The sequence below is a fragment of the Paenibacillus sp. P4_E11 genome (assembly GCF_056401635.1).
In genome coordinates this window covers 1-57,671 of record NZ_JBFUIX010000012.1, presented here as the reverse complement: position 1 = coordinate 57,671, position 57,671 = coordinate 1, and the positions used below count along the sequence as shown (strand labels likewise).

Here is a 57,671-nt window from a genome sequence, read left to right as displayed (position 1 = left end):
GAGCCTTGGCCTTCACGCTTCAGGCTTCGACTGATTCTGGTGATACCCTGTGCTGCGGCAATGCAGGCCGAATTGATCTGCTGCTTGAAGCCGGTGTCGTCCTGGATCGCCCCCTATACCCCACAAAGTGAAGATGAGCTTTGGAGCATAATCCGAGTACTTTGCGGGGACCCCGTGAGCTCAAACATCTTGTTTGAACCTCCCTTGATTGTATAAGGGATTTCGCGGTATGGAGGTTCAAGCCAAAACTCGCCGGGGTCCTCTTTTTCACTTTCCACTCCTTCTGTACACAGTTAATCGACAGCCTCACCTGGCATGATAGGCTAATGAAGACAGGTCCGTATCGCCGTTAGCGCTTCGGACCTGTTAGATTAAAAAGCAAAAAAGTTCTGGCATACGCGCACCATTGCGCCAATCCCAGAACTTCTTAGTTTGTACACGCTCTCTAGTTTTGTCCATGTATCCGTCCCGGACATCCTATGTAACCTAGCTTAACCAGTACTTCACCATAAGCACGTCCATGAACAGGAACACGATTAGACTTACCGCTGCGAAGCCAATAGCGAATTTATTTTTGATCGGTGCCGCCAATGAACGCAACAACGCGATGGCAAGTACAATCGTAAACAGAATGACGAACACATCAAACGTTTGAAAACGGCTTGCCGTCTTTGCGGCTTCTTCAGCCAGGAACATAGCCTGTGACCTCCTTCGTGTAAACAGACAGTATACGCATCTTCATCTATGTTATCCTGCATCTTCAACGGTTGCAAGTCCTTTCTCCAAAGTTAACAAGTTTGTCACCTTTATGAAGCCGTTGGGCAAGCTTATAACATTTTCTTATGGAATCCATAAGGATACTCATCCCACACTTAGGGCACTTCTCCAACTTCCCCGTAAGCATAAGATGCCCATCCCTTCCATTATCTATAACAAGGATTGCGAGGATATTAGTTGTCTCACTATCTGGTACTCCATGATGTTAAAAGGTGTTCCCTTACTTTCGAAAGTGGCGACTTCTACAAACCCTGATTGGCTATACAGTCTAATCGCCCGTTCGTTAAAACAAGCTACCGTTAACCGTATTGTGCTCGACTTCAACTGCTCTCTCACAAACTGCAACCCTACATGAAGGAAGGACGAGCCTAGTCCTTGACCGGTCAGTGCCGGCCTCATACCTAAGCCTAAATCGATCACATTCAGCCCTTCATATAGACCTTCGGCTCTTCCGGCTGGCACTTGAGCATTAGGACCGAGACAGAAAAAGCCGATCAACTCCCCATTATCGGCACGTACAGCATAATAGGAGCCATCCAACAATTCTGTTAATGCCTCCGGGCTTTCTACCGAGTTGTAGAAGGCATATATCCCTTCGTATCTCCACTTGCCTATTTCCATAGCCTCTTCTGGCTGAAGCGGATGCAACTGCATATCCTTCAATCTCCTTGATTGGCGATCCTGCATCAAGAAAAAGGAGCCTCTGAATTAGGCCCCATCCTTATGCTAGTCGTAGTGTCTTAGGTCTAAACCACAGCATTCTCTTGTTCTTTCTTACGCTTCTTCTCAGAACTATCCTTCCCCGCGTTGGCTTGAGCTTCAGCCTGAGCATTTTCTGTTCGCTTGCGATCCCGCTCCAGAATCGGCTTCAAATACTTGCCTGTATACGATTCCGGCACCTTCACAACTTCCTCAGGTGATCCCGCAGCAACAATCGTGCCTCCGCGGTTACCACCCTCTGGACCAAGGTCGACAATATAGTCAGCCGTCTTAATGACATCCAGATTGTGTTCAATGACGAGCACCGATTCCCCACTATCTACAAGTCGGTGAAGCACGACCAACAGACGGTCGATATCATCGATATGCAGCCCCGTTGTCGGCTCATCCAGAATGTACATCGTCTTGCCTGTACTGCGACGGTACAACTCAGCTGCCAGCTTAACCCGCTGCGCTTCTCCACCTGATAGTGTGGTTGCCGGTTGGCCCAACTTCATATAGCCCAGACCCACATCAAGCAGCGTCTGCAGTTTGCGATGGATGCGCGGAATGTTCTTGAAGAACTCACAGCCATCCTCGATGGTCAGCTCAAGCACTTCTGCGATCGTCCTGCCTTTGTACTTCACTTCCAGCGTTTCGCGATTGTACCGCTTGCCCTTGCAAATCTCACAAGGTACATAGACGTCGGGCAGAAAATGCATCTCGATCTTAATAATCCCATCACCCCGACACGCCTCACAACGACCGCCCTTCACGTTGAAGCTGAACCGGCCCTTCTTGTAGCCTCGCACCTTCGCTTCTGTTGTGTTGGAGAATACGTCGCGGATATCGTCGAACAACCCCGTGTAAGTAGCAGGATTGGATCGAGGGGTACGCCCGATGGGGGATTGGTCGATATCAATAACCTTCTCGAGATGCTCCAGACCTTTCAGTTCCTTGTATTCCCCCGGTCTAGCCTTCGCCTTGTTCAAGTCGCGCGCCAGCGTCTTATATAAGATCTCATTAATCAGTGTACTCTTGCCTGAACCGGATACACCGGTCACGCAAGTGAATACACCTAACGGGAACTTCGCATTCACGCCGCGCAGGTTGTTCTCCTTGGCCCCCCGAACTTCCAGCCACTTCCCATTCGGCTTTCGGCGCGGCAGCGGAATCGGGATGAACTTCTTACCCGACAAGTACAGGCCAGTCAATGAGTTCGGGTCCTTCATGATCTCCTGCGGTGTTCCTTCCGCTACAACCTGACCGCCATGAATGCCCGCCCCTGGTCCGATGTCAATAATGTAGTCGGCCGCCAGCATCGTGTCTTCATCGTGCTCGACGACGATGAGCGTGTTGCCCAAGTCGCGCATATGCTCCAACGTCTGAATGAGACGGTCATTGTCGCGCTGATGCAAGCCGATACTCGGCTCGTCGAGAATGTAGAGGACGCCCATCAGACTGGAGCCAATCTGCGTAGCCAATCGGATACGCTGCGCCTCACCGCCAGATAAGGTTCCCGCCGAGCGACTGAGCGACAAGTAATCCAGACCGACGTTCACAAGGAACCCCAACCGGGCACTAATCTCCTTCAGCACGAGGTTAGCGATTGTCTGTTCCTTTGGCGTCAAATCCAGGCCGCCGAAGAAGTCCGAGGCTTCCCCAATCGATAGTTGCGTTACATAGGCGATATTCTTGGCACCGATGGACACCGCCAAGCTCTCCGGCTTCAAGCGCTGTCCCTTGCAACCCTGGCAAGGCTTCGCACTCATATATTGCTCAATATACTCACGAATGCCATCCGACCCGGTGTCTCGATAGCGGCGCTCCAGATTACGTACAATGCCCTCGAAAGGTACCATCGCTTCCTTCGTATGCCCGAAGTCGTTCTCGTAGCGGAACCGGACCTTCTCTCCTCCAGTTCCGTAGAGCAGCTTCTTCATCTGCTCCGGCGTGAAGGAAGAGACCGGCTGATCACGCGGAATACGATAATGCTCACAGACCGAAGCGAGGAACTGCGGGTAGTAGTTCGACGTACTACCGGCCCATGCTTCGAACGCACCGTCATCAATGGTCATCTCGGCATTCGGTACGAGCAGATCCGGGTCAACAATCATCTTGACGCCAAGTCCGTCGCAATCCGGACAAGCTCCGAAAGGACTGTTGAAGGAGAACATCCGGGGTGCTAATTCCTCAATGCTGAAGCCGCATTCCGGACAGGCCAGCTTCTGGCTGAACAGCAGCTCTTCCTTCTCCATTACATCGACAATGACCCGGCCTTCGGACAACTTCAACGCTGTCTCCAGTGAATCGGCCAAGCGACTATGCACATCGTCCTTCACAATAATTCGATCGACCACAACTTCGAGCGAATGCTTCTTGTTCTTGTCGAGCTCGATCTTCTCCGATAAGTCCTTAATCTCGCCGTTCACTCGCACACGAACGAAGCCTTGCTTCTGAATGTCGGCTAACAGCTTCGAATGCTCGCCCTTGCGGCCAGATACGATTGGTGCCAAGATCTGCAGCTTGGTGCGCTCCGGGTATTCCATAATGCGGTCCACCATCTGCTCGACAGTCTGCGCGCTAATCTCGATACCGTGCACCGGACAATGCGGGCGCCCGATCCGGGCGAACAGTAGCCGGAGGTAGTCATAGATCTCCGTTACCGTACCTACGGTCGAACGCGGGTTCCGGCTTGTCGTCTTCTGGTCAATGGAGATCGCGGGCGACAGCCCCTCGATTGAATCCACATCAGGCTTATCCATATTGCCTAGAAATTGTCTGGCATACGCAGACAGTGACTCCACGTAACGGCGTTGACCTTCCGCATATATCGTATCGAAAGCGAGCGACGATTTCCCCGAGCCGCTAAGTCCGGTCAAGACGACAAACTTATCACGCGGAATTGTTACGTCTATATTTTTCAGGTTATGAGCACGAGCTCCCTTAATTACGATCTTATCATGTGCCACAGCTACCATCCTCTCACCAAACCAAGGTCATTCTATCTATCCTATCACGTGCAAGGGAAAGGGGAAACAAGCAGGATTTGGAGCCTGCCTATATTCATTGCTGCTGTGCCTTCAGCTCCAATACAGCATCGCGAAGCTCAGCCGCACGCTCGAACTGCAGGTTCTTCGCCGCTTCCTTCATCTCCACTTCCAGACGTTCGATCATCGCAGCGCGGTCTTTCTTGGACATCTTCTCGTCCTTGAACGAGCCCAAATAATCTGCCTTCTGCTCGGCAACCTTCGTCGCTTCAATGACGTCTCGCACTTTCTTCTGAATGGTCTGCGGGGTAATCCCATGCTCGACATTGTACGACTCTTGGATGGCGCGACGACGATCCGTCTCTCGAATCGCCTTGTCCATCGAATCCGTAATCTTATCGCCGTACAAGATAACGTGACCTTCCGAGTTCCGGGCTGCACGGCCGATTGTCTGAATGAGTGAACGCTCGGAACGCAGGAAGCCTTCCTTGTCTGCATCCAGAATCGCGACGAGCGATACTTCTGGAAGGTCCAAGCCTTCCCTCAACAAGTTAATCCCGATCAATACATGGTACACACCCAGCCGTAGATCGCGCAGCAGCTGCATCCGCTCCAGAGTCTTGATATCCGAATGCAAGTAGCGCACCTTGATACCAATCTCCTTCAAGTAGTCGGTCAAGTCCTCCGACATCTTCTTCGTCAGTGTGGTGACAAGTACCCGCTCATCCTTACTAATCCGGTCGTTGATTTCCCCGATCAAATCGTCAATCTGCCCTTTAGTCGGACGTACTTCGATGTGCGGATCTACTAGACCGGTCGGACGAATGATCTGTTGTACCATTGTCGGACAATGTTCCGTCTCATAGGGGCCTGGTGTAGCGGAAATATATATAGCTTGACTGATCTTCCCCTCGAACTCCTCGAATCGCAGCGGGCGGTTATCCAAGGCAGACGGCAAGCGGAAGCCATGCTCTACGAGCACTTCCTTCCGAGCGCGGTCTCCGTTGTACATCCCGCGAATCTGTGGCAGTGTTACGTGCGATTCATCGACCATAATGAGCATATCATCCGGAAAATAGTCCATTAACGTATATGGGGTTGCGCCCCGTTCCCGGAACGTCAACGGTCCTGAATAGTTCTCAATGCCGGAACAGAAACCCATCTCCTGCATCATCTCAATATCGTATCGGGTGCGCTGTTCCAGCCGCTGCGCCTCAAGAAGCTTACCGTTCTCCTTCAGCTCAGCCAGACGCTCCTCCAGCTCACGCTCGATGTCAACAAGGGCAAGCTTCATCCGATCCTCATGCGTCACGAAGTGAGAGGCCGGGAAGATGGCTACATGGTCGCGTTCCCCGAGTATTTCGCCGGTTAAGACGTTAATCTCCGTAATCCGCTCAATCTCATCGCCGAACAGCTCGACCCGAATCGCCTGTTCCCCGCGCGAAGCCGGGAAGATCTCAATAACGTCTCCGCGTACGCGAAACGTCCCCCGGACAAAGTTCAAATCGTTGCGTTGATACTGGATATCGACCAGCAGATGCAAGATTTGATTGCGAGGGCGTTCCATTCCAACTCGAAGAGACAGCACGAGATCCCGATATTCCTTCGGCGATCCTAACCCGTAGATGCACGATACGCTGGCTACGATAATGACGTCTCTGCGTTCGAACAAGGAGCTGGTAGCCGAATGTCGAAGCTTATCGATCTCTTCATTGATGCTGGAATCTTTCTCGATGTAAGTGTCGGAGGAGGCAATGTAAGCTTCAGGCTGGTAATAGTCGTAGTAACTGACGAAGTAGGAGACTGCGTTGTTGGGGAAAAACTCTTGGAATTCGCTGCACAGCTGGGCGGCAAGCGTCTTGTTGTGAGCAATAATCAAGGTTGGCCGATTCAGCTTCGCAATCACTTGGGCAGCTGTAAACGTCTTACCCGTCCCGGTTGCACCCAGCAGCGTCTGCTCCCTCTTGCCTTCCAGCACACCGGCTACAAGCTCCTTGATCGCTTCCGGCTGATCGCCCTGCGGCTCGAATTCCGATACTAGTTCAAACGACTTGGGATTGACGACAATATCAATGTTATCCTTCATCACCCTGCGCCAACTCTCCTGCTCTATAGTTAGATTGTAAATGTATCGTTACGAATGTTTGTTCCCGTCCATTATACAACTATTACCCGTTTCTTGCAAATCCAACCCTACCTGGACAGATACAGAGTTGGAGATTCCGCCGCAAAAAAAAGAGACGTTTCCGTCTCCCTGCAAACAACTGATCTATTCTATACCGTCTCTCCCGGCTGCGGCCTTGACGGTCTCCCTTTCCATGAACGCTTCCACAACCCGATCAAGCTTCTCTCTTTCATTGGAGCGTAGTAACGTACTTGGTCGTCCGGACAGAGCACTACGCCCAACTGGTAATGATCATCTGCGAAAATAGCACGTCCGACGAACTTGCTCTGGCCTTCCAGATTGAGCACTTCCAGCTTGCTGTACGCGGGATTGGCACTCAATGCCTGATGCAGCTCTATTCGAGTAGCGATGGCGATGCCGTTCACTTTGACGATGACTTCTCCTGCTTCCAGACCCATCTCGGCTGCAGGCCCGTTGGGCAATACCGCTAGAATCGTCAATCCTCGGTCCCCGTGTACAAATCGTGGCGGCTCTTGCAGTTCTGCACGTTCACCCAGCCATATAATCGCTTCATGCAGCACAATGACCAGGAAGGAAACGAGGGCAATCAGAGGAGGCAGCCATTCCGCTAATGCCGCCAAACCCAGCACAACCAACGCATAGAGAAGCAGACGCTTCGCACTCAAAGCCACTTTCTCGCGCGGCAATCGGGAGAGTGTGGATTCGGCATATCCGAGCAACACCGGGAACGCCGCTATACTCCACCCTGAAGCCCATACATCGCCTCCGAGCAGCGGTGTCCATGGCAGTTCAGACGACGAGCCCCCTGCCATTGGAACGAGCAGGAACAACGGAACCGGCCAGAACTGCTGCAGTCGATAGCTGCCGATCATCCGTCCGCGTTTGTTTTCCACGAAGAGCGGCATGGCCATCTTACTTCCTTGCCATCTAACAAATCCGGCTTCCATCAGATGAAGAATCCCAACCATAGCCAGGAGCGCCGTCATCGGCAAATCTTTGAGCGACCCGACGACCCCTTCGAACGACGTCCCTTCTCCCCATGCTGGGAACATGGCTGCAACTTCATGCAGAATGCCAAGCACACCGACCGCGTAGGCCATGCATAGGAATCGAATCCGGAATAAAGCCAGCACAATCGTTATTCCCCACACCCACCACAAGGCCTCCTGTGTAAGCGTAGCGCCCACAAAGGCCATCACGACAGAACCGATGAACCCGGCCACAATGCCGGCCAGAACGGTTCGCCAAGTCGTATCCAGCAAGGAATGCAGCCGGGTAGAGAACAGCTTTCGCTCCAGCTGAATTTGCTTGTGATATTGAAAAGCTACAAAGAGAATACCTATGTAGTAAAACGGTTGAATCAATCCGTGCAAGAAAGCTTGCAGCATTCGATCTAGAACGTCAAGAGTCACATCCATGAGACTGTCTCCTTTTACACAAAACATATCCAATACAAAAAAGGAAAGAAGGTCGAGTGCTCCCCTTCTCTCCTATTTTCGACGCGAAGGACCGAATATCCTGCCCTGACGCGTAAATTCCCAGTCATTACCGTTCCTTATTTTCCAGCGGCCCCTTGTACGTACTGTACGGCCGATTTCAGCTGCAAATCATTTTTCGGACTACGAATTTCCTTCGCTACCATCTCTTCCAGCTTCTGCGCCGTCTTCTCGTCGACTTCGCCCGTTACTGGCAAGTTGTTCAGCCTTTGGAACGCCTTGACCGCGATAACGGTCTTATCGTTGAAGTATCCGTCCATTCGCCCTGGTGTCTGCCCGATCCCGTCCAGCATGATCTGCAGGTTTTTCACATCTTCGCCTGTCATATCCTGCTTCAGGACCGTCTTCTTCGTAAGTGGTGCTACCTTGAAGAAAGCAGGCTGCTCAACCAACATATCAGGAGCAATCCCTTTCTTGTGTATCCATGTACCGTTCGGGGTGAGCCACTTCATAATCGTCATCTTGATGTTACTGCCGTCACCGAGTTCCTTGTCGAACGTGATCTGAACCGTGCCCTTGCCGTACGTCTTCTCTCCAACGAGCTTAGCACCGCCCATTTCCTGAAGAGCACCTGCCATAATCTCGGACGCACTCGCGCTGCCGTTGTTGATCAGAACCGCGACCGGATATTTCTTGCCGGCTCCCTTGGAAACAGTCGCTTGCTTCTGTCCTTCTCGGTCTTCCACCTGCACAATCGATTTGCCTGATGGAACGAACGGCTCCGACATCTCGATTACAGCAGGGAACAGTCCACCCGGATTGTTCCGAACGTCGATGACCAAGCCTTTCATTCCCTGATCTTCCAGCTGCTTGAGCGCTTCTTTGAACTTCTGTGCGGTATGCTGGACGAATTCACGGATCTCGATCTTGCCCACCTGACCTTCGAGCATCTCGGAATACACCGTCTCGACTGGAATATCGTCACGTACGACGATGACCTCAATCGCTTCCATACCTGTACGCATAATTTGCAGTTTCGCTTGCGAACCCTTCGGTCCACGAATCTTGCTCACGGCTTCGGTCAAGTTCAACCCATCCAGCTTCTCGCCATTCACTGCCGTAATGACATCATTGGCCAGAATACCCGCTTTCTCTGCAGGTGAACCCTTAATCGGCGAAACGACCTTCACTCGCCCCTCTTCAAGCGATACTTCCGCTCCTATCCCTTGAAAGGTGGAATTCAGAATGTCCTGGAATTGTCCGGCTTCCTTCTTATCCATATAGGTGGTGTACGGATCGTCCAGTGCAGCAAGCATCCCATTGACAGCTCCGTCAATGACCTTGGTCTTGTCCACTTCGGACACATAATTATCCTGAATTAGCTTGTACGTGGTCGACAGCTTCTTCAATTCCTCCGCTGAGAATCCAGCTGTTGCTGAGGAGGGGGGCTTCGCCTTGCCCGAAGTGCTTGATGGCTGCACGATGGTCAATGTCAAAATGCTGCTGGCAAACATCCCCAACAGCAAGAAGGCGATAAAAATAACTAGATTGCGGCCTCTCAAAAACATTCGGTTCGCACCGCCCTTCATACCCGACTTCTATTAGATGCACGTTCCTATTGTATGACAGGCATGTACGATTTATGAGTCGAGCTGGAAATGAATCCTACTTGGCCGTCACATAAGGAAGTGGACTGACCGGCGTATCGTTCTTACGAATCTCAAAATGCAAGTGATTGCCTGTAGAGCGCCCAGTAGAGCCTACTTCAGCAATCTTCTGACCGCGCTTCACATCGTCGCCTTCCTTCACGACAATGCCATTGTTCCGAATATGACCGTACCATGACTGGATCGACCCGTGATCGATAACGACGGTGTTGCCATAGCCGTTCACATAACGGGCGATGATGACCGTTCCCGACTCGGCCGCCATGATCGCTGTTCCTGCAGGTGCGGGAATATCAATTCCTGTATGGTTGGCATCGGATTTATTAATCGGATCGACGCGGTAGCCGAACCCGGAGGAAAGCATCGTTCTGCCTGGCAATGGCCAGGAAAGTTGCCCGCCCGTATAAGGTGAAGGAGCCGCTACCTTAGCCGCCTGATTCTCCCGCTGCTTCTGGAGGAGCACCTTGTTCTCATTAGCTAGCTTGACCGACTCTTGCTGCTGCTGATCACTGATCATTTCAAGCGCCTTTTCCTTGTTGGCTAGGCTGGCGATCAGTACTTCCTTTTCTTTCTCCTTCGTGACGAGCGCATTCTTGATCAATTCGGCCTGGGTGGCTAACGTCTGCACTTGTGTCAATTGCGTCTCCACTTCGCCCTTCTTTACCTCAACTGCCTGCCGGTCCTTCTTGTTCGCTGCCAATATTTCCTTATCTTGTCCTACAATTGATTTCAGAGCCTGATAGCGATCCAGGAAATCAGTGAAGCTGGTCGCCTCCAGCAGCACTTCCAAGTACGAAACGAATCCGTTCGTATACATCAGCCGTACTCGGGATTTCATCATATTGTCCCTGGCCGTGACCCGATCTTCTGCTTCAACGAGCTGCTTGTTCGTCTGTTTCAGCTCTTCCGTTACTTGATTCGTTTGCTTGTTCAAGGCAGTCAGTTGGTCGTTCTGATCCTCGATTTGAGTAGCCAGCTCCTGAGCGTTCTTGAGCTCTTGTGCCTTCTGCTGAACAACATCTTTCTTCTGCTTATCAGCGTCCAGTTGCTTCTTGACTGCGTCAGCCGCCTTCTTCTTGTTCAGATCCAGCTGATTCTCAATTTCTTTATCCGTTAGCGCATACCCCGTATTCGGAAGTGTAACCAGTACTGTTATGCAAACAGCCAGGATGAGGGACAGTGTCGTTTTTTTCAAAATCAATCGATCCTCCTTCTTCCATTTCACTCCATTACCCGCCATCATCCGACGACAGGCCTTTCTTATACCCGCAAAAACTTGCGTACCGACAGCAGCGTTCCCCATATGCCGATCATGACCCCGATGCCGAGCAGCAGGCCGGTAACCGGCCAGAATAAATCCTGAAGGGGGATCAGCTTGATCAGCATCAGGCCGAGCTCCAGCTTCGTATAGTTGTACAATTCCATGTATCCGTATAACAGGACAACAACGGGAATAGCAGAGCCAGTGATGCCGAGCAGCCCACCCTCGATGAAGAAAGGCCAGCGAATGAATCCATTGGTAGCGCCGACAAGCTTCATAATGCCAATCTCTTTGCGTCTGGCGACGATGGTGATCTTGATCGTGTTGGAGATCAGGAACATCGCGGTAAACGCTAGCATAGCTACAAAGACGAGGCCTACATTGCGGACAATGCCCGTTATTTTGAACAGCGTCTCAACGGTTCCCTTGCCATAGCTGATCTTGTAGATCGGCTGTGGATTTTTCCCGTTGTTAATCAGCTTGATCTGATCCGCCACTTGATTGACGGCATGCGGGTCGTCCACTTCTACGGTAAACGAGTCGTTCAACGGATTGTTGTCTCCATCGAAGCCTTCCAGCAGCTCGCGACCGTCTTCGCCTAACTTCTCCCTCAGCAGTTTGAGCCCGTCCTCTTTGGAAATAAAAGCGACGTTGCTGACATTAGGCAGGGCCTCAATTTCCTTGCGCACATTATTCATCTGGGCATCCGGTGTGTTGACCTCTAGATATACCCTTATCTCTACCTGGCTCTCAATCTGTGTAGCTAAATAGTTCACGTTCAAAGCTAGAATGAGGAACACGCCCAGAATAAAGAGCGAGATGGCGATAGCGCCAACGGATGCGAAGGTCATCCAACCGTTCCGAATGACGTTGCGAGTCCCCTCTCGGGTGTGACGGATGAAGGTTCTAATCTTCATAGCCGTACTCCCCCCTCAGCTCATCCCGTGCGATAAGTCCGTGCTCGATAGCCAACACCCGTTTGCGCATCGTGTTAACGATTTCCCGGTTATGGGTAGCCATGACGATGGTTGCACCGCGAAAGTTGATTTCCTCCATCAGCTTCATAATTTCCCATGACGTCTCAGGATCCAAATTCCCGGTAGGTTCGTCCGCAATAATCACCGAGGGGTTGTTGACGATCGCCCGGGCAATCGCTACGCGCTGCTGTTCGCCGCCGGATAGCTGATTCGGGTAGGAACCCGTCTTCCCGCGAAGCCTTACCAATTCCAACACATCAAGTGTGCGTTTCTTGATCAGCTTCTTCGGTGCTTCGACAACTTCCATCGCGAAAGCGACATTTTCATACACGGTCATCTTAGGCAGCAGCTTGAAATCTTGAAAAATCACGCCGATGTTGCGTCGGACATAAGGGATTTTCCGCTGCTTCAACCGTTCCAGATTAAACCCGTTGACGAAAATATGTCCTTTGGTTGGGCGCTCTTCGCGATATATTAATTTCATGAATGTGGACTTTCCGGCACCGGAAGGACCCACTACATAAACGAATTCATTCGAATCGATCTTGACACTGACCCCTCTCAGGGCGTGCGTGCCGTCGGGGTACGTCTTCCAAACATCCTGCAATTCGATCAATACCATCACATCCTGAAAATAGTTAGCTTATAAGGGTTCGACATAAATGCCGCAAATCCTCTATGAATTGGTGAAATTCAACACATTGTTGCTGGAGATCTCTTTTTTTTCGCTGATTTGAAGAAATGTCGAAATAGGACGGGTGGAAATAGTTGGACGACCTGGCGCATATAGATGAGATGTACAGGCTAGCGGGATAATCGTGGCGGGAGAGCGAATTGGAACAACTAACCAACCAAGCAGTAAAGGCAAGGAGCGCGGGAATATGCGGATACGATCGATACGAAAGTGGAACACCGTCTTGCTGATCACCCTCATCGTGTGGGGGATCGGTTTTGCCGGACTGGCGGCTTACGCCGGGCAGCATACATTCCCCACAGGCTTTGTGTGGGGAGAATGGCGGGTGGCCGGGGTGCGCGAGGCCGACTTCCGCGACGAGCTGCAGCGGCGGCTGGAGGCGCTGCTGCAGAGCCGCGTCCGCTTTGTGCTGCCGGAAGGCGCGGCGGCGGGCACGGCGGCTACGGCGGCCAGCTACGGCGCGGCGGCGGGCACGGCGGCTACGGCGGCCACGGCGGGCAGCTACGGCGCGGCGGCGGGCAGCTACGGCGCGGCAGCGGGCACGGCGGCAACGGCGGGCACGTTCAGCCTAGCGGAGCTAGGCCTGAACGTGGACGTGTCCCGCCTAGAGGCGGCCGCCGCGCAGCTGTTCCGCGGCTCCAAGCTCCAGCGCGCCCGCGCCCGCTGGAGCATGCGCGATGCGCGCGTGCCGCTTGAGCTGCACGCGGACCGCACAGCCGCGCTGCGCGCCGTCGGCTCGCTGTGGCCGCAACTGCTGCAAGCGCGCCCACAGGAGGCGCGCCGCGTCATTACCGCCGACGATCGAGTCGGCTATGTACCGGGCAAGTCGGCGGCCCAAGTCAACGCCGACGCGCTCGTGCTGGAGCTCGGCACAACCGCCGAGCGGATATTCCGGGGGCTGATCGCAGCCCCTGCCGAATCCATCGGAGGTCAGCGTTCGGCAGTCCTCCGACTAATGGCCTTGCCTACAACTACACCCACTGAGCCAACCGTCATCACCCTCCCGCTCGAAACGATTGCACCTACGGTTACCGTAGATACACTGCGAGCCGAAGGGATCGACCGCAAGATCATAGAATTCAGTACGTTTTTCCCCATAAGCGGAGAGGGGCGCAAACATAACATCCGATCCACAGCGCAAACGATACACGATACGATTCTGAAGCCTGAGGAGGAATTCGATTACAGTCAAATAATCCGCGCGACTCAGCAACAGTTCGGCTTCAAAGAAGCCCCCGTCATTCTGAACGGTAAGCTCGTGCCAGGCATCGGAGGAGGCATTTGCCAAGTGTCCACGACTTTGTACAACGCAGTACTTCGCGCCGGACTGCAAATTACGGAACGCCGGAATCACTCTCTGCCGATCAGCTATGCTCCGCTGGGACAGGACGCCACATATGCGGACGGGTGGATCAACTTCAAGTTTCGTAACAATACAGGCAGCTACCTGCAAATTCGCACCGACGTCACCGATACCGGCATTACCGTCAAGCTGTTCGGTCGCATGTCTGAAGCTTTGTCCTACGAAATTGTCTCCAACACGATTGAAACGATTACTCCACCTGTAAAAGTAGTCGTCAACCCGACATTGGCAGCTGGACAAGAAACGCTATTACAAGAAGGTAAGCCGGGTTATGTGGTAGAAACTTATCGAATACGCCGTCAGAATGGAACGGTAGAAACCAAGGAGCTTATCTCCAAAGACACCTATCAGCCTCAACCAACCTTAGTCGCCCGAAACCGGTCCAATGAGACCCAACCGTCCAAACCCAATCCCAACCCCAAGGAGAAACGCAATATGCTGGAAGACGGCATCAGCGGCCCGACATTCCACTCGATCACGGGGGCTTTTCGGCAATAGAAAAAAAGCCCCCGAGACTTGTTACGTCCCAGGGACTTCCTATAGACCCAGCTCGAATCTGTTACTTGCTCTTCTCCAAATAAGTGTCTACCCAAGCCTGCGCCTTCTGCCATTCCTGCTCGGCACGCTCAATCGCTTCCGCGACTTGATTGGAGGCCGTTCCTCCATATACGTTGCGCGCGTTGACGACCTGCTCCGGCTGCAGTACTTTGTATATCTGCTCATCGAACAGCTTGGAGAACTGGGTGAACTCGTCGAGTGTCAGGTCTAGCAAATATTTCTTGTTCTGAATGCAGTACAGGACGGTCTTCCCGATAACTTCATGCGCCTGGCGGAACGGCAACCCTTTGTTCACCAAGAAATCGGCAATATCGGTCGCGTTGGAAAAATCCTGATTCACCGCTTGACGCATCCGGTCCTTGTTCACCTTCATCGTGGCTACCATCGGCGCAAACAGCTGAAGAGCTCCCTGCAGCGTGCGTACGGTATCAAACATACCTTCTTTGTCTTCTTGCATATCCTTGTTGTAGGCGAGCGGCAGCGATTTGAGCACTGTTAGCATGCCCATGAGATTGCCGTACACGCGTCCGGTTTTCCCCCGCACCAGCTCGGCCACATCCGGGTTTTTCTTCTGAGGCATAATGCTGCTTCCTGTGCAAAACGCGTCATCCAGCTCGACGAATTGGAACTCGGTGCTGGACCACAACACAAGCTCTTCGCAAAAGCGCGACAAATGCAGCATAATCATCGAAGCGTTCGATAGGAACTCTACGATGAAGTCACGATCGCTTACCGCGTCGAGACTGTTCTCGTACACACGCTCGAACCCGAGCTGCGCCGCGACAAAATGCCGGTCGATCGGGAACGTCGTCCCCGCCAAAGCACCAGCACCCAGCGGCAGCATGTTAATCCGCTTGTAGCTGTCCTGCAAGCGCTCCGCGTCACGCTGGAACATCGATACGTACGCCATCAGATGATGGGCAAACAAGATCGGCTGCGCCCGCTGAAGATGTGTATACCCCGGGACAATTGTGTCCAGGTTCGCCTTCGCCTGAGTAAGCAGCGATTCCTGCAGCTTCGCCAACAGCCCGACGAACTCTACTACGCGCTTGCGCAAGTACAGGTGCATGTCAGTGGCGACCTGGTCATTCCGGCTGCGGCCCGTGTGGAGCTTACCACCCACCGGCCCTACATCGTCGATGAGCGCCTTCTCGATGTTCATATGAATATCTTCATCGCCGATGGAAAATTCCATTTCTCCGCGGCGAATCCGATTCATAACCCGGTGAAGCCCGTCCTGAATCGTCTCGACGTCGGCCATCGGCAAGATCCCTTGCTTACCCAGCATCGCTACATGAGCGAGACTGCCCTGAATGTCTTCTTCCGCCAGTTCCTTGTCGAACATGATGGAAGCCGTATACTCTTCTACTAACTGATCGGTTTTTTTGGTGAACCGCCCACCCCACAGCTTGGACACGATTTTCCCGCTCCTTTTTCTTTCTATCTGAGAAAAACTTCTAACAATTAGGGAACTGAGTTCCTCTATTCTGAGTCTGCAGCCGTATCTTGTGAAAATAGAGGAACTGAATTCCCTTATTTCATATTAAATGGTCTTTTGGGGCGAAAAAGAGACGAATAGCGGAACTGAGTTCCTCTAATTCTGCTGAATCTGAACAATTGTCTAGAATAGAGGAACTCTGTTCCTTTATTTGGCAATAGCCAGACCGACCCTTCTTTTCCTTACACCTTATCTTCAAAAATAGGCCGCTTGCGCGGCCCATCTGGTTGTAGCCCTGTTGTGTCATGTAGTCCGAGCACGACTTGACGTCTGATTACCAAATCCCGGGTCATGCTGATCATACTTGGTCACTGCGATCATTCCAACATTAGTCACACTGATCATCATCAGTCACATCCAACATCAGTCACGTCGATCATCTCAATCGTCCCGGCCACAACAACTCATGCTCGTGCATCAAGCACTGACTTATTACTTGTCAGCGTTCTGATGCACGCCTGACGCGACCTTCAACCGCAGTGCATTCAAGCGGATGAAACCTGTCGCATCGTTCTGGTTATAAGCTTGCGTTGGATCAGCTTCCATCGTAGCGATGTTCGGGTTGTACAGGCTGACCGGACTCTTCACGCCGGCGCCGATCACGTTGCCCTTGTACAGCTTCAGACGGACCGTTCCGGTCACATTCTTCTGGCTCTCGGTTACAAGTGCCTGAATAGCTAACCGCTCCGGCGCGAACCAGAAGCCGTTGTATACGAGTGATGCATAGCGCGGAATCAAGCCATCACGCAGGTGCATCACTTCACGATCCATTGTGAGTGATTCCATTTTACGGTGAGCGGCGAACAGAATCGTGCCGCCTGGCGTCTCATATACGCCGCGGCTCTTCATGCCTACAAAACGGTTCTCGACCATGTCTACGCGGCCGATTCCGTGCTTGCCGCCGATCGTGTTCAACGTCTCCATGATTTTCAGAGGAATCATTTTCTCGCCATTCACAGCAACGCAGAGTCCCTTCTCGAATTCCAGCTCGATGTATTCCGCTTCATTCGGAGCATCTTGCGGATCTACGCTCAGTACATACATATCGCGGTTGGAGTCCGCTGCTGCGTCGAACCAAGGGTCCTCCAGCATGCCGCTCTCGAAGCTGATATGCAGCAGGTTGCGGTCGGTCGAGTACGGCTTGGCCGCACTTGCCGTCACGTTGATGCCGTGCTTCTCGGCATACGCGATCATCTCCGCGCGTCCCGGGAACGTCTCGCGGAACAACTCGTCGCGCCATGGCGCGATCACGGAGATCTCAGGCGCGAGTGCCGCCGCAGTCAGTTCGAAGCGGACCTGGTCGTTGCCCTTCCCTGTTGCGCCATGCGCAATGTAGGTAGCGCCCTCGGCGCGGGCAATCTCGACCATACGCTTCGCGATCAGCGGACGGGCAATGCTCGTGCCGAGCAAATATTGCCCTTCATACAGGGCACCTGCCGCGAACATCGGGTTGATGAAGTCGCGTGCGAATTCTTCCGTCAAGTCATCGATGTATACTTTGGAAGCTCCGGTGCGCAGCGCCTTCTCTTCCAGTCCATCCAGCTCGTCTCCTTGCCCAATATCGGCGGTGAATGCAATGATCTCCGCGTCATAAGTCTCCTTCAACCACGTGAGGATGACGGATGTATCCAGCCCGCCGGAATAGGCGAGTACGATTTTATCTTTAGCCATGATTCGGTTCCCCTTTACTTAATATATCGAATAGTTCGAAAGTTAGATTGAAAACTTACATAAGAGCAGCCATAATGGCTTTTTGCGCATGCAACCGATTCTCAGCCTGGTCGAAGATGATCGAGTGCTGGCCGTCAATGACGCCCTCGCTCACTTCTTCACCACGATGTGCAGGCAAGCAGTGCAGGAACAAATAATCTTTCTTCGCGTACTTCACGAGCTCTTCATTGACCTGGAAGTTGCGGAATGCCTTAACGCGCTTCTCCTGCTCTTCCTCGAAGCCCATGCTGGCCCATACGTCCGTATAGACAACGTCCGCATCGGCGATCGCTTCCTTCGGATCCTGGCATACGTGCACCGATCCTCCGGTCAACGCTGCGTTCTCCTTGGAAGCGCGATGTACGCCAGCGTCCGGCATATAGCCTTCCGGCGACGCTACTGCAATGTGCATGCCCAGCTTGGCCGCGCCCATCATTAAGGAGTGTACCATATTATTTCCGTCGCCGATATAGGCGATTTTGAGCCCTTTCAGGTGCCCTTTGTGCTCCAATACCGTCTGATAATCGGCCATCACCTGGCAAGGATGCTCCAGGTCAGTCAGGCCGTTAATGACCGGAATTGTCGCGCCGCGCGCCAGCTCGATAATGTTCCGGTGAGCGAATGTACGGATCATAATACCGTCCAAGTAACGGGACATCACTTGCGCTGTATCCCATACCGGCTCACCGCGCCCTAGCTGCAGGTCGTTTTTGCTTAGGAACAATGCGTGCCCACCAAGCTGGTACATCCCGACTTCGAACGAAACCCGGGTACGGGTGGAAGACTTCTCGAATATCATGCCAAGTGTCTTGCCTTTAAGCGGCTGGAATGGTTCGCCTGCCTTTTGCTTCTTCTTCAAATCAATCGCCAGATCGATCAAGTATCGCAACTCTTCCGGCGTATAGTCATCCAGCGCTAGAAAGTCTCTGCCTTTCAGGCTGGAAATCATCTCTTCCATAGTAGCTTCTGCCATGTTACTCACATCCTTCATCCATTATTCGGCGTGTCATGACCCTTCCGTTACAGCAGCTTTCTCCGTCAACACACTGCTGATGATCGCCATGCCGCGATCCGCCTCTTCCACACTTACGAAGAAGTTCGGCAGTAATCGGATTACATTCGGTCCAGCACTAATGACGATCAATCCTTGTTTATGCATGGCCGTCACTAGATCAGCCACAGGAACGGTGCACTCGATCCCGATAAGCAGCCCGAGTCCTCGAATCGTTATGACCAACGGGTTGTCAGCGAGCTTCTCCTTCAGTTGCGATTGAATATAGGAGCCCTTCTGAGCAGCACGATCCGCCAACTTCTCTTCAAGCATCGTCTCGATGGTCGCAATTCCAGCCGCAGTCGCGATTGGCGTCCCGCCGAAGGTCGTACCGTGGCTGCCTGCGGAGAATGCATCACGCAGCTTCGCTTTGCCCAGCATAGCACCGATCGGGAACCCGCTGCCAAGCCCCTTGGCCAGCGTCATAATATCAGGCTCGATCCCATAGTGCTCGTATGCGAACATCTTGCCTGTACGGCCCATTCCAGTCTGGATCTCGTCTGCAATCAGCAGCAGATCGTGTTCCTCACATAGTCGCACCACTTCATCGATGAACGCCTGAGATGCCGGGATGACTCCACCCTCGCCCTGCACGAACTCCAACATAATAGCACAAGTATTCTCGTTCACGAACGATTTCAAGGCGTCTACGTCATTATAGGGAGCATGAACGAATCCTTCCGGTAGTGGGTGAAACCCTTCCTTTACTTTATCCTGACCGGTCGCGGTTAATGTAGCCAACGTTCGACCATGGAACGAAGTATGGAACGAGATCACTTCATAGCGTTGATTCCCGAGAATCTTGGCATTGTACCGACGAGCAATCTTAATCGCGGCTTCATTCGCCTCCGCTCCACTGTTGCAGAAGAACACGGCATCGGCGAAGCTATTAGCGGTCAAGAGCTGCGCCAGCTTCTCCTGATTCGGAATGTGGAACAGGTTGCTCACGTGCCAGAGCTGGTCCAATTGCTCCACCAGCTTATCCTTAACCCGCTTAGGTGCGTGGCCCAAGTTGGTTACGGCAATCCCGCTTGCGAAGTCGATATATTCGTTCCCTTGATCGTCCCATAGCTTGCTGCCCTCGCCCTTTACCATGGTGATAGGAAATCTAGCATACGTCGGAAACAACGCGCTTTGCTGCTCGCTCATACCTCTCACTCCATTCCCCGTGTAATTCGCGTCCCGATAGGATCGCCGTTCAATACTTTACTGAGTATGCCTGGTTCGCTGCCGTTCACAATGACGACTTCCTGCACATCACCCTGGATGCACTGCGTAGCCGCTCTGACCTTCGGAATCATGCCGCCGTAGATGACACCGCTCGCGATCATTGCCTCGGTCTCCGCCACGGTAACCACTGGCAGCACCCGCTTCACTCCGTCAATCTCCTTCATGATGCCTGGTACATCGGTCACGACGATCATGCGCTCCACACCGATATGTGAGGCAACGGCTCCTGCTGCCGTATCCGCGTTGATGTTGTATCGTTGGCCGTTGCTATCCAGCCCGATTGGCGCGATCACTGGCATGTAGCCCAAGTCGACTACGCCCTGCACTAGGGCTCCATTCACATGCGTGACGTCGCCTACGAAACCGATCTCACTGGCATTGGCGACTGGCTCGGCATGAATGAGATGGCCGTCTTCACCCGACAGCCCGAGCGCTTGGCCGCCCGACAGTTGAATGCGGCGAACAATCTCCTTGTTGATCTGACCGGCTAGCACCATCTCGACTACATCCAGCACATCTTCATTCGTCTTGCGGAGTCCTCCCACGAACTCCGTCTCGATGCCGAGCTTGCCCAGCATGTCGGATATTGCCGGTCCACCGCCGTGTACGATGACGGGAATCATCCCATCTGCTTGCAGCGTACGAAGGTCGTTGAAGAACGAATCCGGCAGTGCTGCGAGCGTACTCCCCCCGCATTTCATCACAAAACATTTCTTGCTCATCCTACGTTCATTCCCCTTTACCACAACTTCTTAAGTCCGATAAGCGGCGTTGATTCTCACATAGTCATATGTCAAGTCGCATCCCCAAGCCGTAGCCGATGCATCGCCCATGTTCAGGTCCACATGAATGAGCACGAACTCGCCTTTGAGATATTCCGTTGCTTTGGCGTCATCGAACGGAATCGGGCGGGACTGCTCCAGCACCGGAATGTCGCCTAACCGGATATCTACGGTTTCCGTATTCACAGGCTGCCCGGCACGTCCTACTGCGGCGATAATACGTCCCCAGTTGGCGTCTGCTCCGAAGCAAGCTGACTTCACCAGACTCGAACCGATGACCGTCTTGGCAATCGCTCTTGCCGCTTCCTCGGAGGCCGCGTTCGCCACGGTCACCTCGATCAGCTTCGTGGCGCCTTCGCCGTCACGGGCAATCGCCTTCGCCAAGTATTCGCCGACATATTGGAACGCCGCGGCGAATGCCGCCCAATCCGCATGGCCTTGATCCAATGGCTCATTGCCAGCAAGCCCGCTCGCCATCGTCACCACCATATCGTTCGTGCTCGTATCGCCATCGACTGTGATCATGTTGAACGTCATGTCCGTGGACCAATTCAGCAGCTTTTGCAAATTCGCCGACGAAATGACGGCATCCGTTGTCATAAAGCCGAGCATCGTCGCCATGTTCGGATGGATCATGCCCGAGCCCTTGGCCGCACCTGCAATGTGAACCGTCTTCCCATTCACCTGCAGCTGTACGCAAATCACCTTTTTGACCAAATCGGTGGTGAGGATCGCCTGCGAGAACAATTCGCCCCCGTTCTCGTCAGCCGATACGACATTCGGTAGCTCCACTATGCCCGGGTTCACCCGGTCCATCTTCAGCAGCTCTCCGATTACACCGGTCGAGGTGACGCCAACATAATGCTCCGTCACGCCGAATGCTCTAGCCGCTTCCGCACGCATCGTCCGCGCGTCGTCTTCGCCTTGCTGGCCCGTGCAGGCGTTGGCATTGCCGCTGTTGACGAGCATGACTTGCAGCCTACCCTCTACGGCTACGCTCTCCTTCGTCACTTTGAGCGGAGCCGCCTGGAAGGCGTTCAGCGTATACACGGCCGCTGCTTCCGCTGGCACGTCACATACGATAACCCCCAGGTCATTGCGTTTCGTCTTCTTCAATCCACAGTGCAGTCCGCCTGCCCGGAATCCCTTAGGCGTCGTAACTGAACCATTCTCCACTACTACAAATTGCCCTTGCTGCGACATCTCTCCCCATCACCTGTCCCTTATAATCTCAAGCTTGCTCTTATGGATAGACCGGCGAAAACAGCAATCCGGTCGCTTCGTCCCAACCCATCATCAAATTCAAGTTTTGCACCGCTTGGCCAGCAGCGCCTTTCACAAGGTTGTCAATAACCGATATGACGGTAACACGGTTCGTCCGCTCATCCACCGATACGCCAATATCACAATAATTGGAACCTAGCACCTCTTTCGTAGCCGGCCATTTGCCTTTTCCCCGAATACGAACAAACTTGCGCCCCTCATACGTATGACGGAATAGCTCCAACACTTCCTCTTCCGTACGTTTCTCGTTCAAGGTAGCGTAGCAAGTAGCCAAAATCCCTCTCGTCATCGGTACAAGATGCGTCGTGAACGAGATGATTACCTCTTCTCCAGCCACACGGCTCAACACTTGCTCGATCTCAGGCGTGTGCTGATGGCGGTTCACTTTATAAGCTAATAAGTTCTCGTTAATTTCTGAATAGTGGTAGACTAGGCCAAGACCGCGTCCTGCCCCGGACACACCTGTTTTGGCGTCCACGATAATAGATTTGTTATCAATCCAGCCCGCTTGCACCAGTGGCACTAATGCCAACGTTGTCGCGGTCGGGAAGCAGCCCGGATTCGCAATCAGGTCCGCTCCCAAGCTATCTTCGCTGAATACATCGGCAAGACCGTATACCGCTTTGGCCAAGTACGCCGGATCGGCTGGCTTATGCTTATACCATTTCTCGTATACTTCGCCTGACTTCAATCGGTAGTCACCCGAAACGTCAATCACCTTCAAGCCGGCATCCAACAGCTTCGGAGACAATTCGGTGCTTACACCGTGCGGAGCCGCGAGAAACACCACGTCCGCTTTGCGCTTCATCTCCTCAATATCCATGCCGTCCAGCTTATCGGTTACGATTTCCCCCAAGTGAGGATAGCCCTCTGCAATCGACGCTCCTGCACTGGATGACGAAATAACAGAACCGATCTCCACATTGGGATGAGCTAATAATAGTCGAATAAGTTCGACGCCCCCGTAACCCGTTGATCCAACAATTGCTACTTTCACTTTGCCACTCATTCCCCAGCCTCCTCACATGCCCATACACGTTGCTCAAAATGATATGTATTATTATACGACCGATAGAATAATAATTCAATACGAAATTTGCTGCTTAAACCCTTCGCCCAGCACTTCCGTAGCATCTGCTAATATAATAAATGCCAACGGATCAATGGACTTGACTAGCGCCTTCAACCTCGTTACCTCCGTCTGGCTGACTACGACCATTAGTACAGGCCGAGCTTCGCCAGTGAAGCCTCCATGCGCCGAGAGCTCCGTCAATCCCCGGTCCAAATCATACAAAATGGCTTGGCGGATCGCCGTCGTTTCCCGGGTGATGACGAACGCCACTTTCGAAGACCGGAACCCTAACTGCACCACATCAATCGTCTTGGTTGTTACATATAACCCTACTAATGCAAGCAGCGCTTTCTCTGGACTGAAGATCAGTCCTGCCGACAAGATGACGATCCCGTCAAGTAAGGCAATCCCAAGCCCGTAGCGAAGCCCTGTGAATTTGTGAAGCAGCTGTGCTGCCGTATCCAGTCCCCCTGTGGAGGCACGTCCACGGAACACAATACCTAGTCCAGCACCTACACCGATCCCGCCATATATCGTAGCAAGCAATACATTCTCCGTGAGCGGTCCCCAGTCGCGTGTCAGCAGGACGAAGAGGGGCAGCACAACCGATCCCACCGCTGTCTTCAAGCCGAACTGGCCGCCCAAGAGCAGCAACCCCAGAATGAACAACGGGATATTCAACAACCATTGCACGATAGCGGGTTCGAACCCGAGTAATTGCTGCACAATCGTTGAGATGCCTGACACGCCGCCTGAAGCGATTTGATTCGGATTGAGGAATAGATTGAAGCTCAGCGCGATCAGGAAACAGCCCGCCAACAGGAGTGCGTATTCATACACCTGATGAAGCGGACTTCCTAATTGAATCAGTGGCTTCTTGCGACGATCTTTTTTCTCCTTCACCCATCGTCACCCCCTTACCCTACATGCTCTTCAAGAAAAAACAGATTACCCTACACGCTTGTATGTAGGATAATCCTTTGTTCCGCTAATTATGAACTCATTTTATGAGTTAGGAAGAACTGTCGGTATTGTTTATTTGCAGCCGCAAGAATGCATCGATGAAAGGATTGATTTCTCCATCCATAACGGCCTGAACGTTCCCGGTCTCAGCCAACGTACGATGGTCCTTCACCATGCTGTACGGATGGAACACGTAGGAACGAATTTGGCTGCCCCAGGCTATATCCGACTGTTCTCCACGAATTTCTGCAATATGCTTCAATTGTTCTTCGATCTTCTTCTCATAGAGTTTGGATCGTAAGTGCTTCATCGCCCGTTCACGGTTCTTGATCTGCGAACGTTCCGTCTGACAAGTCACGACGATACCTGTAGGCATATGCGTGATCCGTACGGCTGAGTCTGTCGTATTGATATGCTGACCGCCTGCGCCACTTGCCCGGTACGTATCGACCTTTAGATCCTCCGTGCGAATCTCGACTTCCACATCATCCTCGATCTCCGGCACGACATCGCACGAGACGAACGAGGTGTGTCTACGCCCTGAAGCATCGAATGGCGATATCCGCACAAGACGATGCACGCCTTTCTCCGCCTTCAGGTATCCGTAGGCATTGAAGCCTTTGATCAGAAGCGTCACGCTCTTCACGCCCGCTTCATCCCCAGGCAAATAGTCGAGAACTTCGACCTTGAAGCCCGACTTCTCGGCATAGCGCTTGTACATCCGCAGCAGCATGTCCGCCCAATCTTGCGACTCTGTCCCGCCCGCTCCCGGGTGCAGCTCGAGGATTGCATTCAACTTGTCATACGGCTGACTAAGCAGCAGCTTCAGCTGGAACGCTTCCAGCTTGCTGTACAGCACTCGGACCGAGCTTGCCAACTCTGCAGCCATATCCTCGTCAGCCTCTTCTTCAGCCAGCTCCAACATAACCGAAATATCGTCGTATTCCCCAGCCATCTCCTGAAATTCATCAACGACAGATTTGACTGCATTCATCTCACCGATCGTCTGCTGCGCCTTCTCCGGATCGTCCCAGAAGTCCGGTGCTCCCATCTTCTCTTCGAAGTTAGCGACTTGTTCCAGCTTCAGATCTAAGTCAAAGAGACCCCCTAAGGTCTTGGATGCGTTTCGCCACTTCACGTAAATCTTGTTTGATCTCTGGATCTAACATGTTTCATTCGCCGCCTTATTGGTAGTTTGCCACCATCCGCTATAAGTATCCTTGCACGCACGAAGCCCCCTGGAAGCAGAGCTGACACGCTCTGCTATGGAGGAGGCCCGCTGTCATCCATTGCTGTCTAATCTAACGCAAGACTCACTTGCGTCTGTTTACTTGCCGTGGCACTGCTTGTATTTCTTACCGCTGCCGCATGGGCATGGGTCATTGCGTCCTACTTTGTTGTCATCGCGCACAGCTGGACGATTGCCCTCCGCTGCCAGCTTATGATTCATAGCTTGACCTTCTGCTACAACTTGACGTTCCAAGTTGGATTCGACATGCGCCTTCATCACGTATTTGGCTACTTCTTCTTGAATGTTCTCGATCATTTCTTGGAACATGGCGAAGCCTTCGAACTGATATTCCCGCAACGGATCCGTACCGCCGTAGGCACGCAAGTGAATCCCTTGACGAAGCTGTTCCATCGCGTCGATGTGATCCATCCACTTGCTGTCGACCGCACGGAGCACGACGACCTTCTCGAACTCCCGCATCATCTCTGGCGTGATCTCTTCTTCGCGTTGGTCATACATTTCCCGGATGAGATTCTGGATATATTCCACCATCTCTTCCTTCTCCTTGCCCCATAGCTGTTCCTTGGTCAGTTGATCCTCTTGCAGGAATGTGCTATTCGCATATTCTGCAATGGCGTCCAGTTCCCATTCTTCCGGTACCTGGTCCTCCGGACAATGCGCATTCACGATACGCTCCACGACGGGCATGATCATCCCCAGAGCGATCTCTTTGATATTATCTGAGGAGAGCACTTCTCTACGCTGCTTATAAATGATCTCACGCTGTTGATTCATCACATCGTCATACTGAAGGACGACCTTCCGCATGTCGAAGTTGTTGCCTTCTACCCGCTTCTGAGCGGACTCAATCGCACGGGTGATCAGCTTGCTCTCGATCGGTTGGTCTTCCTCGAAGCCGATCCGGTCCATCATGCCCATAATGTTCTCTGCACCGAATCGACGCATGAGCTCATCTTGCATAGACAAGTAGAATTGAGTGGAACCCGGGTCACCCTGACGACCGGAACGTCCGCGCAACTGATTATCGATACGACGGCTCTCATGTCGCTCTGTACCTATGATATGCAGTCCACCAACATCAGCGACACCCTCACCCAGAACAATGTCAGTACCACGGCCCGCCATATTCGTAGCGATCGTTACTGAACCAGGTTGCCCTGCGCGGGAGACGATCTCCGCTTCCTCGGCATGGTACTTCGCATTCAGAACCTTATGCTGGATGCCCTTGCGCTTCAGCAGCTCAGACAGCTTCTCTGAATTCTCAATCGACACCGTACCTACTAGAACGGGTTGGTTCTTCTTGTGGCGCTCGACGATCACTTCCACAACCGCCTTGAACTTACCATTCTCGCTCTTGTACACGATATCCGGCATGTCATTACGGACCATCGTCCGGTTCGTTGGCACGGTCACAACTTCCAGACCATAAATCTTCTTGAATTCTTCTTCCTCTGTCTTCGCCGTACCGGTCATCCCGGCCAGCTTGCGGTACATCCGGAAGTAGTTCTGCAGCGTTATGGTTGCAAGCGTCATGCTCTCATTCTGAACCTTCATCTGCTCCTTCGCTTCGATCGCTTGGTGCAGTCCATCGCTGTAACGGCGGCCGACCATGAGACGACCGGTGAACTCATCGACGATGATGACCTCTTCATCCTGGACAACATAATCGACATCGCGCTTCATAATAGCGAGGGCCTTGAGTGCCTGTGTAATATGATGGTTGATCGTAATGTTCTGATGATCGAACAAGTTCTCAATCCCGAATGCCTTTTCCGCCTTCGCCACACCCGCTTCCGTCAGGTTGACGGAACGGACTTTGATATCGACGGTATAGTCGTCTTCATCCTTCAATCGGCTAACGAAACGATCCGCATCGTAATACAGATCCGTCGACTTGGCCGCTTGCCCGGAAATAATGAGAGGGGTACGTGCTTCATCCACAAGAATGGAGTCCACTTCGTCAATAACGGCAAAATACAGAGGGCGCTGTACCATCTGTTCTTTATACAACACCATATTGTCACGCAAATAATCGAATCCGAACTCATTGTTCGTTCCGTACGTAATATCGCATGCGTAAGCCGCTTGTTTCTGCTCATGCGTCAGATTATTCAAGTTCACACCAACAGTCATGCCCAGGAAGGAGTAGATTTTCCCCATCTCCGCACTGTCTCGTTGTGCCAAGTAATCATTCACGGTTACGACATGAACGCCTTTACCGAGCAGGGCATTCAGGTAGACGGGCAACGTACCAACCAGCGTCTTCCCTTCCCCGGTTTTCATCTCTGCGATCTGACCTTCGTGAAGAACCATACCGCCAACCATTTGCACATCAAAGTGACGCTTGCCTAGTGCTCTCCAAGAGGCTTCACGAACCGTTGCGAACGCTTCTGGCAGTAGATCATCGAGCTCCTCGCCTTGCTCTAGCCGCGAACGGAATTCAACCGTCTTCTCCGCAAGCTGTTCGTCCGACAACGCTTTGTAATTTGGTTCCAGTTCATTGATGTAGTCCGCTACTTTCATGAGACGCTTTACTTCGCGCTCATTCGAGTCGCCGAATATTTTTTTGACGAGTCCTAACATAGGTCAGACCCCTTTCGTTACAGTGTATATCTTTCACTTGAATGCTCGTCCCTATTAATGAAACGCCCTGAAAAATGGTTTGCATAAATTGTATCAGTTTGCAAGGGGCGTGGCAACAATCCAAATTAAACCCCATGCCATATTCCTTGTTATACGCAAAGAAAGCCCGATCCGTTTCGGAATCAGGCTTCCCAGATTATGTGTAATTGTGAGCGGTTCAGATTGTGAAATTAAGCGTTCGGTTCAATCAAGCCATACTTGCCGTCGTTACGCTTGTAGACAACATTGACCTTCTCCGACTCCGAATTCGCGAATACAAAGAAATTATGTCCAACCATGTTCATCTGCAGAATGGCTTCTTCAATGTCCATAGGTTTCAGATTGAATCGTTTCGTGCGCACCAGCTCAAGCTCATCCTCTTCTTCCAATTGACGAACCGCCGTAGCAGCCGACCCTTCATAACTTTCGCGGAATAGAGATCTGATGCCTCCCTCTTGGCGGAACTTGCGGTTAGCCTTCGTCTTGTGCTTGCGGATCTGTCTCTCCAGCTTCTCGGTTACCAGGTCAATCGAGGCATACATGTCCTCGTTGCGTACCTCTGCACGGAGCAGAACACCTGGTAGCGGAATCGTAACTTCAATCGTTTGCAAGGTCCTGGATACACTTAACGTCACATGTACGTCAGTGGTAGGAGGGGCTTCAAAATACCGCTCGAGCCTGGCGATTTTCTTCGTTGCATAATCCTTGAGCGCGTCAGTAAGAAGAATGTTTTGACCACGAATATGGAAATTCATTGTTCAACAGCTCCCTTCATGCTTCTATTATATCATATTTACATTCCATCTTCAAAAGAATTTAATAATTATTCAAAATTTTCTGATAGTTTTGACAAAAAATAAAACACCCCGGAAAATCCGAGGTGTGTAAGCTACCGTTTTCATTAACCATCTATATACAGCGGTACACGCCGGATGATTAGATCTTAACGACGTTAGCTGCTTGCGGTCCGCGTGCGCCTTCTACGATGTCGAATTCAACCGCTTGACCTTCTTCCAAAGTCTTGAACCCATCGGATTGGATGGCAGAGAAATGAACGAATACGTCTCCTCCGTCTTCACGCTCGATAAACCCGTAACCCTTCTCTGCGTTGAACCATTTCACTTTACCTTGCATGCAGAACATTCCCTTCGTCTTCAAATAACTGTGGTCATTCCACATTTCGAATATATCACCAGACGCGGAACGCTGTCAATGCAAAACCACGACTTCTTGTCCTAAATGATTCCAGTTGCCTGACGCCTCGAAAATTGTGAGAAAATTTGGCTATTTACAAATCATTCACATTATGAAAGCTTGTTTTCATTACTTATTCACAGAGTTATCCACATTATCCACAGGCCCTTCACCCACATATGCACAATTCCGCCAACAAAAAACCTCCTACCGGTTACCCGGAGAAGGTTATGTTGGTCCTATTTCTTTTTGTCAAAAAACAAACTGTCCGGCGTGTACTCGACATCATATGCGGATTTTTGCATCTTAGCCTTTTGCACTTTATTGAAGGAACCCCCATACTCGTCCAACAATAATTGCATACGTACCCGAATGGCACCGTCCTGTTCTAACAGCTTGAATACTCGGCGCTTCAAATCCGGATTCCCTGCAGCCTGTTCCAGGTCTGCCCCGGAGTAGGAGTGTTTCCATTGCTCGATCAACCTGCCGCGGTCTTCGACAAACTGCAGCAGTTCTTCATGTGTCATGTCCTGGATACGTACAGCAGCTCCCTCAGTGAGCTGTTCTAGCTCCTTGAGCCACTTATCCATTAGGCGTCCCTGGCCGCTGGCTGTTGGAAAGCTTGGCCGCTTGTACCCAAGTCTCTTTCAGTTCGGACAAGTACCCCAACACCTCTTGAATCGGAGCGACATCTTTCTTCATATTCGCTTGGATCAGCAAGTAGCTGAAGTACTCATACAACCTCATCAGGTTCTCCGCTAATGGAGAGCTCTGATCGAGCGTAATGATGAATTCACTGACGATATTCTGGACTTTGCCAATATTCGTATTCGCCGAGGCGTAGTCTTGATTCTGGATATCTACGATGCTCTTCTTGCCAAACCGAATGGCGCCGTCGCATAGCATAACGAGTAATTGTGCTGGAGATGCTGTCTGTATGGAATTCTCTAGGTATTTATTAGGTTGTGCTTGAATCACATAGGCCCCTCCCGTATGTGTGGTGATCCTTTTTATTGCTAGCTTCCACCGCTGAACTGGCTAGTTAAATAGGACGACTGAGAATTAAACTTGTTCATCGCCGCCTCCATTGCCGCGAACTTCGTGTAATATGCGTTTTCCACTTCCTTGAGCTTTTTCTCCTTGATCCCGATGTCTTTGTTGACTTGGGTGATATACTTGGTCAACGTACTGGTGTCATACGGAACATTAGCTAGCCCGGCCTTCGACGTCAAGACGTCCAGATTGTTCTTCAGCGAGGCGTACAATCGTTCACCAATACCGACGACCGACGAATCCGCACCCGGCTTCTCATTCTGAGTGAAAAGCGCCTTCACCGCTTCCGGATTGCGGTCGATGGCAGCCCGCAGCTTATCCTCATCTTCAACGTACAGCTTCCCGTTCTCGTAATATTTACCGGTATTAATGCCTATATCAGACAACGAGCGGATTTTGGGATCTCCTGTATCAACTTGACCGGTTATGGTGCTGCGCAACGTATTGATGATATTGTTGACAAGTCCATCGCTGCGAATAATGCCGGATTTGGCCTTCGACTCCCATTTGTTGATCTGTTCCGCTTCCATGGAATCCCGTTGCTCTCGAGTTAGCGGAGTGTAATTCCTGTCTCTAGACTCGTCAACCTTGTCCTGCAGCGACTTCAATACATCATTATAATCTGAGACGAACGTCTTGATCGATTCCATGATCTCATCGGTCTTCGTCCGCGGCTCAATCATAGCCGCTCCGCCGCCACCCTTCGTCGCCGTAATCTCAATCCCGTTCACATGGAACGTATTGCTAGTACGGGTAGTAAGCAGGCCGTTAATCGATATGGAGGCATTGGCAGCGGCTGTCTTATTAGCGCCCGACTCGTTAATTTGAGCTACTGTACTCAGGAAGTATCCTGACTTATCTTCAAAGGTAATATATCCACCATTCTTAGCATTGCCGTTCACAAGCCCCGTCTCTTTGGAGACGAACGAGATCTTTTTGTTCACGTCATCATAGAAAGCCGATACATTGGTGTTGGCATTAATCTTGGTAATAATATCATTCAACGATTCCTTCGTAGGATCGATCGTGATGACCTCGCCGCCATTAATGCTGAACTTGTATTCGGCAGGAATCGTCGTCCCATAAGCAAGCTTAGCACTCTGGGTGCTTAGTGCCTTAGTGGGGTCGAACCCATCCAGGGTAATGGCATTCTCGCTGTAATTAGCAGCAGGGGTAGCTAAGGTATCTACCTTGACCAAAATGCTTCCGTTAATAGCCGCTGCGGTTGCCTTAGCTGAGACGGCCTCTGCATTACCTGTAACGGAGATGTCCTTCTTATTGAAAGTGCTCTCCAGTTTGAAGTTGAACAGCTTATTGTTGCGGAATTCGGTCACCTTCAAGTTGACATCCCGATAAGCATCCCGCTGCCATTCGAATGTCTGTTTCTTCTGATCCAGCTTGTCTAGTGGAATCGCCTGGGCTTTCATCATTTGCTTAACGGTACTATCTACATCAAAACCTGATAGACCTGCTATGCGCATAGGCATGTCTGAACCTCCTTCATCAAATAAGTTGTATTATCTTCGCTCGTCCACCATAATTCCGGCCATCTCCCATAGCTTGGCGACAAAATCCTGCATTTTCTCGGGAGGAATCTCCCGAATCACTCGGCCTGTGCCCTTCTCCATAATTTTCACCATAATCTGCTTAGTTACCTTGTGTACAGAGAAGTTTAATTCCGTGGCAGTGCCCTCTGTAGCTTTAATCGCCCTATTAATCGCTTTGATCAATTGTTCTTCACTTACGGGGATATTCTCTCCCTGAGCCTCGGCTCTCTTCAGATCCTGTGTAGTATGAATGATCGTTGGTGTAGGTTGCTCAGTTCCTGTCGAGAGGGAAGGGGGAGTAGCGCCAATACCGATAGGTTTGCTATCCATATAAACCCTCCAAAAAAATTTTTATATAGTATATATCGGTTGTTGAAGATCGGAATATTAGGAGAATTCCACTTTTTGTTGGAACGTAAAAAGAGACCCTGGAATACCAGGGCCTCTCTAGATGTACGGAGATTAACGAAGCAGTTGAAGCACGCCTTGAGGCTGTTGGTTCGCTTGCGCCAACATAGCTTGTGCAGCTTGGGAAAGAATGTTGTTCTTCGTGAACTCCATCATTTCTTTCGCCATATCCACATCACGGATACGGGATTCAGCGCTTGTCAGGTTCTCGGAAGAAGCGCCCAAGTTATTGATTGTGTGCTCCAAACGGTTTTGGAATGCACCCAATTGGGAACGCTGTGTCGAGATTTTCTCAATCGCATCGTTCACAACACTAACAGCTGCAGATGCTTTCTGATGGCTCGATACATCCAATGCATACTCTACGTTTGTATTCGTGGAGCCATTCGATACTACAGCAGTCTGTACATAGGAAGCCGTTTGTCCATTTTGGGCTGTAACGGTATCTCCTGCTTTGGTGCCGGTCACTTTCAATGCTTCCGCACGCATATCTTCAATAACGATCGTCATGGATTGGCCGGAGTTAGCGCCAATCTGGAAGGCTGCCTCGAACACGTCCTTGGAGCTTCTGTCTGCGGACACTTCAGGAGCAACCAATGATTCTTTGCCTGCCTTCTGAGTCAACGTAAGCTTCTCTCCGGTTGTAGTGGCTGTATATTTGGCTGCAAGCAATCCGTTAGCATTAATGGCACCTGCCAGGTTATCTGCTTGTTGCTTCAATGTGCTGCCTGCTAGTACAGATGTACCATCAGCCAAGCCCTTGTCAGCAGGATCGGAAGTTACCTTAATGTCTACGCCGTCGATCGTGAATTTACCGCCTGCAGCTACCAATGTATCGAATTGCGAAGTGTAGGATCCAGCGCTTGCAGCACCTACACCGGCGACCGCAGGAGCAACTACAGCTACACCAGTTGCTTTACCGACACGCTCGGTTAAAGTAATCGTAGTTCCTTTAACCGTTGCTTCGAATCTTCCACCTAGACCAGCGCTAGTGTCGGAATTAATCGCTTTAGCGATCGACAGAGCTTGCTTTTCACGATCAGAGTCAATATTGAATTGGCCTGCAGCGGCGTTGGATGCAACTGACGTCAGGGCGGTCCCGCCAATAGTCAATGTTTGTCCAGCCACTTCGAATGCTTTATCTACATTAAAAGTAACCTTGCCTTGAACTTCCTTAACGCTTGCTGGAGCTCCAGCAGCAGCCGCAATAGTCCCTGTACCGCCCACCGTGGAAGCATTCAGAGCAACTCCCGTTGCTTGTCCGGCTCTCTCGGTTAAAGTGATGACATTTGTAGCTACAGCCACGTTTGCAAATCTGCCATTCAATGTAGCATTAGCATTAATCGCTGCTCCCAAACTTGCCGCTTGTGCATTTGCATCAGTGTCAATGCTGAATTGACCTAATGAAGCATCTGCTGGACCGGCAACTGCAGTAAAGGTCTGATCACCAATCAATACGGTAGCGCCTGCTAGAAAAGGAGTTGCGCCAACTGTTACCGCATATATGCCTTGTACTTCCTTTACACCTGCAGTAACAGTAGCGAAAGCACCAGTTACGCCAACTGCTCCACCACGGTTAAGCGTTGCTAACTTGGAGGTTACTTCTTCCCCGCTGCCATTCAACAGCTTCTGGGTATTGAACTCGGTCGTGTTACCGATTCGATTCAATTCAGAGGACAATTGGTTAATTTCCTTCTGAATCTCGGAACGGTCAATACCTACGTTAGTATCGTTTGCAGATTGGCCAGCAAGTTCACGCATACGTTGGAGAATGGAATGCGATTCAGTCAAGGCGCCTTCAGCTGTTTGAATCATGGAGATACCATCTTGTGCATTACGTTGAGCTTGATCCAAGCCGCGGATCTGTGCTCTCATCTTCTCCGAGATTGCAAGACCAGCTGCATCATCTCCTGCGCGGTTGATGCGAAGTCCAGAAGACAGCTTCTCCAGGGATTTGCTGGCTCCAGCTGTGTTCGTGCTCAGTTGACGGTGTGTGTTCAGTGCTGCCAAGTTGTGATTAATTCTCATGTGATTCTTCCTCCTTGAATTAGGTTTCCCACGTCCTTGTGGGAAAGAGTAGTCGGTCAGACTGATTCATCAGGTCGGCCGCCATGACCAAATCAGTGACTAATGTATATATCGTGTTTTTCCCTCCAATATTATAGGGGGGAGAGCATCAGAAAAGGGCCATTTTCTAACAGAAAACGCCCTTTTCTGAGTGCAGGCTCATTCTTTTCTCTCGTTATCTCCGCTTTTCGACTGTTTTCGAAAAATTTCACCAATTTTCTGAGGTAATAGTATCGATTGAGTCGCTTCCCGATTGGATTGCTGGATGGAGGCGTAGATTTCCTTGCGGTACACTTGCACTTGCTTCGGCGCCTGGATGCCCAGCTTGACCGTATCACCCTCTGTAGACAGGACAATAACCTCGATCTGATCACCGATCATGATAGATTCGCCCTTCTTACGTGTTAGAACGAGCATCGGGTGTCTCCTCTCCGACTGCGGTCTCACGGGCCGGTAGTGGGTGATCTTGCTCCTGCTGCACCAACGGATGCTTTGTATAATACCCGCTTCCATGCAAGATGATCTGTCTGCCCAACCTCGACTTCTCATGAATTACGACAGGGGCCAGCAAGTTAATCGTGGAGGAGGATATGTCTCCGGTAACGGTTACGATCGACCACACGGCCACGTCCTGTGGAACTACGACTTTCAGCTGCGCAATCGCCTCATCTGTGAGCTCGAACTCGTAATTCGAGTAGAACAGGAAAGGGTCCGTCAGAATAAAGGCAATCTCTCCATTATCAAGTGACTGTAGGTACGTGAATGGCACCTCTGGATCAGGCGTAATCAGAGTAAATGTACGCAGCTGTTCAAATCCAGGCAAGCCTTGGTCAAAGGTCAACACTTTCTCCGGTTGAATATCTAATTCACCAAAACGCACCGTATTTACAAACATGCTAAGTTACCACTCCCGCTAGTCGAATTAGAACAGACATATAAAGACAAAGCCGTCCCTAGAGGACGGCACCGTGTAGTGTGAGAAGCTCCTGCCGGAGCCGATGTGGGACTGCCTCATAACTTGATTGTATCGTATTACACCCTTGCGTCAAGAGCCGGAGGCGTAATCTCAACCTGACCATAATGCTGCATATAGATGTCCAATTTGCCACGCGTGTAATTCACTTCCGGCCGATTCGGATGAGTCGTCAACTGGATGCTGCTTGGCGTGACATTAATCTCCGCTTTCCTGGCCGTGTAGTGAATGTCCACATTGTCGTAGGAAGCTTCTCCTGTGTATTGGAATTGGGGAAAGCTGACGGTGACGTCCTTGGCCAGTTCTGGTATCATCAGTTGCTTATTCTTCGCGATATCGCCCATCTGATTGCCTTCATCGACGATGTGTCCAATAGCCTCCAGCACGAGATTCTTCGTCTGATCGAAGATCCGGTTCATCACTTCCAGAATGTTCGTCAATCCCAAGGCATCCCAAGCCTTGTCCTGATCGATCTCTAGCTCGCCGCGGGGCGAGCTAATCTCCATCTTGGCCTGCGGCTGCTCCAGCTCAAAGGTGGGCCGAGGTTGCTTCATCTCATATCGTCCAAGATCAGCATCAATACTCATCCTTGCTGGAGTCGTCTTGATCTGGATCTGAGGGATGGAAGGCATAGCCTGGCCTCCTTTCTCATGCATGGTTTACTGCCAATAAGGTTACCGCAAGAAATCCATCAAGCTCGGTTGAATCAGCTTCGACCCCGCTGCGAGCGAAGCCTGATACACGTTCTCGTCTGTCTTCAAGTTCGTGATCACGATCGACATATCGGCGTCTTCCGTCTTGGATTGCAGCGATTCCACGTTCAATGAAATATCCTTGAGACGCGCTTCTACGAGCTCGATTCGATTCGTCTTCGCCCCAATATCGGCACGAACGTCCAGCATCTTCGTCATTCTCGAATCAAGGATGTCGACGGAATCGTTAATAGCAGTAAAATCACCTGCAGCAAGTGCTGTGCTGAAGTCCTGAATCGCCTTGAATACATTATCCGGATCGGTCGGATTGCCGAATATCTTACTGCCTAGCACATTGACTGGAATTCTTACTGCGGCCCCAACTTCGAACTCAATCAGAGAATTGTCGGTAGATTCAATCTTGGCGTTCGCTAGCGTATACGGTTTTACATCTGTCAATTGACCGTTAAAAACATATTTTCCGTTAAATTGACTATTCCCGATATCCACTATCTGCTCGTATAGCTGGTCGACTTCCTTCTTCATTGTATCCAGTGCCGCTTGAGGGTTCGTTCCATTGGATGCAGCTACAGCAAGTTCACGTGCTCTCTGCATAACAGATCCAGCTTGGTTCATCGTCGTATCTGAGAACGAGAGCCACGATAGCCCGGCGTCGACATTGCTCTGATATTGCTCATTGGACGACAGCTCCGAGCGATACCGCATCGAGAAGCTGATGCCCACGGGATCATCCGACGGCTTGTTGATCCTTCTCCCGGTGGACAGCTGGTTCTGCAAGTTATCCATACGGGTCATATTGTTATTCAGATTACGCAGCATCTGCGTATTCATCATGCCTTGTGTCACGCGAAACGCCATAAGGGTACCTCCGTGTCTGAAGTTAGATTATAGACCGACGCGGCCCATTCCGTTAATAATTTTGTCCAACACTTCATCTTGAGACGTGAGCGCTCTAGCAGCAGCGTTATAAGCGTGCTGGAACTTAATCATGTTCGACATCTCTTCATCCAGCGACACTCCGCTGACGGATTGGCGACGCGAGTCGACCTGCTCGACCATGATCTTCTGGTTCGTCGCTTGACGCTGCGACTCCTGCGACTGCACGCCAAGCTGCCCCACGACTGCCCGGAAAAACTCATCCAGCGTCCCGCCATTCAGCACGGCGGTTCCCGTCTGATTCGGATCGAAGTCGAATTTCTTATCCTTCAAACCAGCAGCAAGCAAGGCGAGGTCGTTGTTGCCGACGACCAGCTTCTCCGTGTTGGTGATCGGATCGATATAAGTTCGCATGGAAGCGGCGATATTCTGCACGTTGTTCACGATGTCAGGGTTCACACTTAGATTGCTTGCTGTAATGGTGGTGCTGCCATCCTTGGTCTGGAAGAACACGCCGCCCTTCTGAGGAGCGCCATCCCCAAGGGCATAGCCCAAGCTGTGCAGCCCATTGAAGCCCTTGACCGTCGTCTCTACAGGAGCAGAAAGCGTCCGTGCTGCAACTGTTCCGGTGTACGTGGTTCCATTAATGACTGTCCCTTCGGGGAGCACGACTCCCGCCGGCAAAGTCACCTTCACATCACCCTGAACCATAGCTCTCGCCATCGAGTCCAACTGATCACTGTAGCTCTTCACATACAAATCCCTAGCCGTAATCATCCCGAAAATATCACCACTGCTCAGATTCTTGCTAGTAAACGATTGCTCCATCAATTGCGAAGTGACTGTAGTGGTTACATTAAAGCCATTCACCAGTTCAACATTGCCCATTGAAATATCATACCCGTTGGCCGTCTCCACGACTGTGAGGTTGATAACCTTGGACAAATCGTCCGTCAGAACATCCCGTTGGTCGCGGATATCGTTGGCATCGTTGCCCAGGCCTTCGATCCGGTATATTTCTTTGTTCAGCGCGGCAATTTGACTAATCGTTGAGTTGATCTCCGTCACCTTAACGTTGATGTTATCGGTTAAGTCGGATTTGAGATCAGCCAATTGCTTGGATGTATGGTTGAAGGCGTCGGTCATGGCGATCGCACTTTCTTTGACAATCGAACGAGCGGTTAGGTTATCCGGAATCTTGCTCAGTTCTTGCCAGCCATTCCAGAAGTTGGTGATTACTTGTCTAATCCCGGTGTCGGTAGGCTCATTGATGATCGCCTCCAACTTCTCCAAGGAATCGTTGCGAACGGACCATTCCCCAAACGATTTGTTCTCATTGTAATACTGCTGGTCAAGAAAGCGCTCGCGGATCCGGGTAATGGAAGTAAACTCTACCCCTTGTCCGGACTGCCCGGGAACTGTCGTACGCGCCATTGCTACGGCTTCCATCGGGCGAGCCGCGACCAGGTTAACGACTTGTCGAGAATAGCCACGCGTATCGGAATTGGCAATGTTATGCCCTGTAGTTGTCAACGCGGCTTGGTGCGAAAACAAGCTGCGCTTGGATATTTCTATACCGCCAAATGTGGAACCCATGTGACTACCCCTTTCAATCTAGCGATGCCAGCTTCGTCCTCTCTAAGACGGCTAGCCTCGCGGTTAAGCCTTGCGGTCGAACATCCGGTTGCGATGCGCGTGCGACTGATCGTGCAACGGATGTGTATAAGTAGCCTCCTGTTCCGGGTAAGCCGAGAACAGATCAAGCGAATAGTCAATGTAGGCAAGGGAATGTTCGATGAGCTGCTTATTGATGTGATGGATAGACTTAAGTTCGCGGACAAGGCCATGCAGCAATTGGCCGCGGGAAGTCAGTGCTTCCTTGTCTTCTATCCGGACGACGATCTTCGCCAGATCGCCTATGCTGACCGCTCCTGCCGGAAACAACCCTTTACCACGCAAGAAAGCGCCCACTGCCTGAATCCTAAGTGTCTCCAGATCTTCGACAAGCTTAATCAGCTTATTTTCCTTCTGGGTAATCTGAGACAGCCGATCCACCTCGTTATGAATCAACACTGTCTTCTTCTCATTCCCAAGCTGAATCAAGACCCGATGCACATCGATCATCTGATCCATTGTTTTCAATACAGTTTCCATAAAGAGCCGTCACCCTTTTCCTTGCGCCAAATGGATTATTTCAAATAAGGGAGCAGCTTCTCCGCAATATGCCGCGCCTCTACATGGTAAGTCCCCGTAGATACGGAATGCTTAAGCTCTTGTAGCTTCTGGAGACGATCCGCGTCATTGCCGCCTTGGGCCTCTAGCAATTCCTGTGCTTCGGAAGAAATTCGTACTTCGTCCTTCTGCTTCTCCCTGGAGCTCTTCCCTTCTGAGGTACGAGTTTCCTGGTTGCGGTTATAAGGATTCGGTCCACCTACTGAGTGGATGCCATTAATCTTCATTCAGTATCACCCCGTTCGAGCTCCATTTCATTGGAACCCATATCGTTACATTGTTTATCGGAAAGATCGGCTCTATTGTTTAGAGCCTCGCTGTGGGTATTTAGTGGTAATTATTCAGAACGTATCGGTGGTGGTTAAGGTCGTTTTTTGTCATCCCGGTCTTTAATCTGGAACGTAGGGTTCCGTATTCGCTCGGCTTCCGCTTTTCGCAGCACATCTTCCTTCAAGTGATTCACGTCCGTTTTTAGCTTAAGTCGGCAGCTATCACAGATCGTGCCCTCTTTGATGACTCCCCCACACACTTCGCACGGTGTCTGAACATTAGGCGCTTCCCTGTTCGTAATACGCCCCTCTCGAATAAATCGAGTAATCGTTCTCACGCTAACTCCGGTTTCCTCACTTAACTCATGCATGCTGCATGATCGGTGTTTCCGCAAATACTGCACACATAGCTGATATTGATCTTCGATCACCCGAAGACAACTCGGGCAAATATTGTAACTGTTCTTGACATAAACTTTCCCGCACTGGGGACAATTGTCCAAGTTCATCGCCATAACGAACACCCCTTCTTCTATTCGACGCATCGATTGGAAGACTCCCGTGATGATGCCACCATCTACCTGGCCCAAGTCAGACCGTATACGTTAGCTGGTAACTGTATGCTGATGACTTTAGCACATTGATTCAGCGTACTGCCTGTCGTATACACATCATCTATAATTAATATAGTTATCGGTCGAAATCCCCATTTAGTTAATATCCGTTTTCCAGCGTCTGGATGAATGATAAAAGCATGTTCCATGTCCTCCACCCGCTCCGATCGACGCTTAAAGCTTTGTTTGCCCGTATGCTTGGTCCGCAAAAGAAGGGGTTCTACAGGAATGCCCAGACGCCTGCCCAGCTCTTCCGCCAACAATTGAGCTTGATTGAACCCCCTCTCCTCAAGCCGTTCCGGACTTACAGKCACGTAGGATATCATATCGATTTGGGCACCTATTCCTCCCATGCGATGATGGAAGTTCTGATGAAAGGCACGGTCCAGCATATCGGTAAATAAAAGCTTCAGACGCTCGTCGCCGCGGTACTTGAATCGGGCTAACCAGGGCTTTACTGACTCAGAATACCGTACGGCACTGCGACTGGCTGTAAAATAAGTAATCGTCCTTCTCCGGCAATCTTCACACCGTTCCCCACGCCCACACGTCTCACATCGTACCGGATCAATCCAATTCAACTGCTCTGAGCACTTGAGGCATAGACTAGGTATATGGGTGGTGGAAGCAGGTCTGGTCCCGATGGGACTGTCACAATAGGCGCAACCGCTCGATCGGGGGTGTAGTAGCGACTCAATAGCTTGCAAGCTTTTCTTCCAGATGTGTTGCAATAGCTTATTTCGAGTTCGGTTGAGGCTGTTCCGGTTCAGCGAGCGTCCCTCCTTTACCCTGCATAATGAGAAAGCCTTTCTTGCGGGCCATTCGGTTCATTTGACGAATTTGGCGAATTGCTCCTGCTTGTGCATTGGTTTTGGCTGCGGAGACGAAATATACGAACCCGTTGGGGTCGTCTTTGGATCTTCCTGCACGTCCTGCCATCTGCACAAGCGAGGCCTCGTCGAATAAGGTAGAGTCTGCCTGCAAGATGAACACGTCCGTCTTAGGCACAGTCACCCCTCTTTCTAGGATGGTCGTCGTAACCAAGATGCGAATACGACCCTTTCGAAAATCATTCACTTTATCGGTGCGGTCCGGATCTGTGGAAGAAGTACCCGCTATCCTAAGCTGAGCATACAAAGCCTGCAGACGGCTGACTATGATGTCCACTTCCCGGATTCTGGATACAAAAACGAACAGCTGTGCACCGCGTGCTAGGGAAGCGGCAAGGGCTTGTTTGAGTGGGTTAGGCAGCGGATTTCGACGGGTTGCATGCAGGAGCCGGGGAACTGGAAGAGGATGACGATGGAAGCGAACCGGTACACGCACATTTGGCAGCTGGTTTCTTGAGACGGCCCTCTGCATGGGAGCAGGCGGGGTGGCCGATAAGAAGATGTATGTCCCTTGGGGCTTGCACACTTGTGAGGCTGCGAATTGCAGCTCGCTGTTATTGTGATAGGGAAACGCATCGAGCTCATCGATGATGATCAGGTCGAATGCTCGTCCGAAACGCATCAGCTGATGCGTGGTGGCGAGTGTAATGTCGCCGCGCTTCCAGCGGTCCTCGCTGCCGCCATAAAGCGTTACGAGCGTCCGATCCGGGAACGCCCGCTGCACCCGCGGGCGGAGCTCCAGGACGACATCACGCCGCGGCGTGGCGATAAGGACCGTGCCGCCGCGGGCGAGCTCGGCTTCGATGATCGGATAGATCATCTCCGTCTTGCCTGCGCCGGTCACCGCCCAGATGAGGAACGATCTGGGCGGTGCATCGGCAGTGGGGTGCGGCTGCGGCGATGCCAGGAAGGCGAGCGCCGCCACCACCGCCGCCCGCTGGGCGGGGCTCAGCCCCCACTTGCCGAGCGGATCTCCGCCGGCAAGTGGGGGTGGCCCGCCCAGCGGGCGTGGCGCGGGCGCGGGCTCGCGCGCAGGTACGGGCAAGGCGGCGCCGTGCACGGCGGTGGCAGGCGCTGGCTGCCGGTCGGAATTAGCTGCAGCAGCTGTCTGCAAGCCCTTCGATTGGCCAGCAGCCAATGCAGCGCCAGGCCGCTGTGCCGCCCTGCACCGCTGCGGCGCAAGCCCGCGCACGAGCAGCGAGCATTGCCGCTGCCGCCCCATCGTGAGGCATGCTTCGCAGTACGAGCACAGCCCGCCGCAGTGCGGACACTCTGTCGCGTACATACGCGACATCCCGCTTCCGCAACGGCGGCAGCGCAGCAGCACCCCGCGCTTCCAGCGCGCGGGGTTCCACCACCGGCGCTCTCGCTCAATGCGCTCGAGCCCGGTCACAAGCTCCACCGTGCCGCGTAAGTAGGCGGCCTGCAAGTAACTGGCCCAATGCTCCCCTACGGGAGCAAGGTCCGCATGCTCGAGAAGCCCCGCGAATTCATCGCGGGTGAGCGACCTGCCCTGCAGCTCCGTCTCCATTCGCTCCAGCAGATCGAGCTGAAGCTCAGGAGCCGCACGATTCGCGCCTCCCCGCTTCCAGTCGCTCTCTCGAGTCAGCTCGTTGCTCAGCTCACGACTCATCGCCCTCTTCGACTCCTCCTGACGCTCCTCAGAACTGCCCTCTCGACTCATCTCTTGGCTCAGCTCTCGACTTCCTGCTCGCTTCCAAGCGCTCTCCTGGCTTAGCTCGCGATTCCCTGCCCGTTTCGCCTCCCCACTCATCTCGTCGCTAACCTTCCCAGCTCGTCCCGCCCAATAGTCCCCATAGTGAGCTCGTCGGCTCACAATATCATGCAACACCCGCTCGCTGATCCCAGCCTGCAGAGCTTTTACCCTAACAACACGGAGCAGGTCTTCCTCTCCTTGAACCCTATTACCTTCTGCTAGCAATAGCGATTTCAGCGTGTGGGCTTGTCCAAGCGACAAGGCCGGTTCCAGCACTACGATGGATACCGCCCCACCATATTGCTCGAACCAGAATGCTTGATCCATTCGCAGATCCAGACTCACTTCCCATTTCCACCGTTTCCCGTGGACAAGTGCGTATAACGCAGCTCTCATTCCCAACCCCCAGAAGATGACCCCTCAAAGCGACGCGGGGCCTTCAAATCTATTCCGACTGTCCTATTCCCTCGAGATTGTCCTTTACTTGTCTCCCACACTTGTAAGCGATTACCTAATGAGCTAACGGAATCTTCTGCATCTTCAGCTCGTTGCTCAGTCGAACTAGAACGACTTCCTCCTGTTCATAGCGGGCAATTACTTCATCCAGTCCATCCGGACTCTCCAGCTTCATCATCTGGATTTCCTCCGGCCGATCGGCCGCCAAGCTTGCCGCAATAATAAGGGTGTCGTCGGTCGAGCCTTCATCCAACAAGAGCACCTTTACATTCCTGCCCTTCAACCAGGAGAACATGAGCAAGGAGCGCAAATACCATTCCATATGAAGCTCATTATTTTTGGTAATCAACAAATAGGTTAGAGGCTTTCTTCGATTCCACTGAAAAACGGAATGACAAAAATGGACCAAAGCAATAGCCGAACCATAGCTTCCAACAATCAAAAGCAATCCGACAATCATAGCGGCACCTCCCTTAAATCCAGTATATGCCGCTAGGCTGCCTATGGTTCCTGCTCTGCCGGTCCTATTCTTTAGGAAACCGTCTTATTTTTCAAAAGTTTGCCCGTATTTCACTGCCCTTTTACAAAGTCACCCAGCCATTTTTGATCGCAATAATAACGGCCTGCGTCCGGTCTTCCACTTCCATCTTTTGCAGGATGCTGCTGACGTGGTTTTTGACGGTCTTCTCGCTAATGAACAAGATCTCGCCAATCGACTTATTGCTCTTGCCCTCTGCCAACAAGCGGAGTACTTCGGCTTCACGCCGTGTGAGCGGACTGTTCGGCTGATGGATGTACTTCACGCCCGCTTCCCGTGCGGAACCATCACCACCTGCTACACCAACCGTATCCAAGTATGTCATTCTACGAAGCTGATTGATCAGTTTGCCAGTCACTTTCGGATGGATGTAGGCATGCCCGGCTACGACAGAACGGATAGCATTGATCAGCGATTCAGCCTCCATGTCCTTCAACAGATAGCCCGAAGCCCCTTTGCGAAGCGTCTCGAACACATAGCTCTCATCGTCATGAATAGACAGAATAATGACCTTGATCTCTGGGAAAAATTCCTTCAATCGTTCCGTGGCCACGACCCCGTTCTCAATCGGCATATTGATATCCATCAAAACTACATCCGGGCGAAGCTCGTTGCATAGCTCCACGACTTGAATGCCGTCCCCGCATTCTCCGATGACCTCGAAGTCAATCTCCATGTTCAAAATCCGCTTGACCCCTTCTCGCAGCAACTGGTGGTCGTCGGCAATGACGATATTAACCGTGCGACTTGCTTCCATAACTTCAATCCTCCCTTGGTTCCACGCTTATTGGTATTAACATGACGATTTTGGTGCCTGCATTAACTGCCGTTTCCATATCCATTCTGCCTTCCAGGAGCTCGATCCTCTCCCTCATGCCCATAATGCCGAAATGCGAATTGCCCTTATTGATCTGCATTTCCAAACGGTCGAGATTAAAGCCTACTCCATTGTCCTGAATGACCAGCTTGACCATCTGCTTCTGGAATGTGACCTCTACCGATACATAGCTTGCCTTGGCATGCTTGACTACATTGGACAATGCTTCCTGAACGAGCCGGAACACAGCTACTTCCATTGCGGAAGGAAGCCGACTCTCCAACCCCACTACTTCAAACTTCATGCGGATTCTCGCACGATCCTCAAAGTCTTGTATGTATTTTCTAAGTGTCGGAATGAGCCCCAGATCATCAAGCGCCATAGGCCGAAGATTAAAAATAATTTTACGAACTTCTTCCAGCCCCGAGCGTACCTGCGTTTTCAAATCGGACAGCTCTTCCTTCACCGCCGCATACTCGTTGCGTGCTAACATCCGCTCTGCGATCTCTGAACGCAGCACAATGTTGGCCATCGCCTGCGCTGGACCGTCATGGATCTCACGGGAGATCCGCTTGCGTTCCTCTTCTTGGGCCAGGATGATCTTCAGCCCTACCAGCTGTCGGTTTTTGGCCGATTCGAGAATTCGCGTCACTTGATTCAAGTCGCCCGACAAGTATTCCAGCACCACGTTCATCTGCATCACGATGGCCTCAGCACGTTCAATCTGCCGTTCCAGGTTCTTGATCCGCTTCTGCAGTTCATCCCGTCTGGCTCGGAGCTGCTGCTCCTTCTCTCGTGCAATCGTAAGTTGCAGCTGTAGCTGTGTAGCCGCTTCATAGGCAACCCGGATGTCTTCTTCCTTGAAACGGTGAAAATCCCGGCTCACTTCCGTAAGCCGGATTCTTGCACGCTTATATTCGATTTCCAAACGGTCGACCTGATCGATCATTCGGGAGGCATCGTCTTTCACCTGCTGCAGTTCTTTATTAAGCGCCTCCCATTCGGAGCGGACACTTTCGCAAATCTCAAAGATTTGATATTTGCTAGACTCCATTACTCCGATGGCGTTCTTAATGACTTTGTCGATATCATCGAATTGCAAGTCAATCAGAGCCCCTTTTTTCCGATTCCTACTCCCTATAGTACCATATTCCTAGCTCTTTTGACTTGATGATATAGAACTAAATTATTCCAGGGTGACGGATTGCGTCGGTTGGTCCCACCCTACCTTCCAGCCCATTTTCTCCGCCAGAAGTCGCAGTGGCACCATTGTGCGTTCGTTCATCAACATAGGAGCTACTTCARCAGTCACTACTTGACCGTCGATGACCAAGTCCGCCTTGTTCAACCAAAGCTCGGCCATATGATTGTCCTTCAGAATCGTAACTTTATGCTCCTGTTCGTTCCATGCTGTTTCCCCACCCAATGCATCTACTATGAACCTTACCGGGACCAGCGTATTTTCTTTATACAGAACAGGAGCCTGGTCGATGACAACAGTCGCCTGGTTCACAGTCAATGATGTTTTGTTAATGGCTAGCTTCACCAGATTTCGGACCGAGTCGATGGAAGGCGCATATTGGAAGGAAATGTCGTCGAACATCACTTCTCCCTTAGCTGCCCGTTCGTCTTGCCCTTGGGCTGGATTCGCTACATACAGACGGGTTAATGTAATCGGGTATGCAACCCCGTATCCCGCCAAATCCGCCGTAAGCGTCTTCCAGTCCGTCCAATTCATATTCTGAGTCAGATCCACTAGCTTCTTGCTGCCTTTCGCGTCCACTACCTCTGCTCTCACCCAGTTGAAGCTGTTGTCGCCTTTTACTTTAACGGATAAGGTCTGAGGCTGGCCCTGCACTGGAATACCCGCTCCGTTGTCGCCTAGCAGTACATAAGCCGCTTTCGTACCCGTCCCCTTCGTGAAATCATAGCTGAGCAACAATCCATAGGCCCCGGATGGCATTCCGAATGAAGATGTTCGCTTAACCGATCCAGTCACCTCAGCCGTACCAAGGAAGGATACCGGCTTCTCGGTTTCAAAATCAAGCAGTGTCTGCATCTGCCCAAGTGGCATCGTCAACATCGTAGTAAACCCGTCATATTGCGCGTACAGCCGCCCTTGCTTCACACCCGGATTGATGGATTGCACAGTCAGCTTATCGCCCTCGATCAACCCCTTGAAGCCTTCCATTGTCCATTGAATGGACGCAGCCGGAACAGTGCGTGACACCCCTTGTTTTGTTGTGGCTACGACCGGAAGCTTATAGATCGCATTAGGGAGCAGCACTTGAGAAGAAGGCTGGATTTTCAGGCTAGTCAGTTGGTCCCGTCCAATCACTTCGATATCCAGCTTTTGCGTCGCTTGACCGGATTTGACGGTCAGTGTCGTTTTCCCGGTTTTCTGTGCGGTGAACGTATTCCCGTCGAATGTTCCGATCGGCTGCGAGCTGGTCCACTGTGCCTGAACACCGCTATTACTCATATCTACTGGGTTGTAGTAACCATCATATGCTTTTAGGCTGTAAGCCGTCTTTTCTTGTAGGAATACGGTCGTAGGGCCCTTGATCGCGATATCCTTTACATCGCCTTTAGGCGCCATCGAATACACACCAACCCCATTGACTACCTTCCGCTCATAGCCGCTGCCGTATTCGGTGTTGTTCGCCACTATAGTCTTATAGTCTCCTAGCGGTCGTGTCACCATCTGAGTGGAACCGCCACCGTCGAGGTTCAGCCCCTTCCACACGCCAATCTTGATCATGAACTGTTGCAGCTCAGTCATACTAAGCCCTTTGCTGTCTCCTGCATTATCGGCTGTGATAATGTAGGCATAACGCTGATCCTTGGAGTACCCTATGGCAGTCCTCGACCGATACCCGCCAATATCCGACACATCTCGCGAGAACCCGGATGGCTTGCCTTCGTCTACTAGAATCGTATGACCACCTATCATCATCTTGAAATTAGCCGCGTCGTAGTTTTTGCTAAAATCTTGGCCGAATACTTTGTAATCCGACCCCAGCTTGTCGCCCACCTTCAGGTGCTGTCGAATGAATTCGTCCGCTTTCCCTGATGCGCGAAGGATGTAGCCGTCAGCTGGCGCAATCTGCTTGATGATTCCGGTCGTAACAATTTGTTCAATGACTCCATTGCGCACCAATACTTCGGTCGGGACGGTTACGCCGTCATTGGATCGGTCCACCTGCCCCCAAGTGTCCGTATACATGAACAGCCCATCGATCATGCTGTGCTTGTCCTGCTCGTGTAGCCCATCGTTCTCAAACCAGTAATAGGTTTTGTTCACCCCTCCGAGAGGGTATGTAGCCCCGTCCTTAGCGGTTATCTTGCCTTGAAAGGTAAACAGATCCACGATCGGCTTGTTATCCTTCGTCAAGGCAAATGAATAAAAGCCAGGCAAGTAGGGCGGAGTGGCCAACAGCTTGCTGTTCATGACTTGAGGTCCCATCGGGACACCTTCCGCCAGTGTGTTGTAGAAGTCGCCATTGACCGCTGCCACCGCTCCGGTTTCATTGGCCATCTCTCTAACGGTCTGCTTCTTCGTGAATTGTCCGTTCGTTCCTGCCATCGTGTCTAGCCGCACCATCGGGTTTTGCAAATCCACTTCGACCACGTCTGCATTTACTTTAACCTGTGTCTTGTTTCTATCGAAACTATATTCATATTTTCTATGAATGGCGCCGTATGTGAGCGGCTCTTGACTTAGTAGAGTAACGGGCGAATCTGCCGGACTGGCTGCTCCGACTGGAATCGCTGCCCATATCGACTGTACAAGTAGGGTCGTCACTAATAAGGGTATCCATTTCTTGCTCTTTGCCCGTTTAGTCGCTGACCCCATCGTGCTGTTGCCCTGTCCGGACGCAGATGAAGGCCCATTATCGGGTCTCTTTGTGACTGAATTGAAGACTGACATTTCCGTTTCCCTCTCCATTCCTCAGTGTTTGGTTTCTCTCTCTAGTAGTATAGACTCTACTTCCCACCAAAAAGTTACGATAATTTTAATAGCCTGCCTCGTATCGTGACTTTTGTCCTGTTTTATAAAGAATTCGCATGCTGACGTCGATTTGTGGCGGATTTCATGAATTCCAATTCCATGGTTTGTGTGGTTGGACTCAGATACGCGTAAAGGATCGCCTGAAGCTCCAAAGATCGTAATTGCTGCACGGGATCTTTCCATAACCAGAATAGGGAGCGTGTCGAATCCGTTTCGAACCACCCTAGTATCGTGAATGCACGAATGACGAGAATACTCATGGCGGCGGCCTTTTCCTCTAGGCTGGCTTTTGAGGGCAAATGAACGAACCACCCCTCCAACCCATGCACCTTCACTATGTATCTAGACAGGATCGGATGTGTTCGCTTCATATGTTGTACAACATGCAATAACCCCTGCATCATATAAGGATACATAGCCAGTCTCTCTGGAGTAACGTAGGTCTTGATGGCCTCCTCGCACCAACGCGCTCCTTCTTTTTTCTTCGACAAATAAGGGCGTGCCTGAATTAAGATGTGGGTAAAACAACTTTCTAGCACATTCGATTCTACCAGATTCGCTCCCCAACTCAGTTCTTTGTAGTCACAACCTCTGTAGGACATAGGTATCCCTATGAATCGTTTGATCGCCATGTCGAAAGAAAACTGCAATTCCAACTCACGAGGGGACAAAGATTCATAATGCTGCACCAATAGAGCTTTGAGTCTGATTGAGGGTGCATAGGGGCGTTGATCGTGGAGGGTGTACAGCGGCGTACACAATTGATCCGCGAATGTGAAATCGACATGCTTTTCCAGCTTGCTCCAGATCGGATGCTCGGGGAGATTCGTGAAGGTCACATAATCCGTGATGGTGAGGACTCCCAAATGTTTGTAATGCTTTTGTTGGAATATAGGTGGGGTTTTCAATAGGATGTTCGTCTTCAACGTTATTTCTGCTAATCTCGCACTCTCTAACTTTTTATTTGTATGCTTACTTTTGCTTGTGCTTTTACTTGTAGTACCCAGTAGCAGATCTCTAATTTTGTTGTCCAACGCACCATTCCCCTTTATTCCTCAATTTCCTTTATTATACAACATTATAAGAGGTAAATTGCTATTTTGGGAAATATTGTTTTGTAATATTTATCCACATTATTCGCCAACAACTGGCACTGTTCTGCATCTTCCACGGAATTGAAGTCGAATCTAGACTGATCTTGACGTAAAAAAACACCCCTAGAATTAATGTTCTAGAGGCGCTTGTTTATTCATATCTGGAAATTCCTTCACTCCTATACTGCTCTCTTAAACGAGTGCTTGTTGGCGCAATTGCTCGACTTTATCCGTACGCTCCCAAGGCACATCAATGTCCGTACGCCCGAAGTGACCGTATGCGGCCGTTTGCCGATAGATCGGGTTACGCAGTTGAAGCTCCTTGATAATACCAGCCGGACGCAAGTCGAAGTTGTTACTGATTAACTCAACCAACTTCTCTTCGCTTACTTTCCCTGTTCCAAATGTATCTACCGCGATCGACACGGGACGCGCTACACCAATCGCATAGGCCAGCTGAATCTCGCATTTATCTGCCAAACCAGCAGCAACGATGTTCTTAGCTACATAGCGAGCGGCGTATGCAGCGGAACGGTCCACCTTCGTCGGATCCTTACCCGAGAATGCGCCACCGCCATGGCGAGCGTAACCGCCGTAAGTATCTACGATAATTTTGCGGCCTGTCAACCCGGCATCCCCTTGAGGTCCACCAATAACGAAGCGGCCTGTTGGGTTTATAAAATAATTCGTCGCACTGTCCAACCACTCCGCTGGAACGACGGGGCTAATCACGTGTTCCTTAATATCGCGTTGGATTTGCTCGAGTGTAATCTCTTCTGCATGTTGGGTAGAAACTACAATGGCGTCTACGCGAACCGGCTTATTGTCACCGTCGTATTCCACGGTAACTTGAGTTTTACCGTCTGGACGAAGGTAGGGAAGGGTACCATTCTTACGAACTTCGGATAAACGGCGTGCTAGTCGGTGAGCCAATGCAATCGGCAACGGCATTAATTCAGGTGTTTCGTTTACTGCGAACCCGAACATAAGTCCTTGGTCGCCCGCACCCAATGCTTCGATCTGCTCATCCGTCATTGTGCCTTCTCTTGCCTCAAGCGCCTTATCTACGCCCATAGCGATGTCCGCGGATTGCTCGTTCAAGGAAGTCAAAACAGCGCAAGTGGAAGCATCAAAACCGTACTTAGCACGTGTATATCCGATTTCCTTAATCGTTTTGCGAACAATAGCAGGAATGTCCACATAGTCTGCACTGCTGCTGATTTCTCCAATAACGAGGACAAGTCCTGTAGCTACGGATACTTCACAGGCTACGCGAGCATTTGGATCATTCTGAAGGAATGCATCTAATACTGCATCCGATATTTGATCGCATATTTTATCGGGGTGCCCTTCCGTAACTGATTCTGATGTAAACAAACGTCTTCCCTTTTGTGCTGCCATAATGAATCAACCTCCTGAACCTTAGTATATAATAAGAAAAAACATTTTAAACAAATGGATTACATGGCCTTTAGTCCAAAAAAATGAACCTTTTCCGATTGGAAAAGGTTGCATTAGACAGCATGACCTTCAACTTAAAAGTTTACTGGATTTGTCGACACGTGTCAACAAACGAACACCAATAATTATTGGTTAGGATTGAAAAGATTGCTGTGCAAGCTGAACCAATTTTTGCGTGATTGAGCCACCCACTGCACCGGCATCCCGCGATGAAATGTGTCCCCAGTAGGTTTCCTTTACGCTACCTGCTGGTACGGAACCAAGTTCGGTCGCGAACTCTACGTCAGTGACATTCGAACGCCCTGCACCGACCGGCAGTCCTAGCTCAGCCGCGATTTCGTACTTCATTTGTTCCAATGCTTGTTGGCAACCCGGTACTAATTGTCTGTTTCTAGCCATATACAGATACCTCCTTGAGTGGTGTATCTATAGTATGGCGGCTCTTGCTTGGTTCACCCTGTCTAAGTTGTTGTCAAAACCGGAGAAATAAGCTAAGGAATAATGTAGCTGCCTCGAACCATAATATAGATGTCTCCTATATTCTTGGGATCCGGTTTAATCCCTCGACCTTCACGCGGGAAGATTAACAAGTGATTGTTTTCGATCGCTACTCCTGCTGCAATATCTTTGCCTGAGGTTACATCCGGAATCCCGTTATCATCATTGCTTACGGCGATCGTCTTGCCAGTACGGACAATGAATTCTGCGCCTGCTCCGGCGTATATCGTTTTGCCGGGTTGTAGTTGGACCACTTGGAGCTGTGCGGAACCGTCCGCACCTCCAGTGCCTGGTGAACCCGTGCCGGTGCCAGAACCTGTACCCGTTCCTGAACCAGTGCCAGTCCCGCCACCGTTACCTGTTCCTCCAATACTCCCCCCGGCGGCCAGTTCTTGCTTCAACTTGGCGATCTCCGCTGCTACGGCCTGCTGGATCGCCGCATCGGTCGCGGGTTGCTTTGTAATGGATTCGGCAATCTTTTGACTGATCTGTTGGTCGAAATAGCTCTTAGTGATTACAGGGTCGTCTACAGACCCCGGTTGTACGTTTGTCGTACCACCATCAGCCGCGTTTGAAATAATTGTCGACCCTAGCCATATGGCCCCGCCTAATAAAAGAGGAATGTAAAGTAGTTTCAGTTTCTTCATATGCATCAGTTAGCCTCCCCATCTAGCAATCTCCTTCCCTACTATATCGAACATTTAAGCGTGCAGGCAAGGTAAAAAGAACCGAGGCCATGCCTTGGAAGACACAGACTCGGCTTGTTGGTGCTGATGTGAGGATTAGTCGGAATAGATGAACCACTCTAGCTCCTTGGAAGCAATCAGCTTCTTGTGATCCTGAAATTGCTGGTAGATGTTGAGCTTGTATGTTTTTAAGTTCTGTGTTTTATAGATCAATTCCGAATCTGTTAGATTAAACTCCATCGAGTTTGTTCCCTGTTGAAGGACTGTAGCACTACCAGCTTGTGTCGACGCTTCAATATCAAGAAGTTGCGAGAGCTTGGCCTGCCCTGTGACATCCGCCATCTCGAACAAGATCTTATACTCCTGCGGGTTTACTTCGATACCCGCCTGTTTCTGAAGCTCATAATTGAAGCTTACTTTAATGTTGCTGGTCGCTTGTCCAATCTTGATTGAAGTTCCAACCTTGCTCAGACTAAGCAGATATGGGAACAGTTCGATATTTTTGATAGCCTCGATCGGTTTCTTATTCTCTTCCGGCATTGCAAAAGATACAGCATTTACGTAGGAGTCCGGCTTTCCTTCACCTGTCGTGAACTTTCCTTCTGTCAGCGCCTCTCCAATGATTAATTGGCTCACCTGATTGGCCCCCTCCTTCACGAATGTAGCCGATACATTCAAGAGTGCTTTATTGGAAGGCGCGATTTTGTTTTTAATCGGACTCAGTTCCGCAGGTATCATCGTTCCATCAACGGTTTTGAAATACGCAACCAGCTTGCTTAGATCATTAGTTCGTTTCTCTCGGTTCTGAACGGACACCTGCACGGCAAACTTTTCGGATGTTTTCCCCTGGAACGTTTGGATCGAGTGGATTTGGTATTCACCAGTCCGCCCTACTCCGCCAATTCCGATGCTTTCTCCAGCCTTCACGAGCGGTACACTATCCATAGTCGAGCTTACTTTGAACTTTACTAGCTCTGAACCAGATGCATCCCCCGTTGTTGTGGAGGTGCCCCCGCTGCTTGCAGCTTCTTGTAGCACGATCGTAACATCAGAGAACTCATAAGTATACGGTATCTTCCCTACAAGCTGAATCTCAACATCCCGTCCAGAGCTTAGTCCGATAACATTGTCCAATCGAACGAGCTTTGCCTCGACCTTTACATTGTCATCCAACTTGAAGTAGCCACTAAGACCAGGAATTGGTAACGACCGATTCTCGCTTGTACGCAAGCTTAGCTTGACCGAAATCAAGTCTTGATCTTCCCATGGTAATCGTTCGATGGTTTCCAACTTGGCAATATAAGTACCGTCTTTACTGGTGAAGGACTGCTCCTTCTCCGTCGACAGTTCTACTTCAACAGGTTTGGGGACCTCAAACACTCCGAGTGTCAAGTTCACGGTACCGGTACTCCCAGTATCGGCTACCTGTTCCACAACCAATTGCCAACCCTCAGCGCTGATTGTTTTAGGAATCGTTCCACTTAAGGTGACTTCTTTCTTCATGAGTGGATCAATAGTTGTTTTGTCCGTCAGCCCTGCTGCTTGTAAGGGATACTGCAGTCCATCTGTCGTACGGATTGAATATTGGAGCTGTGGAAGCTTTAAGCTTCGATTGTCCGCATTTTGCATTTCAACTAAGAGAGTAGGTAAATGATTATCTTGATTGCTAGCGATCGTCGCTTTCTTGATATTAGTGGTCACTGATGTTTTCGCAATTTGCAAGTTTCTTTTTCTGTAAGCGGGCACGACATTGTTATAAGCAGCCGGATAGGTGATCTCACCCATGTTCGTCTCAAAGTTCGGGGTGTTCGGGCTAAAATTCCATTTGATTACCTTAAACACCAAATCCGCTAACCCCACTGTAGGACCCACTTTGGCGTAGAATGTAATCTCTTGACTGGATTGTGGGGAGATCGTGTTCTTATCCTTATCTTGTGGAGTCACATTCACTGTGTACTTTATCCCCGATGTGGACTGCAGCTTTATCCAGTAGTCGGTCATCGAGAGATCCGAACTCTCTCCATTAAAGATTTTAACTCTGAAATTGACTACATTTTGATCCGAACCAATTGAGAGATTCGCTTCCTTGATCTCAAAATAACTTTTCTCCGATATGTATACGGATCCAATCGATGGCAGATTGAATAATTCACCTGTCGTCGTCACTTGCGTCTGATCTGCGTACGCGTATGGTACTACAGCTCCAGCCAATAGTGTTAATACTACTGCCGATTGAAGCGTCAACCGTTTGAACTTTGATGACTTTGCCACGTTTTCGTGCCTCCTCCTACTTGAGTTTAAATAGATTCTACCATAAGTATAGACGATATATGTGACATGTTTGTTTCGCGGATTAGTATATTATTTAATCGAGAGGGCTTACTGGTCATCTCTAGCATCAAAGGGAGTTGGCCATAACTTAGCCCTCTGCGAATCCATAGGTCGAATTCCTCGTAATGTCCTGCACCGACGCTATTCGGCAATAACCCATCCACCCCTTAAATTAGCGGTTGAGCCGGACAATGCGTTTATCTTTTGAACTCGACAAGTTTTTTGTCAGCTTTCTTTCTACATAACGAATCACCATTTCCCTGTCGCGATCTCCAGCTTGTTATGACGGCGACAAAGATGTTGCAATCTCCCTCCGCATTCCACCTCTTGACGAACATCCTCCCCTAGGCTTCGGAGTCGATCACAAGCCCCATACATGACTTTCACCGTAGATATGACGCCCATGCTGGGCGTACACGTAAACAAAAAAGACCCACAAGGGGTCTCTTTTGTTTAACTATGCTCCTGTTACTGTCCAATGAAATCATCATTGCGAATTACGAGACAGTGACAAGGATCGAAACGCTCTTACCATTAGCAGTTGATACTTTCAGGACGAACTCCTTCACGTTGCTTCCAGCTGTTACCATGCCAGTAGCCGGATCAATCGTTACAGAATCGTTACCCAATCCAGTGGCAGCACCAAGTTTAATGTCGGTAGCACTAAAGATAACTCCGAAGAACGACTGATAGTTAGTGATATTCGCATCATTGTTTTTGCTAGCCGTATATGCGACACCATAGTTATCAGTAATCTTCAAGTAGTTAAAGATTTGGTAAGCGCTAGTGGCAGTGTTAGCTGCAAGTGCTGCAGATGTCGAACCATTCGAGCTTACGATAGAAGCAGCACTTACTGCATCAGCCTTGGAGTTCACAGTAGTTGAAAGGGTTTGAACTTCGCCATTCGCCGCATTGAAGGAGACGTTCACGGTAGCAGTACCTGCTTTGTTACCAATTACTTTAACTCCGCCTGCACTGTAAACCGCTTGGACTACCGATGTATCCGACGATGTACCAGCTGAAATCTTACCAGTCGGGAATGCCACAGTATTGCCTGCGCCGTCTTTGGCAGTAACCGTTACAGCTTTCGCCATCAAGCTAGCGTACTTTTGTGCATCTGTAGGTGTACCTGCACCGCCATCATTGCTCACTACTTGCTTGCTATCCAGATATGCGAAGATGTCTGTAATAGCCGTAACAGCATATGTCAGCTTAGTAGTGTTAGGAATAGATTCAATTTCTCTCTTAACCGTTTGGATTTCATTCCCGTCCTTCTTCAAGACCGCAGTGAAGCCGACCGTTCCGAAGTTAGATGCAGATGGTCTGAATTGGAACCCGCGGTTAAATTCTGCAGGCGTGTAAGCAACCGCACCTGCTTCGCCTACTTGTACAGCATCAATCACAGCTGCGGAATAAGTTGCCGCAACGGATTGTGTAAAGATATCGCCATATGTTCCGCCAGTAACGGTCACATCAAGCGCATATCCTGTTGGAAGCGTTCCGCCAAAAGTATCACCATATTGGTCCTTCAATAGATACTTCAGGTTGCTAGTAGCTCCGAGTACCGATTTCACAGCTGGCGTTGTGTCAAGAAGCAGAGAGGATGGGATGCGCTTGTCAGCTACTGGGATTGTTATCGTATCACTTGTTTGTACATTAATGGAGTAGATACCAACACTTGCATAAACAATGCCTCTTGCTGGAGCATCAATAGTTGCTAATTTAATCTTACCTTTGTTAGCACCATACTGAACAATACCGTTTACCGTAATGTCTCCACCGGCAGGTGCCACAGTAGCACCACTAATAGATACATTAAAGCGGTTAGCGTTTGCTACAATATCGTCCGCAGAAAGCTTATTCCCTGCAGCATCAAAAGCATCAAATGTAACATACTTGCTCGTATCACCTTCAGCAATGGTTCCTACATAATCCAAAACATCAACCTTGTTAGCAACCTTCGAAGAAACAAGTTTGATCTTGGAAGTAGCGCTGGAGGTACCCGCGTAAACAGTTACTGTGTATTCTCCATCTTTCTCAACCTTGCTGTTGGCTTTCAGCTTTAAATCAACTTTAGTGAAGTCATCAGCATAGATTGGGTTGTCAATATTTTGTTCAAACGGAGATACCAAAGCTTGGATGTTTGGCTTATTAGTGTAGTTAGGAGCTGTTCCAAGGAGCGAATCCTTAGTGAACACGCCACCGTATTGATCATACAGAGTCAGCTTAATGGTTGCTGTATCGTCGGAAGTTGACAACGCCTTGGACTCATTATTATAAGTGGCCTCAGCAGTTTCTACTTTTGCAACATAAGCATCCGTACCAACTTTGAACGTCCTGGTAACTGTTACACGAGAATCATTATGATACAGAGTAACCGGAACAACTCCAATACCTGTTGTCAGATCTTTAGTTACCAAGGAAAGTTGGAGCAGACCGTCATCGCCTTTGGTCAATTGCGGATTTGTACCCGTTGCAGATACAAAGTAGCTGTAAGCACCCGCTGGGAAGGAAGCTGCTTCACCATATTGGTTGGAAGGCTTGATCTTCAGCGTTACTTTTGGCGATCTAGCGATTTCTTCGCTTGGGCTTACGAACTCGATCTTAGTTACAGCCTCGTTCTCAGCCTTGAAGCTTGCTGTTGCCGTAGCAATCTCAGTTGCATCGATACCACCAAGCGTTACAGTGTAATCGCCAGCATTAACCTTAGTGCTAGTCAGTGTCAGAGTAGCCGACTTCTTGTCTTCTGACCAGGTTGTTGTCGTAGCTACAGCCGCAGTACCCTTCTTCAGAGACAGAGTAGCCTTAGCCGTGTCAACTGCTTTGTCCAAAGTTACTTGCACTTTGGTCACGCCAGTCGCTTTAGCTTCTTTAACCRAAGCCTTCGCAGGAACATTCGCCTGTTCAAGAGCGCCCTTAGCAGAGTAAGTAGCTTCTACCAGTTCAGCACGAATTGCATTTTTGGTGTAGTCGGTCTTAGTAGGCAACAGACCTGCTTTGATTGCTGCTGCTACAGCGCCTTTAGCCCACTCCGAAACATTACCACTTACAGTAGCGTTGTCGTCAACTTTAAGACCCAGTGCGCGAACTGTTACAGTAGCCAGTTGCTCAAGTGTTACATCGCCAGCTGGTGCGAACAGGCCAGGTGCTACGCCGTCCATCAGCATTGGTGTAGCCTTGGATACTGCTTGGA

At 50.7% G+C, this 57,671-nt stretch carries 47 protein-coding genes; 1 reads left to right on the top strand and 46 read right to left on the bottom strand.

The genetic code is table 11. The annotated features are described in order from the left end of the window. Positions 1-486: 486 nt before the first annotated feature. From AC1DWB_RS07600 to ftsE, 9 genes are all read right to left on the bottom strand, one after another. Entirely contained in the window at positions 487-696 is a 210-nt protein-coding gene (locus AC1DWB_RS07600; RefSeq protein ID WP_477540439.1) for a hypothetical protein, read from the bottom strand. A 231-nt stretch (positions 697-927) separates the two neighbouring features. Next, complete coding sequence (locus tag AC1DWB_RS07595; protein ID WP_477540438.1) at positions 928-1,431, bottom strand: GNAT family N-acetyltransferase; 504 nt, start codon at positions 1,429-1,431, stop codon at positions 928-930. A 92-nt stretch (positions 1,432-1,523) separates the two neighbouring features. Next, complete coding sequence (gene uvrA / locus AC1DWB_RS07590; RefSeq protein ID WP_477540437.1) at positions 1,524-4,448, bottom strand: excinuclease ABC subunit UvrA; 2,925 nt, start codon at positions 4,446-4,448, stop codon at positions 1,524-1,526. Between the two features lie 94 nt (positions 4,449-4,542). Beyond that, positions 4,543-6,552, bottom strand: coding sequence for an excinuclease ABC subunit UvrB (gene uvrB / locus AC1DWB_RS07585; protein WP_477540468.1), 2,010 nt, complete (start codon positions 6,550-6,552; stop codon positions 4,543-4,545). A 188-nt stretch (positions 6,553-6,740) separates the two neighbouring features. After that, the gene (locus AC1DWB_RS07580) at positions 6,741-8,030 is read right to left on the bottom strand and encodes a PDZ domain-containing protein (RefSeq protein ID WP_477540436.1); all 1,290 of its coding nucleotides are present in this window, start codon (positions 8,028-8,030) and stop codon (positions 6,741-6,743) included. 137 nt (positions 8,031-8,167) lie between these two features. After that, on the bottom strand, positions 8,168-9,616 hold the full coding sequence (locus AC1DWB_RS07575) for a S41 family peptidase (protein ID WP_477540435.1): 1,449 nt from the start codon (positions 9,614-9,616) through the stop codon (positions 8,168-8,170). 97 nt (positions 9,617-9,713) lie between these two features. Then, on the bottom strand, positions 9,714-10,910 hold the full coding sequence (locus AC1DWB_RS07570) for a murein hydrolase activator EnvC family protein (protein WP_477540434.1): 1,197 nt from the start codon (positions 10,908-10,910) through the stop codon (positions 9,714-9,716). Positions 10,911-10,975: 65 nt separating this feature from the next. Beyond that, the gene (ftsX, locus tag AC1DWB_RS07565) at positions 10,976-11,893 is read right to left on the bottom strand and encodes a permease-like cell division protein FtsX (RefSeq protein WP_477540433.1); all 918 of its coding nucleotides are present in this window, start codon (positions 11,891-11,893) and stop codon (positions 10,976-10,978) included. Beyond that, positions 11,883-12,569, bottom strand: coding sequence for a cell division ATP-binding protein FtsE (ftsE, locus tag AC1DWB_RS07560; protein WP_477540432.1), 687 nt, complete (start codon positions 12,567-12,569; stop codon positions 11,883-11,885). Before ftsE ends, ftsX begins: the two co-directional genes overlap by 11 nt. 265 nt (positions 12,570-12,834) lie before the next feature. On the opposite strand from ftsE, the gene AC1DWB_RS07555 reads away from it, so the two are divergent. Further along, the gene (locus AC1DWB_RS07555) at positions 12,835-14,508 is read left to right on the top strand and encodes a VanW family protein (RefSeq protein ID WP_477540431.1); all 1,674 of its coding nucleotides are present in this window, start codon (positions 12,835-12,837) and stop codon (positions 14,506-14,508) included. Positions 14,509-14,569: 61 nt separating this feature from the next. Here the strand turns inward: AC1DWB_RS07555 and argH are convergent, their stop codons facing one another. From argH to AC1DWB_RS07370, 37 genes are all read right to left on the bottom strand, one after another. After that, complete coding sequence (gene argH, locus AC1DWB_RS07550) at positions 14,570-15,985, bottom strand: argininosuccinate lyase (RefSeq protein ID WP_477540430.1); 1,416 nt, start codon at positions 15,983-15,985, stop codon at positions 14,570-14,572. Positions 15,986-16,498: 513 nt separating this feature from the next. Beyond that, positions 16,499-17,737, bottom strand: coding sequence for an argininosuccinate synthase (locus AC1DWB_RS07545; RefSeq protein WP_477540429.1), 1,239 nt, complete (start codon positions 17,735-17,737; stop codon positions 16,499-16,501). A 55-nt stretch (positions 17,738-17,792) separates the two neighbouring features. After that, positions 17,793-18,749, bottom strand: a complete 957-nt coding sequence (argF, locus tag AC1DWB_RS07540) for an ornithine carbamoyltransferase (RefSeq protein ID WP_477540428.1) — start codon at positions 18,747-18,749, stop codon at positions 17,793-17,795. Between the two features lie 33 nt (positions 18,750-18,782). Continuing rightward, a complete protein-coding gene (locus tag AC1DWB_RS07535) occupies positions 18,783-19,976 on the bottom strand; it encodes an acetylornithine transaminase (protein WP_477540427.1) in 1,194 nt (397 codons plus the stop codon). Between the two features lie 5 nt (positions 19,977-19,981). Continuing rightward, entirely contained in the window at positions 19,982-20,779 is a 798-nt protein-coding gene (gene argB, locus AC1DWB_RS07530; RefSeq protein WP_477540426.1) for an acetylglutamate kinase, read from the bottom strand. Positions 20,780-20,809: 30 nt separating this feature from the next. Beyond that, complete coding sequence (argJ, locus tag AC1DWB_RS07525; protein WP_477540425.1) at positions 20,810-22,042, bottom strand: bifunctional glutamate N-acetyltransferase/amino-acid acetyltransferase ArgJ; 1,233 nt, start codon at positions 22,040-22,042, stop codon at positions 20,810-20,812. 40 nt (positions 22,043-22,082) lie between these two features. Next, positions 22,083-23,132 (bottom strand): N-acetyl-gamma-glutamyl-phosphate reductase, encoded by a 1,050-nt coding sequence (argC, locus tag AC1DWB_RS07520; protein ID WP_477540424.1) that lies wholly within the window; start codon positions 23,130-23,132, stop codon positions 22,083-22,085. Between the two features lie 75 nt (positions 23,133-23,207). Then, complete coding sequence (locus AC1DWB_RS07515; RefSeq protein ID WP_477540423.1) at positions 23,208-24,098, bottom strand: YitT family protein; 891 nt, start codon at positions 24,096-24,098, stop codon at positions 23,208-23,210. A 109-nt stretch (positions 24,099-24,207) separates the two neighbouring features. Then, positions 24,208-25,327, bottom strand: a protein-coding gene (prfB, locus tag AC1DWB_RS07510) for a peptide chain release factor 2 (protein ID WP_477540422.1) whose coding sequence is annotated in 2 segments (ribosomal slippage) — positions 24,208-25,254 and positions 25,256-25,327 — 1,119 coding nt in all. Because the reading frame shifts where the segments join, the coding sequence is not laid out codon by codon here. Positions 25,328-25,485: 158 nt separating this feature from the next. Then, complete coding sequence (gene secA, locus AC1DWB_RS07505; RefSeq protein ID WP_477540421.1) at positions 25,486-27,993, bottom strand: preprotein translocase subunit SecA; 2,508 nt, start codon at positions 27,991-27,993, stop codon at positions 25,486-25,488. A 230-nt stretch (positions 27,994-28,223) separates the two neighbouring features. Continuing rightward, entirely contained in the window at positions 28,224-28,787 is a 564-nt protein-coding gene (gene hpf / locus AC1DWB_RS07500; RefSeq protein ID WP_477540420.1) for a ribosome hibernation-promoting factor, HPF/YfiA family, read from the bottom strand. Positions 28,788-28,968: 181 nt separating this feature from the next. After that, complete coding sequence (locus tag AC1DWB_RS07495; protein ID WP_138881805.1) at positions 28,969-29,166, bottom strand: cold shock domain-containing protein; 198 nt, start codon at positions 29,164-29,166, stop codon at positions 28,969-28,971. A 299-nt stretch (positions 29,167-29,465) separates the two neighbouring features. Then, positions 29,466-29,816, bottom strand: a complete 351-nt coding sequence (locus AC1DWB_RS07490) for a hypothetical protein (RefSeq protein WP_477540419.1) — start codon at positions 29,814-29,816, stop codon at positions 29,466-29,468. Continuing rightward, entirely contained in the window at positions 29,809-30,204 is a 396-nt protein-coding gene (gene fliS, locus AC1DWB_RS07485) for a flagellar export chaperone FliS (protein ID WP_477540418.1), read from the bottom strand. The genes AC1DWB_RS07490 and fliS overlap by 8 nt, the downstream gene beginning before the upstream one ends. A gap of 38 nt (positions 30,205-30,242) precedes the next feature. Then, complete coding sequence (gene fliD, locus AC1DWB_RS07480) at positions 30,243-31,766, bottom strand: flagellar filament capping protein FliD (RefSeq protein WP_477540417.1); 1,524 nt, start codon at positions 31,764-31,766, stop codon at positions 30,243-30,245. 30 nt (positions 31,767-31,796) lie between these two features. Next, positions 31,797-32,156 (bottom strand): flagellar protein FlaG, encoded by a 360-nt coding sequence (locus AC1DWB_RS07475; RefSeq protein WP_477540416.1) that lies wholly within the window; start codon positions 32,154-32,156, stop codon positions 31,797-31,799. Between the two features lie 132 nt (positions 32,157-32,288). Beyond that, positions 32,289-34,262 carry a flagellin N-terminal helical domain-containing protein gene (locus AC1DWB_RS07470; RefSeq protein WP_477540415.1) on the bottom strand — a complete coding sequence of 658 codons (1,974 nt, stop codon included), beginning with the start codon at positions 34,260-34,262 and terminating at the stop codon, positions 32,289-32,291. A 198-nt stretch (positions 34,263-34,460) separates the two neighbouring features. Continuing rightward, on the bottom strand, positions 34,461-34,718 hold the full coding sequence (gene csrA, locus AC1DWB_RS07465; protein WP_477540414.1) for a carbon storage regulator CsrA: 258 nt from the start codon (positions 34,716-34,718) through the stop codon (positions 34,461-34,463). Then, positions 34,699-35,196: a flagellar assembly protein FliW gene (gene fliW / locus AC1DWB_RS07460; RefSeq protein ID WP_477540413.1), complete on the bottom strand. Its 498-nt coding sequence runs from the start codon at positions 35,194-35,196 to the stop codon at positions 34,699-34,701. The genes csrA and fliW overlap by 20 nt, the downstream gene beginning before the upstream one ends. A gap of 137 nt (positions 35,197-35,333) precedes the next feature. After that, positions 35,334-35,906, bottom strand: a complete 573-nt coding sequence (locus tag AC1DWB_RS07455) for a DUF6470 family protein (protein ID WP_477540412.1) — start codon at positions 35,904-35,906, stop codon at positions 35,334-35,336. Between the two features lie 42 nt (positions 35,907-35,948). Further along, a complete protein-coding gene (gene flgL / locus AC1DWB_RS07450; protein WP_477540411.1) occupies positions 35,949-36,845 on the bottom strand; it encodes a flagellar hook-associated protein FlgL in 897 nt (298 codons plus the stop codon). 27 nt (positions 36,846-36,872) lie between these two features. Beyond that, positions 36,873-38,459 (bottom strand): flagellar hook-associated protein FlgK, encoded by a 1,587-nt coding sequence (gene flgK, locus AC1DWB_RS07445; protein WP_477540410.1) that lies wholly within the window; start codon positions 38,457-38,459, stop codon positions 36,873-36,875. Between the two features lie 63 nt (positions 38,460-38,522). Then, entirely contained in the window at positions 38,523-39,017 is a 495-nt protein-coding gene (locus AC1DWB_RS07440) for a flagellar protein FlgN (protein WP_477540409.1), read from the bottom strand. Positions 39,018-39,052: 35 nt separating this feature from the next. Continuing rightward, complete coding sequence (gene flgM, locus AC1DWB_RS07435) at positions 39,053-39,322, bottom strand: flagellar biosynthesis anti-sigma factor FlgM (protein WP_477540408.1); 270 nt, start codon at positions 39,320-39,322, stop codon at positions 39,053-39,055. A gap of 134 nt (positions 39,323-39,456) precedes the next feature. Continuing rightward, the gene (locus AC1DWB_RS07430) at positions 39,457-39,909 is read right to left on the bottom strand and encodes a flagellar protein (RefSeq protein WP_477540407.1); all 453 of its coding nucleotides are present in this window, start codon (positions 39,907-39,909) and stop codon (positions 39,457-39,459) included. A 32-nt stretch (positions 39,910-39,941) separates the two neighbouring features. Next, positions 39,942-40,559, bottom strand: a complete 618-nt coding sequence (locus AC1DWB_RS07425; protein WP_477540406.1) for a ComF family protein — start codon at positions 40,557-40,559, stop codon at positions 39,942-39,944. A gap of 154 nt (positions 40,560-40,713) precedes the next feature. Beyond that, positions 40,714-42,981, bottom strand: a complete 2,268-nt coding sequence (locus AC1DWB_RS07420; RefSeq protein WP_477540405.1) for a helicase-related protein — start codon at positions 42,979-42,981, stop codon at positions 40,714-40,716. A gap of 115 nt (positions 42,982-43,096) precedes the next feature. Continuing rightward, positions 43,097-43,501, bottom strand: a complete 405-nt coding sequence (locus tag AC1DWB_RS07415; protein WP_477540404.1) for a glycosyltransferase family A protein — start codon at positions 43,499-43,501, stop codon at positions 43,097-43,099. A gap of 121 nt (positions 43,502-43,622) precedes the next feature. Continuing rightward, positions 43,623-44,336, bottom strand: a complete 714-nt coding sequence (locus tag AC1DWB_RS07410; protein ID WP_477540403.1) for a response regulator — start codon at positions 44,334-44,336, stop codon at positions 43,623-43,625. 4 nt (positions 44,337-44,340) lie between these two features. Continuing rightward, a complete protein-coding gene (locus AC1DWB_RS07405; protein ID WP_477540467.1) occupies positions 44,341-45,504 on the bottom strand; it encodes a sensor histidine kinase in 1,164 nt (387 codons plus the stop codon). A gap of 78 nt (positions 45,505-45,582) precedes the next feature. Continuing rightward, positions 45,583-48,327, bottom strand: a complete 2,745-nt coding sequence (locus AC1DWB_RS07400; RefSeq protein ID WP_477540402.1) for a stalk domain-containing protein — start codon at positions 48,325-48,327, stop codon at positions 45,583-45,585. Between the two features lie 122 nt (positions 48,328-48,449). Beyond that, on the bottom strand, positions 48,450-49,442 hold the full coding sequence (locus tag AC1DWB_RS07395) for a transposase (RefSeq protein ID WP_477540401.1): 993 nt from the start codon (positions 49,440-49,442) through the stop codon (positions 48,450-48,452). A gap of 252 nt (positions 49,443-49,694) precedes the next feature. Beyond that, complete coding sequence (gene metK, locus AC1DWB_RS07390) at positions 49,695-50,903, bottom strand: methionine adenosyltransferase (protein WP_477540400.1); 1,209 nt, start codon at positions 50,901-50,903, stop codon at positions 49,695-49,697. A 192-nt stretch (positions 50,904-51,095) separates the two neighbouring features. Next, complete coding sequence (locus AC1DWB_RS07385) at positions 51,096-51,362, bottom strand: small, acid-soluble spore protein, alpha/beta type (protein WP_477540399.1); 267 nt, start codon at positions 51,360-51,362, stop codon at positions 51,096-51,098. Positions 51,363-51,454: 92 nt separating this feature from the next. Continuing rightward, complete coding sequence (locus AC1DWB_RS07380; RefSeq protein ID WP_477540398.1) at positions 51,455-52,114, bottom strand: hypothetical protein; 660 nt, start codon at positions 52,112-52,114, stop codon at positions 51,455-51,457. A 129-nt stretch (positions 52,115-52,243) separates the two neighbouring features. Continuing rightward, positions 52,244-54,418, bottom strand: coding sequence for a hypothetical protein (locus tag AC1DWB_RS07375; protein ID WP_477540397.1), 2,175 nt, complete (start codon positions 54,416-54,418; stop codon positions 52,244-52,246). A gap of 557 nt (positions 54,419-54,975) precedes the next feature. Further along, positions 54,976-57,671: hypothetical protein (locus AC1DWB_RS07370; RefSeq protein WP_477540396.1), on the bottom strand; the 2,696-nt coding region annotated here is incomplete at its 5' end.

Coding starts and splice junctions, on each gene's coding strand:
- AC1DWB_RS07580 (WP_477540436.1), bottom strand. CDS start 8,030: ATGGATGTGACTCTTGACGTTCTAGATCGAATGCTGCAAGCTTTCTTG.
- AC1DWB_RS07440 (WP_477540409.1), bottom strand. CDS start 39,017: ATGGAAACTGTATTGAAAACAATGGATCAGATGATCGATGTGCATCGG.
- AC1DWB_RS07385 (WP_477540399.1), bottom strand. CDS start 51,362: ATGGCTAGAAACAGACAATTAGTACCGGGTTGCCAACAAGCATTGGAA.
- flgL (WP_477540411.1), bottom strand. CDS start 36,845: ATGGCGTTTCGCGTGACACAAGGCATGATGAATACGCAGATGCTGCGT.
- AC1DWB_RS07430 (WP_477540407.1), bottom strand. CDS start 39,909: ATGCGTCGAATAGAAGAAGGGGTGTTCGTTATGGCGATGAACTTGGAC.
- AC1DWB_RS07455 (WP_477540412.1), bottom strand. CDS start 35,906: ATGCCTTCCATCCCTCAGATCCAGATCAAGACGACTCCAGCAAGGATG.
- ftsX (WP_477540433.1), bottom strand. CDS start 11,893: ATGAAGATTAGAACCTTCATCCGTCACACCCGAGAGGGGACTCGCAAC.
- argC (WP_477540424.1), bottom strand. CDS start 23,132: ATGAGTGGCAAAGTGAAAGTAGCAATTGTTGGATCAACGGGTTACGGG.
- hpf (WP_477540420.1), bottom strand. CDS start 28,787: ATGAATTTCCATATTCGTGGTCAAAACATTCTTCTTACTGACGCGCTC.
- AC1DWB_RS07490 (WP_477540419.1), bottom strand. CDS start 29,816: ATGGATAAGTGGCTCAAGGAGCTAGAACAGCTCACTGAGGGAGCTGCT.
- AC1DWB_RS07495 (WP_138881805.1), bottom strand. CDS start 29,166: ATGCAAGGTAAAGTGAAATGGTTCAACGCAGAGAAGGGTTACGGGTTT.
- uvrB (WP_477540468.1), bottom strand. CDS start 6,552: ATGAAGGATAACATTGATATTGTCGTCAATCCCAAGTCGTTTGAACTA.
- metK (WP_477540400.1), bottom strand. CDS start 50,903: ATGGCAGCACAAAAGGGAAGACGTTTGTTTACATCAGAATCAGTTACG.
- AC1DWB_RS07420 (WP_477540405.1), bottom strand. CDS start 42,981: ATGAGAGCTGCGTTATACGCACTTGTCCACGGGAAACGGTGGAAATGG.
- secA (WP_477540421.1), bottom strand. CDS start 27,993: ATGTTAGGACTCGTCAAAAAAATATTCGGCGACTCGAATGAGCGCGAA.
- argJ (WP_477540425.1), bottom strand. CDS start 22,042: ATGTCGCAGCAAGGGCAATTTGTAGTAGTGGAGAATGGTTCAGTTACG.
- AC1DWB_RS07410 (WP_477540403.1), bottom strand. CDS start 44,336: ATGGAAGCAAGTCGCACGGTTAATATCGTCATTGCCGACGACCACCAG.
- AC1DWB_RS07415 (WP_477540404.1), bottom strand. CDS start 43,501: ATGATTGTCGGATTGCTTTTGATTGTTGGAAGCTATGGTTCGGCTATT.
- flgM (WP_477540408.1), bottom strand. CDS start 39,322: ATGAAGATTAATGGCATCCACTCAGTAGGTGGACCGAATCCTTATAAC.
- csrA (WP_477540414.1), bottom strand. CDS start 34,718: ATGCTCGTTCTAACACGTAAGAAGGGCGAATCTATCATGATCGGTGAT.
- AC1DWB_RS07575 (WP_477540435.1), bottom strand. CDS start 9,616: ATGTTTTTGAGAGGCCGCAATCTAGTTATTTTTATCGCCTTCTTGCTG.
- AC1DWB_RS07380 (WP_477540398.1), bottom strand. CDS start 52,114: ATGCATATGAAGAAACTGAAACTACTTTACATTCCTCTTTTATTAGGC.
- AC1DWB_RS07535 (WP_477540427.1), bottom strand. CDS start 19,976: ATGAGCGAGCAGCAAAGCGCGTTGTTTCCGACGTATGCTAGATTTCCT.
- flgK (WP_477540410.1), bottom strand. CDS start 38,459: ATGGGTTCCACATTTGGCGGTATAGAAATATCCAAGCGCAGCTTGTTT.
- argF (WP_477540428.1), bottom strand. CDS start 18,749: ATGGCAGAAGCTACTATGGAAGAGATGATTTCCAGCCTGAAAGGCAGA.
- AC1DWB_RS07600 (WP_477540439.1), bottom strand. CDS start 696: ATGTTCCTGGCTGAAGAAGCCGCAAAGACGGCAAGCCGTTTTCAAACG.
- AC1DWB_RS07475 (WP_477540416.1), bottom strand. CDS start 32,156: ATGGATAGCAAACCTATCGGTATTGGCGCTACTCCCCCTTCCCTCTCG.
- AC1DWB_RS07555 (WP_477540431.1), top strand. CDS start 12,835: ATGCGGATACGATCGATACGAAAGTGGAACACCGTCTTGCTGATCACC.
- AC1DWB_RS07595 (WP_477540438.1), bottom strand. CDS start 1,431: ATGCAGTTGCATCCGCTTCAGCCAGAAGAGGCTATGGAAATAGGCAAG.
- fliD (WP_477540417.1), bottom strand. CDS start 31,766: ATGCCTATGCGCATAGCAGGTCTATCAGGTTTTGATGTAGATAGTACC.
- AC1DWB_RS07470 (WP_477540415.1), bottom strand. CDS start 34,262: ATGAGAATTAATCACAACTTGGCAGCACTGAACACACACCGTCAACTG.
- AC1DWB_RS07545 (WP_477540429.1), bottom strand. CDS start 17,737: ATGGCTAAAGATAAAATCGTACTCGCCTATTCCGGCGGGCTGGATACA.
- fliW (WP_477540413.1), bottom strand. CDS start 35,196: ATGTTTGTAAATACGGTGCGTTTTGGTGAATTAGATATTCAACCGGAG.
- argB (WP_477540426.1), bottom strand. CDS start 20,779: ATGAGCAAGAAATGTTTTGTGATGAAATGCGGGGGGAGTACGCTCGCA.